At 43.9% G+C, this 57,671-nt stretch carries 52 protein-coding genes and 1 tRNA gene (2 of these 53 only partly in view); 23 read left to right on the plus strand and 30 right to left on the minus strand.

The window, feature by feature from the left end; translation table 11 throughout:
- On the plus strand, positions 1–1,637 hold the 3' portion of the coding sequence (gene prsT, locus OW491_RS15320; RefSeq protein ID WP_290036766.1) for an XrtA/PEP-CTERM system TPR-repeat protein PrsT. It extends 964 nt beyond the left edge of the window; the window shows 1,637 of its 2,601 coding nt (coding positions 965–2,601); its start codon lies beyond the left edge, outside the window; the stop codon is at positions 1,635–1,637.
- Between the two features lie 12 nt (positions 1,638–1,649).
- Here prsT and OW491_RS15325 read toward each other — a convergent pair whose 3' ends face one another.
- Together OW491_RS15325 and OW491_RS15330 are read right to left on the minus strand one after the other, a co-directional pair.
- Positions 1,650–2,171 carry a hypothetical protein gene (locus OW491_RS15325; protein ID WP_178968161.1) on the minus strand — a complete coding sequence of 174 codons (522 nt, stop codon included), beginning with the start codon at positions 2,169–2,171 and terminating at the stop codon, positions 1,650–1,652.
- A 29-nt stretch (positions 2,172–2,200) separates the two neighbouring features.
- Positions 2,201–2,965, minus strand: a complete 765-nt coding sequence (locus OW491_RS15330) for a serine protease (RefSeq protein ID WP_290036767.1) — start codon at positions 2,963–2,965, stop codon at positions 2,201–2,203.
- A 101-nt stretch (positions 2,966–3,066) separates the two neighbouring features.
- On the opposite strand from OW491_RS15330, the gene OW491_RS15335 reads away from it, so the two are divergent.
- Both OW491_RS15335 and OW491_RS15340 read left to right on the plus strand, forming a co-directional pair.
- Positions 3,067–4,647, plus strand: coding sequence for an acyl-CoA ligase (AMP-forming), exosortase A system-associated (locus tag OW491_RS15335; protein ID WP_290036768.1), 1,581 nt, complete (start codon positions 3,067–3,069; stop codon positions 4,645–4,647).
- Positions 4,644–5,873, plus strand: coding sequence for a pyridoxal-dependent decarboxylase, exosortase A system-associated (locus tag OW491_RS15340; RefSeq protein WP_215150274.1), 1,230 nt, complete (start codon positions 4,644–4,646; stop codon positions 5,871–5,873). The genes OW491_RS15335 and OW491_RS15340 overlap by 4 nt, the downstream gene beginning before the upstream one ends.
- Here OW491_RS15340 and OW491_RS15345 read toward each other — a convergent pair.
- Positions 5,866–7,599, minus strand: a complete 1,734-nt coding sequence (locus tag OW491_RS15345) for a hydrolase 1, exosortase A system-associated (protein WP_354669563.1) — start codon at positions 7,597–7,599, stop codon at positions 5,866–5,868. The genes OW491_RS15340 and OW491_RS15345 overlap by 8 nt on opposite strands.
- The gene (locus OW491_RS15350; RefSeq protein WP_075178672.1) at positions 7,599–7,847 is read right to left on the minus strand and encodes an acyl carrier protein; all 249 of its coding nucleotides are present in this window, start codon (positions 7,845–7,847) and stop codon (positions 7,599–7,601) included. Before OW491_RS15350 ends, OW491_RS15345 begins: the two co-directional genes overlap by 1 nt.
- A 192-nt stretch (positions 7,848–8,039) precedes the next feature.
- Here OW491_RS15350 and OW491_RS15355 point away from each other — a divergent pair, with 192 nt between their 5' ends.
- From OW491_RS15355 to OW491_RS15365, 3 genes are read left to right on the plus strand one after another with little or no spacing between them, the layout of a single operon-like run.
- Positions 8,040–9,818 (plus strand): asparagine synthase C-terminal domain-containing protein, encoded by a 1,779-nt coding sequence (locus tag OW491_RS15355; protein WP_290036770.1) that lies wholly within the window; start codon positions 8,040–8,042, stop codon positions 9,816–9,818.
- The gene (locus tag OW491_RS15360; protein WP_290036771.1) at positions 9,811–10,722 is read left to right on the plus strand and encodes a glycosyltransferase family A protein; all 912 of its coding nucleotides are present in this window, start codon (positions 9,811–9,813) and stop codon (positions 10,720–10,722) included. The genes OW491_RS15355 and OW491_RS15360 overlap by 8 nt, the downstream gene beginning before the upstream one ends.
- Positions 10,719–11,615, plus strand: a complete 897-nt coding sequence (locus tag OW491_RS15365) for a polysaccharide pyruvyl transferase family protein (RefSeq protein WP_290036773.1) — start codon at positions 10,719–10,721, stop codon at positions 11,613–11,615. The genes OW491_RS15360 and OW491_RS15365 overlap by 4 nt, the downstream gene beginning before the upstream one ends.
- On the opposite strand, the gene OW491_RS15370 is transcribed toward OW491_RS15365, so the two are convergent.
- Positions 11,602–13,035 (minus strand): oligosaccharide flippase family protein, encoded by a 1,434-nt coding sequence (locus OW491_RS15370; protein WP_290036775.1) that lies wholly within the window; start codon positions 13,033–13,035, stop codon positions 11,602–11,604. The two genes, OW491_RS15365 and OW491_RS15370, sit on opposite strands and share 14 nt — an antisense overlap.
- 101 nt (positions 13,036–13,136) lie before the next feature.
- Between OW491_RS15370 and OW491_RS15375 the strand changes: the two genes are divergently transcribed.
- Together OW491_RS15375 and OW491_RS15380 are read left to right on the plus strand one after the other, a co-directional pair.
- A complete protein-coding gene (locus tag OW491_RS15375; protein WP_075171371.1) occupies positions 13,137–14,159 on the plus strand; it encodes a GNAT family N-acetyltransferase in 1,023 nt (340 codons plus the stop codon).
- Positions 14,156–15,874 carry a hypothetical protein gene (locus OW491_RS15380; RefSeq protein WP_290036776.1) on the plus strand — a complete coding sequence of 573 codons (1,719 nt, stop codon included), beginning with the start codon at positions 14,156–14,158 and terminating at the stop codon, positions 15,872–15,874. The genes OW491_RS15375 and OW491_RS15380 overlap by 4 nt, the downstream gene beginning before the upstream one ends.
- On the opposite strand, the gene OW491_RS15385 is transcribed toward OW491_RS15380, so the two are convergent.
- Positions 15,844–17,091 carry a hypothetical protein gene (locus tag OW491_RS15385; RefSeq protein ID WP_290036777.1) on the minus strand — a complete coding sequence of 416 codons (1,248 nt, stop codon included), beginning with the start codon at positions 17,089–17,091 and terminating at the stop codon, positions 15,844–15,846. The genes OW491_RS15380 and OW491_RS15385 overlap by 31 nt on opposite strands.
- Positions 17,092–17,149: 58 nt before the next feature.
- Between OW491_RS15385 and OW491_RS15390 the strand changes: the two genes are divergently transcribed.
- On the plus strand, positions 17,150–17,806 hold the full coding sequence (locus OW491_RS15390; protein WP_075171368.1) for a tetratricopeptide repeat protein: 657 nt from the start codon (positions 17,150–17,152) through the stop codon (positions 17,804–17,806).
- Between the two features lies 1 nt (position 17,807).
- On the opposite strand, the gene OW491_RS15395 is transcribed toward OW491_RS15390, so the two are convergent.
- The 18 genes from OW491_RS15395 to rpe all read right to left on the minus strand — a co-directional run bounded on the left by OW491_RS15395 (position 17,808) and on the right by rpe (position 38,525).
- Positions 17,808–18,776 (minus strand): polysaccharide deacetylase family protein, encoded by a 969-nt coding sequence (locus tag OW491_RS15395; RefSeq protein ID WP_290036779.1) that lies wholly within the window; start codon positions 18,774–18,776, stop codon positions 17,808–17,810.
- Positions 18,773–20,038 carry a putative O-glycosylation ligase, exosortase A system-associated gene (locus OW491_RS15400; protein ID WP_178968141.1) on the minus strand — a complete coding sequence of 422 codons (1,266 nt, stop codon included), beginning with the start codon at positions 20,036–20,038 and terminating at the stop codon, positions 18,773–18,775. The genes OW491_RS15395 and OW491_RS15400 overlap by 4 nt, the downstream gene beginning before the upstream one ends.
- Entirely contained in the window at positions 20,035–21,192 is a 1,158-nt protein-coding gene (locus OW491_RS15405) for a glycosyltransferase family 4 protein (protein WP_290036780.1), read from the minus strand. The genes OW491_RS15400 and OW491_RS15405 overlap by 4 nt, the downstream gene beginning before the upstream one ends.
- Positions 21,189–22,391, minus strand: coding sequence for a TIGR04063 family PEP-CTERM/XrtA system glycosyltransferase (locus OW491_RS15410; RefSeq protein WP_290036781.1), 1,203 nt, complete (start codon positions 22,389–22,391; stop codon positions 21,189–21,191). The genes OW491_RS15405 and OW491_RS15410 overlap by 4 nt, the downstream gene beginning before the upstream one ends.
- Positions 22,392–22,416: 25 nt before the next feature.
- On the minus strand, positions 22,417–24,318 hold the full coding sequence (locus tag OW491_RS15415) for an XrtA/PEP-CTERM system amidotransferase (protein WP_290036783.1): 1,902 nt from the start codon (positions 24,316–24,318) through the stop codon (positions 22,417–22,419).
- A 3-nt stretch (positions 24,319–24,321) separates the two neighbouring features.
- Complete coding sequence (locus OW491_RS15420) at positions 24,322–25,530, minus strand: TIGR03088 family PEP-CTERM/XrtA system glycosyltransferase (protein ID WP_290036784.1); 1,209 nt, start codon at positions 25,528–25,530, stop codon at positions 24,322–24,324.
- Complete coding sequence (xrtA, locus tag OW491_RS15425; RefSeq protein ID WP_178968131.1) at positions 25,517–27,058, minus strand: exosortase A; 1,542 nt, start codon at positions 27,056–27,058, stop codon at positions 25,517–25,519. Before xrtA ends, OW491_RS15420 begins: the two co-directional genes overlap by 14 nt.
- The gene (locus tag OW491_RS15430) at positions 27,055–28,275 is read right to left on the minus strand and encodes a TIGR03087 family PEP-CTERM/XrtA system glycosyltransferase (protein ID WP_290036785.1); all 1,221 of its coding nucleotides are present in this window, start codon (positions 28,273–28,275) and stop codon (positions 27,055–27,057) included. Before OW491_RS15430 ends, xrtA begins: the two co-directional genes overlap by 4 nt.
- Positions 28,275–29,303 (minus strand): FemAB family XrtA/PEP-CTERM system-associated protein, encoded by a 1,029-nt coding sequence (locus OW491_RS15435; protein WP_075171359.1) that lies wholly within the window; start codon positions 29,301–29,303, stop codon positions 28,275–28,277. Before OW491_RS15435 ends, OW491_RS15430 begins: the two co-directional genes overlap by 1 nt.
- A gap of 26 nt (positions 29,304–29,329) precedes the next feature.
- Positions 29,330–30,226, minus strand: coding sequence for an XrtA system polysaccharide deacetylase (locus tag OW491_RS15440; protein WP_290036786.1), 897 nt, complete (start codon positions 30,224–30,226; stop codon positions 29,330–29,332).
- On the minus strand, positions 30,226–31,365 hold the full coding sequence (wecB, locus tag OW491_RS15445; RefSeq protein ID WP_290036787.1) for a UDP-N-acetylglucosamine 2-epimerase (non-hydrolyzing): 1,140 nt from the start codon (positions 31,363–31,365) through the stop codon (positions 30,226–30,228). The genes OW491_RS15440 and wecB overlap by 1 nt, the downstream gene beginning before the upstream one ends.
- Before the next feature lie 14 nt (positions 31,366–31,379).
- Positions 31,380–32,798 (minus strand): TIGR03016 family PEP-CTERM system-associated outer membrane protein, encoded by a 1,419-nt coding sequence (locus tag OW491_RS15450; RefSeq protein ID WP_178968122.1) that lies wholly within the window; start codon positions 32,796–32,798, stop codon positions 31,380–31,382.
- A gap of 12 nt (positions 32,799–32,810) precedes the next feature.
- On the minus strand, positions 32,811–33,770 hold the full coding sequence (locus tag OW491_RS15455; protein ID WP_075171355.1) for an XrtA-associated tyrosine autokinase: 960 nt from the start codon (positions 33,768–33,770) through the stop codon (positions 32,811–32,813).
- The gene (locus OW491_RS15460) at positions 33,767–35,347 is read right to left on the minus strand and encodes an XrtA system polysaccharide chain length determinant (RefSeq protein ID WP_075171354.1); all 1,581 of its coding nucleotides are present in this window, start codon (positions 35,345–35,347) and stop codon (positions 33,767–33,769) included. The genes OW491_RS15455 and OW491_RS15460 overlap by 4 nt, the downstream gene beginning before the upstream one ends.
- Positions 35,348–35,373: 26 nt before the next feature.
- The gene (locus OW491_RS15465) at positions 35,374–36,015 is read right to left on the minus strand and encodes an XrtA/PEP-CTERM system exopolysaccharide export protein (protein WP_249263561.1); all 642 of its coding nucleotides are present in this window, start codon (positions 36,013–36,015) and stop codon (positions 35,374–35,376) included.
- Between the two features lie 204 nt (positions 36,016–36,219).
- Positions 36,220–36,813: a GNAT family N-acetyltransferase gene (locus OW491_RS15470; RefSeq protein ID WP_075171352.1), complete on the minus strand. Its 594-nt coding sequence runs from the start codon at positions 36,811–36,813 to the stop codon at positions 36,220–36,222.
- Between the two features lie 369 nt (positions 36,814–37,182).
- Complete coding sequence (locus tag OW491_RS15475; RefSeq protein ID WP_075171351.1) at positions 37,183–37,818, minus strand: phosphoglycolate phosphatase; 636 nt, start codon at positions 37,816–37,818, stop codon at positions 37,183–37,185.
- A gap of 23 nt (positions 37,819–37,841) precedes the next feature.
- The gene (rpe, locus tag OW491_RS15480) at positions 37,842–38,525 is read right to left on the minus strand and encodes a ribulose-phosphate 3-epimerase (protein ID WP_178968120.1); all 684 of its coding nucleotides are present in this window, start codon (positions 38,523–38,525) and stop codon (positions 37,842–37,844) included.
- A 92-nt stretch (positions 38,526–38,617) separates the two neighbouring features.
- On the opposite strand from rpe, the gene OW491_RS15485 reads away from it, so the two are divergent.
- Complete coding sequence (locus OW491_RS15485; RefSeq protein ID WP_178968118.1) at positions 38,618–39,748, plus strand: DUF3530 family protein; 1,131 nt, start codon at positions 38,618–38,620, stop codon at positions 39,746–39,748.
- A gap of 25 nt (positions 39,749–39,773) precedes the next feature.
- On the opposite strand, the gene djlA is transcribed toward OW491_RS15485, so the two are convergent.
- From djlA to OW491_RS15500, 3 genes are read right to left on the minus strand one after another with little or no spacing between them, the layout of a single operon-like run.
- The gene (gene djlA / locus OW491_RS15490; RefSeq protein ID WP_290036791.1) at positions 39,774–40,625 is read right to left on the minus strand and encodes a co-chaperone DjlA; all 852 of its coding nucleotides are present in this window, start codon (positions 40,623–40,625) and stop codon (positions 39,774–39,776) included.
- A complete protein-coding gene (gene murU, locus OW491_RS15495) occupies positions 40,615–41,325 on the minus strand; it encodes an N-acetylmuramate alpha-1-phosphate uridylyltransferase MurU (RefSeq protein WP_290036793.1) in 711 nt (236 codons plus the stop codon). Before murU ends, djlA begins: the two co-directional genes overlap by 11 nt.
- The gene (locus OW491_RS15500; protein ID WP_290036795.1) at positions 41,322–42,365 is read right to left on the minus strand and encodes a phosphotransferase; all 1,044 of its coding nucleotides are present in this window, start codon (positions 42,363–42,365) and stop codon (positions 41,322–41,324) included. Before OW491_RS15500 ends, murU begins: the two co-directional genes overlap by 4 nt.
- 125 nt (positions 42,366–42,490) lie before the next feature.
- Between OW491_RS15500 and OW491_RS15505 the strand changes: the two genes are divergently transcribed.
- The 8 genes from OW491_RS15505 (at position 42,491) to OW491_RS15540 (ending at position 50,691) form a co-directional block, all read left to right on the plus strand.
- Complete coding sequence (locus OW491_RS15505; RefSeq protein ID WP_290036797.1) at positions 42,491–44,848, plus strand: LPS-assembly protein LptD; 2,358 nt, start codon at positions 42,491–42,493, stop codon at positions 44,846–44,848.
- Complete coding sequence (locus OW491_RS15510) at positions 44,835–46,133, plus strand: peptidylprolyl isomerase (RefSeq protein WP_075171345.1); 1,299 nt, start codon at positions 44,835–44,837, stop codon at positions 46,131–46,133. The genes OW491_RS15505 and OW491_RS15510 overlap by 14 nt, the downstream gene beginning before the upstream one ends.
- Positions 46,130–47,128, plus strand: a complete 999-nt coding sequence (pdxA, locus tag OW491_RS15515; protein ID WP_075171344.1) for a 4-hydroxythreonine-4-phosphate dehydrogenase PdxA — start codon at positions 46,130–46,132, stop codon at positions 47,126–47,128. The genes OW491_RS15510 and pdxA overlap by 4 nt, the downstream gene beginning before the upstream one ends.
- A 65-nt stretch (positions 47,129–47,193) precedes the next feature.
- Positions 47,194–48,006 (plus strand): 16S rRNA (adenine(1518)-N(6)/adenine(1519)-N(6))-dimethyltransferase RsmA, encoded by an 813-nt coding sequence (rsmA, locus tag OW491_RS15520; protein ID WP_075178658.1) that lies wholly within the window; start codon positions 47,194–47,196, stop codon positions 48,004–48,006.
- A 3-nt stretch (positions 48,007–48,009) separates the two neighbouring features.
- The gene (gene apaG / locus OW491_RS15525; protein ID WP_075171342.1) at positions 48,010–48,399 is read left to right on the plus strand and encodes a Co2+/Mg2+ efflux protein ApaG; all 390 of its coding nucleotides are present in this window, start codon (positions 48,010–48,012) and stop codon (positions 48,397–48,399) included.
- 25 nt (positions 48,400–48,424) lie between these two features.
- The gene (locus tag OW491_RS15530; protein ID WP_075178657.1) at positions 48,425–49,240 is read left to right on the plus strand and encodes a symmetrical bis(5'-nucleosyl)-tetraphosphatase; all 816 of its coding nucleotides are present in this window, start codon (positions 48,425–48,427) and stop codon (positions 49,238–49,240) included.
- A 21-nt stretch (positions 49,241–49,261) separates the two neighbouring features.
- Positions 49,262–49,579, plus strand: a complete 318-nt coding sequence (gene glpE / locus OW491_RS15535) for a thiosulfate sulfurtransferase GlpE (RefSeq protein WP_075171340.1) — start codon at positions 49,262–49,264, stop codon at positions 49,577–49,579.
- Positions 49,580–49,581: 2 nt separating this feature from the next.
- A complete protein-coding gene (locus tag OW491_RS15540; RefSeq protein WP_277252627.1) occupies positions 49,582–50,691 on the plus strand; it encodes a hypothetical protein in 1,110 nt (369 codons plus the stop codon).
- Between the two features lie 33 nt (positions 50,692–50,724).
- Here the strand turns inward: OW491_RS15540 and folK are convergent, their stop codons facing one another.
- From folK to tsaD, 3 genes are read right to left on the minus strand one after another with little or no spacing between them, the layout of a single operon-like run.
- Complete coding sequence (gene folK, locus OW491_RS15545) at positions 50,725–51,252, minus strand: 2-amino-4-hydroxy-6-hydroxymethyldihydropteridine diphosphokinase (protein WP_290036799.1); 528 nt, start codon at positions 51,250–51,252, stop codon at positions 50,725–50,727.
- A complete protein-coding gene (folB, locus tag OW491_RS15550) occupies positions 51,252–51,608 on the minus strand; it encodes a dihydroneopterin aldolase (RefSeq protein WP_290036801.1) in 357 nt (118 codons plus the stop codon). The genes folK and folB overlap by 1 nt, the downstream gene beginning before the upstream one ends.
- On the minus strand, positions 51,608–52,666 hold the full coding sequence (gene tsaD / locus OW491_RS15555) for a tRNA (adenosine(37)-N6)-threonylcarbamoyltransferase complex transferase subunit TsaD (protein ID WP_290036882.1): 1,059 nt from the start codon (positions 52,664–52,666) through the stop codon (positions 51,608–51,610). The genes folB and tsaD overlap by 1 nt, the downstream gene beginning before the upstream one ends.
- A 167-nt stretch (positions 52,667–52,833) precedes the next feature.
- Between tsaD and rpsU the strand changes: the two genes are divergently transcribed.
- From rpsU to OW491_RS15580, 5 genes are all read left to right on the plus strand, one after another.
- Positions 52,834–53,049 (plus strand): 30S ribosomal protein S21, encoded by a 216-nt coding sequence (rpsU, locus tag OW491_RS15560; RefSeq protein WP_028471240.1) that lies wholly within the window; start codon positions 52,834–52,836, stop codon positions 53,047–53,049.
- Between the two features lie 92 nt (positions 53,050–53,141).
- Entirely contained in the window at positions 53,142–53,591 is a 450-nt protein-coding gene (locus tag OW491_RS15565; RefSeq protein WP_075171336.1) for a GatB/YqeY domain-containing protein, read from the plus strand.
- A gap of 50 nt (positions 53,592–53,641) precedes the next feature.
- Positions 53,642–55,498 (plus strand): DNA primase, encoded by a 1,857-nt coding sequence (gene dnaG / locus OW491_RS15570; protein ID WP_290036807.1) that lies wholly within the window; start codon positions 53,642–53,644, stop codon positions 55,496–55,498.
- Between the two features lie 189 nt (positions 55,499–55,687).
- Positions 55,688–57,541, plus strand: coding sequence for an RNA polymerase sigma factor RpoD (gene rpoD / locus OW491_RS15575; RefSeq protein WP_290036808.1), 1,854 nt, complete (start codon positions 55,688–55,690; stop codon positions 57,539–57,541).
- A gap of 67 nt (positions 57,542–57,608) precedes the next feature.
- Positions 57,609–57,671 (plus strand) — tRNA-Ile (locus OW491_RS15580) (it continues 14 nt past the right edge of the window).

Below are 57,671 nucleotides of genomic sequence, written 5' to 3' on the forward strand. Positions count from 1 at the left end.
GCAATCTAAACCTCCAAGAGAACAACTTAGAACAAGCAGAACAACAGCTAGAAGCCTTTACCAAACTATACCCCAATCATCCAACGGGTAATAAACTGCTAGCGATGGCGCAAATAAAGCAGAACAACTTACAATCGGCTTCTGAAACACTATCGGGAATTATTGATCGCTCGGGCAGTAACGTTGACACATCCACTATCGCCTTACTGGCTAATGTCAACCTCCGATCGGGAGATGCCAAAAATAGTGAAAAGTACTTCAAGATGGCCTTGGAACAACAACCAGAAAACGAAAATTTTAAGTTTGGCCTCGCCCAAAGCTATTTCCTACAAAGCAACACGGAAGAAGCCATTGCAGAACTCGCCAACATCCCAGAAAACAGTAAAAATCGTATTTTAGCCTCTCTAGCGATTGCTGAAGCCTTAACGCGAGAAAAAAGGTTTGATGAAGCCATTAAAGAAGTAGAGAAGCTTCCCTCAAACTTAGCTAACAATGCCATTATCCCGAGCTTTAAGGGTACCGTTTACCTATTTGACCAGCAATTAGATAAAGCTGAAGAGCATTTTAATAACGCCCTAAATATTAAACCTAATTATGCACCTGCTATTCGACAGCTAGCCTATATAGACTCAATAAAAGGCGACAGCCAGTCAATGATAAAACGTCTAGGCCAAGCGAACACAGATATCCCTGACAACTACCCACTTACAATTGATTACGCAAAAGCACTATTCCAAACAGGCGCAAAAGACCAAGCTATAGAAGAGCTTCAAAAGGCAATTAAACTTCGCCCTCAAAGCGACGAAGCGCGTATCCTGTTAAGCAAAATAGAGCTCACTAACGAGAAACCTGTTGCCGCTATCGCACAGCTCAATGCTTTAAATAATGCCAACACAGCGGAAGCTCAGATTTTACTTGGAAGATCTCGCTTCATGATAGGAGAATACATTACTGCTTTAGATGCATTTAAAAAAGCATACGAAATTTCCCCGTCCGCCAATACAGCTCTCTTAGTATACGAAACATACAAAAAATCCGGGCAAACATTGCAAGCATCTGATTATTTGAATAGGCAAAAGAAAAACCACAGCGACTCAGAGCCTTTCTTAATCATCGCCATCAACGAGGCGATCAGAAGCAACGATATCAAGGAAGCCAACACGCTTACTGACACACTAAGCACTCTAACCCCCGAGAGCAAAGCCTTACACCCATTACGCGCCACAATCCTAAGCAAGCAAAAATACGAAACAGCTGAACAAGCCCTGAAAAAAGCCTTCTCTGAAACTGAAAATATTGCATACGCGAACGCACTGATTAGCGTATACAGCAAAAATAATGAGCTACCAAAAGCTGTTGAGTTCACAAAAGCACAAATTAAAGCGCAAAAAGAGAGCGACTTCTTTTACACAGCCCTTGGAAGCCTGTATCTAACCTCTCAAGATAACAAAAATGCACTGGTAACTTATGAACAAGCACTCACAGCCAACCCCAATAATGTAATAGCGCTTAATAACTCGGCTTGGCTGCTGAAAGACAGTGATAAAGAAAAAGCAAAATCACTTATCAATCGAGCTCTTGAGCTCGCACCTAACAATAAAGACGTTTTAGACACAGCCAAGGAAGTTGGTCTTTAGAGGACTGGCTGACTAGGAGGTAAGTTTAAGCTGTGGCAATAGCATGTTAGTTATTGCCACAGCTCCTTGCTTAGACAGGTGATAAACATCATCAAAACCCGAAGCGTTTCCGTAATAAGGGTCCGGTATCTCTAGCCCCTCCTCTCCCAAACAATCTAAAAACAAAGGCACTTGATACCGGTATTCTTTCGCCACCCTATCCTGTACTTGCTTATCAACAGCCAACACTAAATCGTATTCAGAAAACTCTTCAGGCAAAACTTGTTTTGATCGGTGCGAACATAATACAAAATCGTGTTCATGCGCGAGCCGATAGACACGCGGATCTGGCCTAGAGCCCACCATAGACACAGACACACCGGCCGACTTGACCGATACCACATGATCCGCGCCTTGGCGCTTTAACTCATCAATAATCAACGCGGCTGCCAAAGGTGATCGACACATATTCTCCATACATAAAACTAAGAGTCGCACCTGAGGCTTCACTAAGCCTAATTTATAAGCCAACTTACTTCGACTTAACAACATCATAGGCTTCCCTTCCGCCCGCTACTAAAATGCTAGCGCAAATTATGAACATGCCGAACAGGAATGGCATAACTAATACCGCTGGGGTTTTCCAATACACTTTCTTTAGTGCCTTTAACATAAACACTGTTTAACACCCCGATAACCGCCCCGGTCTCAGGGTCATAGAGAGGACTGCCGCTGTTTCCCGGGTAAGCGGATGTATCCAATTGATAGACATTGAGAGGCGATCTAAGTCTTTTTATTTGTGCCGCAGTCAACGATTTAGATGAAAATGCAGGCATTACCACCGGTGTTACCGCCGAAATTATGCCTTTATTGGTAACAGGGTATAAACCCAACACCATGCCCAATGGGTAGCCAGTAAAGGCCACTTCTTTACCTTCGTCTATCAATGAAGCGTTCGCAAGCGTCAAAGGCTTTACCTTACCTTCAATTCGTAAAATAGCTAAGTCGTGCTCTAGGTCGACTTTATGCACAACGGCTGGATAGGCTTTGGCACGCTCACCTTGGCCGACAAAAACAACCATTTTCTCATTTTTAGCTATATCAACCTCATGGCTAGAGATTACATGATAGTTAGTCACGATTTCATTACCCGCCCCTATGGCAAACCCTGTTCCCCAATAGGTCGACGGTTTCTTACCACGCGGTACAGCTTTGGGCGGATATGCAGCGCCCACAGCAACCACACTTGGTTTAACTTGCTTGATGGTTTGACTGAGATCAGCATGCGCAGAGTAGGAGCACGCCAGCAATAAGATACAAAGAAAATGGCTTATCGAAAATGTTTTCATATTGCGCATCCTTGAAACGAGCTTAATTCCATAACGTATACACATACTACCCAAAAGCTATAGAATGAACCAAGGATTCATGCAGCTAAAGGAATTATTTCATGCTCGCCACGTTGGACGACTTGATTACACAACAAGCACAGCGCACACCAGAGTCACCCGCCCTTCGCCTCAAAGACACTACGCTTAGTTACCGTGAACTCAACGAAGCCATTGATAGAGCCGCTTCTGCATTTATAGCAGCGGGCATTAAGTCCAATGACCGGGTTGCTGTCTATTTACCTAAGACACTAGAGGCTGTGATTACCTTATTCGCCGCTTCCCGCGCATCGGCTGTTTTTGTACCAATCAACCCGTTGCTTAAGCCCGCTCAGGTTAGCTACATCCTAAATGACTGCCATGTCCGACTAGTCGTCACATCATCCGATCGCACTCACTTATTAAAGGATGTTATCAATACCTGTCCATACTTAAGCGACATCGTCCTGACCGATTCAAAACTAGGTCCGGAGGTTGCATCTATTTGCTTTACCACATGGTCTACTTTTTCGGAAACGCCTAAGGCTCAATTCCCTAAGCGCATCGACAGTGATCTCGCTGCTATTTTGTACACTTCAGGCAGCACGGGTAACCCCAAAGGGGTCGTTTTAACCCATCGCAACATGCTTACGGGCGCGCAAAGCGTTGCAAGCTACTTAAAAAATACATCAGATGATGTGCTTTTAGCCGTTTTACCTCTTAGTTTTGACTATGGTTTAAGCCAACTTACCACAGCCTTTCACGTAGGTGCGAGCGTGGTTCTAATGGATTATTTACTCCCTCGCGACGTAATTAAAGCAGTTAGCCGTTACTCTATAACAGGGTTAGCAGGCGTGCCCCCTCTATGGAACCAACTCGCCCAACTGGATTGGCCTGAAGAAACAAGGGGAACATTGCGCTATATCACAAACAGTGGCGGCGCCATGCCTGTCTCTACGACAAAACTATTTAGAGAAAAACTACCTACTACTGAAATTTATTTAATGTATGGCCTAACAGAAGCATTCAGGTCTACGTTTTTGCCGCCTGAAGAAGTTGATATACGTCCTGAATCGATGGGCAAAGCAATACCGAACGCAGAGGTATTAGTTTTAAGAGAAGACGGCTCAGAGTGCGACATAGACGAACCCGGAGAGCTGGTTCACCGTGGCCCGCTTGTATCACTCGGCTATTGGAATGACCCTGCTAAAACTGCGGTTCGTTTCAAGCCCATACCCACAGGCGGCTGTACTGAAGTGCCGCTTACAGAAATAGCGGTTTGGTCAGGAGACCGTGTAAAGAAAGATAAAGATGGCTATCTGTACTTTATAAGTAGAGCTGATGAAATGATTAAGACCTCAGGCTACCGCGTAAGCCCAACAGAGGTTGAAGAAGTCGTATATGCTTCGGGACTAGCAAAAGAACTTGTCGCCATAGGTGCCAAGCACCCACAATTAGGTGAAGCGATCATTCTGATACTGGTGACGGACACTGAGATCGAAACAAGCGAATTTGTGCGTTATTTTCAGCGCAACCTTCCCGCTTATATGCACCCCAAACATTATGTACATGTAACGGAATTACCTCGAAACCAAAACGGCAAAATCGACCGTAAAATGCTAGCCGAGCAATACAGCAATCACTTTATGGAGCTAGAATCGTGAATAAGCCCAAGCATGCACCAATGACACAGTTTTCATCACATGAAGGCGAACTAGTTTCAGGTGGGCAGCCCATATCCCGTATAGCTGCGCGCGTAGGATCCACACCTTTTTATCTTTATGACCGCAGCATAATGACCCGTAAAGTGGCCGAATTACGTCGTTATTTCCCGGATTCTCTACATCTGCATTATGCGATCAAAGCCAATTCGATGCCGGCTGTTGTAAATCACATGGCTGCAATTACCGATGGCCTTGATGTAGCATCAGTGGCTGAAATGCATGTCGCACTTGATACAGGAATACCAGCCGAATTAATTAGTTTCGCTGGTCCTGGAAAAACACGTGAAGAACTTCGCTCAGCAATAGCGGCTGGGGTAATTATCAACGTCGAGTCTCCTCTCGAACTAGATCGCATTATTCATATCAGCGAAGCTTTATCAATTAAGGCGCTTGTTGCTTTACGCGTAAATCCAGATTTTGAACTAAAGTCATCAGGCATGCGCATGGGAGGCGGAGCAAAACCTTTTGGTATTGATGCCGAGCAAATCCCAGCTCTTATAAAATCCATTCCCTCAAACCTTGTCACCTTCAAGGGATTCCATATTTTTAGTGGCTCACAAAACTTAAAACCAGAGTCCATTATTGAAGCTCAAACCAAAACACTTGAACTGGCCTACCGGTTAGCTGAAGGTGTCGAAAATGACATTACGTGGCTAAATATTGGCGGCGGCCTTGGTATTCCATATTTTCCGGGCGAACAGCCGCTCGAACTTGAAACAATCGCCACCAATCTTGAGCAACAACTCGCGATTTGCAAAAACAAACTGCCCAATGCTCAAGTGGTCATGGAATTAGGTCGCTACTTAGTAGGTGAGGCCGGCCTATACATCGCCGAGGTTACTGACATTAAAGAATCGCGCGGCGAAACCTTCGTCATTACCAATGGTGGTTTACATCACCATTTATCGGCGTCAGGCAATTTTGGCCAAGTCATTCGTAAGAATTATCCGGTTTGTGTTGCCAACAAGATGGAGGCTGACACGCTTCACAAGGTTAGTGTCGTAGGGCCATTGTGCACACCGTTGGATATTATCGCGGATAAGCTTGAGCTTGCACCTCTGGAAATTGGTGATTTAATCGCCGTTTACCAATCTGGAGCATACGGCTTTACTGCAAGCCCTCGGGATTTTTTAAGCCAACCACAACCCAAACAAATACTTATTTAGCCGCCTTTTGATCAAGTTGCTGTACCCACCGAGCTGTGGCATCAGCGACTTGATCACGCCACCGCTGCGTAGAAAAGGTATGGTCTGCATCCTCGACCTCAAGCGATTCCACCATACTACTTTCAAACCACGCCGATAACCCGTCCTGTCCTTTCATAGCTAAGCGAAACTCAGCTGCTGTCAGATCATTCTCGCTCAAGATAACAAGCGACCTTCCTGCAAAAACTTGCAAATGCGCATTCAAGCGTGCAGGTAAGTCGAGTCCTGATTCTAAACGAGGTAACGATGCCTGCGGACATGATTTATCGGTAGCACTAGACACTGAAAACCGTGTTTTAATCAAAGCGGCAAAGGAGCTAATAGACTGCTTGATATTCACGCCGCCACTGAACAATTTTTTCCAAAAGCTTTTTGATAAAACGCGCTCTAAATAATAATGTTTTAACATCGCTTCAGCCTCGCCCTGCTCACTTCTTACCCATGGATTAAGCAGCACTAAACCAGCAACACGCTTATCACTGGGAGCATAGAAAACCGAAGCGGTAGCTGCATCACACAACCCCCACAGCACAACACGCTTGATTGAAGGCTTGTGAATCAACAGTGCATCAACAACCGATCGAATGTCGTCATCAACCGACTCAAAACCAAGCAGTTCGCCAGACGAATCTCCCATACCCCGGTAATCAAATCGAACGCTCGTGATACCTTGAGCTGCTAGGTGTCTAGATAGCAATAAAAACTGTCGATGACTGCCTACCCGATACTGCGGGCCACCCACTACTATAATAACAGCGGTATCTGATAGATTCGCACCTGCTCCTTCATGCAGCAAGCAGCTAAGGGCAACCCCATTACAGATTACTTTGAGCGGTTTACTTTCGCCTTCAGTAGTGTTCACAGACGTCAGTGCTGGCGGCCCACATAATGCAGGGCCCAACAAACTAGCTGTTTGCGTGATCAGCTCAGGATTACTGACTAACTCTTGCGTACCCCAAAAAGCGTCACCTAGGACATTTTTCACATCCACTACGAGCACATCCGATAGCTGCTCAACCAGGCGGCGCGCTGGCAAATTTAGCTCTACTTCACGACTGTTAATATCAACCCAAAATACCTGCTCAGCTTTAGCAAAATCGTTTACGCGCAGAGAAAGCCCTTCCAGTTGCTTAGGCATATCAGGATGTATACCGTACCCTGCTATCTCTACTAAAGATTCCCCATCAGATATTAGTGACTTAAGCTCATTAGCTGTTTCTCGCTGGCCCGACATCATAGAAGCCGCTATGCGTAGTCGTAAAAATTGAGTAAACATCAACTTTCCGTCAAGCACGGGAGCCCAAAACAAAAAGCGATCAAAAACAGGGCTCTGTTGAGCAACTGCACCTGCCAATAAACACCCCGCTCTTAACCCCCAAGCAACAAAGTGCTGAACACCTTGCTCAACAAGCAATGATATTAAGAAATTATAATCGGCAACCCAGCGATGTGGTGTCGCTTCACTAAAGTCACCTTCGCTATCGCCGGTTCCAAATGGATCCAGCACCAAGACTCGATAGCCTTGATGAGCTAAAGCCTCTGCTTGCAGGTGTACGAGATGGCGAGATTTATTCATTTCCTCAGCAAACGCAGGGAAATGAATAACACATGACGAAGATTCCTTCCCGTAGTCACATAAAAAAAGGGCTCCATTAGGGCCCTTTATGAAATAACTATCCATAGACATTAAGCCAATTTCGCGTTAACGAACTGCTGCAATGCACCAACGGTTTCAAAGATATCAGCACTCATCTCGTCATCATCAACGACAAAGCCATAATTATCTTCTAACGCGCCAATCACCATAACAACAGCCATTGAATCAAATTCAGGAATGCTGCCTAACAGTGCTGTGGACTCATCAAATTGTTCTGCCCTGTCACCCAATTGCAAAACGCTATCAAGTACAGTGACGATTTCCTGAACAGCAACCAAAACAACCTCCTGTCATATACAGTTCAGTAAAAAACGCTATGATACTCGTTATCCTGTATCAGGATAAGTAATGACACACAAAAACCAATAAAAAAGTATTCTTAACAGGACAAATATCAACGAGATAGCTAGAATAGCTTTTCATCAGAGGATGATGATGCCAGTAATAGTCAGCAAGGAATGGAAGTAGGCATGGCAACGGACGCGCAAAACACGCTCAACAGCAATCCCCAACCTTCTCTCACGAGCCATCTACACTTATCTCTGGTTTTAGAGAAGGGTGAATCACTCTTTGGTCATGACAATCTCACAATTCATGCGGCCGACAGAATTATTCGTGGCGAAGAAGAAACTATAGTTATTGCCGGCCATCCTTATTTTGTAGGTCTGAATACACCAACAGACCAGCAATTATATGATCAAATAACCTCAGAAAACTTTTCGCCAGAATCGTTACAAGGCTCATTTGTCGTAGCTAGGCTCAACAATAGCCTAGGCACGTTGACACTTTACACCGACAAGTTTGCAACCGTACCTGCATTTTGGCATCAAAAGCCGCATAGTCGTGAATGTCATATTAGCAGCTTGCTTTCAGATATTAACCAAGACGGTGAGCTCTCAAACCAATCGCTGTACGATTATGTGTACTTTCACATGATCCCTGCACCCAACACGGCCTATAGCCAATATCAGAAATTATCGGCTGCAACACAGTTAACCATCACTTCTCAATTAGAAGGGACAACTGATACTTACTGGGTACCGCATTTCAACCTAAAACAAAGCACAAGCGCTGCAGCATTAAGCAAAGAACTGCGTATTGCTATGAAAAACGCGGTTGAACGATGTATAGCACCTAACTGTGCTGCATTTCTCAGTGGTGGCTTAGACAGCTCTACCGTAGCCGGTATGCTGTCAGAAATAGATCCATCTCAAAGCGAAGCTTATTCTATTGGCTTCTCTGCAGAAGGCTATGATGAAATGGCTTACGCACGCATCACAGCCAAAAAGTTTGGTATTAATCTCCATGAATATTATGTGACACCTGAGGACATTGTTAGCGCCTTGCATAAGGTAATCCCGAGCTTTGATGAGCCCTTTGGCAACTCGTCTGCCCTACCAGCCTATTTTTGCTCTAAAGTAGCCAAAGAGAACAATGTCGCCACAATGTTAGCCGGGGATGGTGGCGATGAGTTATTTGCAGGCAATGAACGCTATGCCAAACAGGCTGTCTTCGAATTTTATCGTTCTGTCCCTAAAATTCTCCGCTCTGGCATTATCGAGCCCTTATTAGAACAAAGAGAATTTTCAAACAGGTTTCTAGCCAAAGCGCAAAGTTATATTAAACAAGCAAAGCTCGGCTTACCTGCAAGATTGCAAACTTACAACTTCTTAGAACGAGACGATGTAGCTGGGATTTTCACAGCAGACTTTTTAGAAAAAGTCGACTTAGAACAACCCATGTTGTTACAGCAGTCTCTTTACAATCAGCCTATTAATGCCAGCATGCTTAATAGAATGATGTATTTAGACTGGCAAATCACGCTAGCCGATAATGACCTAGTTAAAGTCAACAATGCTTGTCGCATCAATGAAGTCAATGTGCGCTACCCGATGCTCGATGACGAGCTAGTTTATTTATCATTAAAAATTGAAGATCAATTAAAGCTGAAAGGCTCACAATTACGCCATTTTTACAAAGAGACTTTTAAAAACTGGCTACCCGATGAAACAATCAACAAGTCAAAACACGGCTTTGGGTTACCATTTGGTGTGTGGATGGAAACTTATTCTCCGCTGAGCGAGTTGGCTTATGATTCTTTAAGTGAACTTAAAAAACGCAATATTATTGAACCGGCCTATATCGATAAGCTAATTAAAGATCATAAAGAGGGTCATGCAGCCTATTATGGTGAGATGATTTGGGTATTAATGTCCTTAGAAATTTGGTTAAAGGCCCGACATGGCTAGCACAATCAATTTCAGCGTAGTCATACCCGCGTATAACTGTGAAGCGACGATTTCTGCCACATTGGACAGTGTGCGCTCACAATCTTACCCCGTAAGTGAAATCATTGTAGTTAATGATGGATCTTCAGATAAAACAGCTGAAATCCTATCTAACGAATCCAATATTCGAGTCATTGACCAAAAAAACGCGGGGGTCTCTCATGCGAGGAATGCAGGCATTAAAGCCTGCCAGTATGATTACATCGCCTTTGTTGATGCCGATGATATATGGCTGCCGGATAAAATAGAAAATATCGTTAGGTTAATAGAATTACACCCCAATGCGATTGGCTACTACACTTACTTTCACCCATGGTTTGAAAAGGATGAAAGCAAAGAGGCAGCCATATCAGGTATCCAAAGCAAGCAACAAAACTACAACATTGAATGCGATTGGATCTACCACAAACAGCTCATCACCAACCACGTCCTAACAAGTACGGCAGTGGTTCGCCGAACGGCCTTAGAAGATACGGGACTGTTTGATACAGAACTTCCGGTTGCGGAAGACTGGGATTTAATGCTCCGCCTCAGTCGAAAAGGCCTCTTTTGCAAAATAGAAAAGCCATTGACGTTATACAAACTCGACCATGACTCTTTAACCTCGACGATTAAAACCAGAGATTTTGCAAGCGCAGTAGTGAACTCTGCCATAGTAAAGTATGGCTACCAGAGTCCAGATGGGCAGAGCGTCAATATTAAAGATTACAAACAGCGAGCCTATCGTCGCCATCTAGAATATGGAGCCCTCGCATACAAATCTGGGCAATTTGATAAGGCATACAAAGCATTTACAAGCGCGCTTACTAAAAAAATAACTGTAAAATGTTTTATCTATCTAGCACTCAGTGGATTGCGTAAATGAAGCCGTATTACTTTAAATCTGCACAAGGCAATGTAGGTGATGATATCAATGAGTGGATTTGGAAAGAGCTCCTTGATAACAAAATCGACGACAATAGTGACCACTTACTTATTGGCATAGGAACACTACTAAATCACCGGATTCCACAAGCCTCTCAGTATACAGTTATTAGTTCAGGAATCGGCTATGGAAACCTGCCTCCACTCTCCCAAGGCCATTGGAATTTTGTAGGCGTTAGAGGTCCTATTACTAAAAAAACACTGGGTATTCATTCAGATCTCAGTTTGTTAGACGGGGCCTACCTGCTCCCTCAATTGCGCAGACTACCAGCTAATAATGGTTCTCGCATAGGTTACATTCCACATGTCGAAAGTATAATTCTTGGAAATTGGGAGGCAGTATGCTCCCATGCAGATATATTATTAATAGATCCAAGACAATCAATTGAAGACTTTTTGTCCGCATTGTCCCACTGTGATTTTGTAATTACAGAAGCAATGCACGGAGCAATCATAGCGGATGCCTACGGTATACCTTGGGTACCAGCCAAAGCACATGATCATATCAACGAACGAAAATGGCAGGATTGGTCGCAATCAGTAGAAGTAGACATTCAATTTAACTACTTAAACCCTGTCTGGAAGGATGAAGACTATACGCTGGGCCGCTATCTAAAACATACCATCAAACGTAATGCTTTAATAAAAAGCTGCTTCGGTAAACACTATACCCCAGCCCCTAACGCAACGAGCAGTAAGCAAGTCATAGCCACAACCGCCGCTAAACTAAAAAAAATAGCACAAACAGTTCACCCACAGCTGTCCTCCCGTCCGCTAATTACATCCAAAGTACAGCGCCTTAACGACGAGCTCAATAAAATCAAAGACGCTTAAAAGGTAACAAGCCACATATGATATCAAACAATTTTGACCTTACTGTGTAGATAGAAGCCAACCAAACAAGAGTGTAGACAGCGGAGCAAGCCAACAAATACACCAGACCGCTCAAAGCGACAGCCATAGCCGCACTCAGCATTTCTATGCACAAGAAACAAACACCTGTAACTACTACAGGCTTGGTAAGAACAACAAGCAGCTCTGAAACTTTAATACCCAACGCTTTAAGACAGTAATGAAAAGACAGACTTAACGTAAAGAATCTTGATAGTATCAACGCCATCAATATAAACTTGAAACCCAAAAAAGCCCCCATTAACAAAAAGGAGGCAGAAAAAACCTGTGAAATGGTCTGCGTCTTCACATCTAAATTAATTAGCCCTTTCGATATCAGCACCTGAGAATTAAATGAGTAAACGGCTGCCGCTGCCGCTGCCACACATAAGAAGTTCAATATAGGGGATGCCCCTACCCATTGTTCTCCAAATAAGAACTGTATAATCTCAGTTGAGAAAAATGATAGGAAGAGAAAGAAAGGCCACGCAAGTGTTGTAATAAACTCTATCGTTTGTAAAAAATCTTCTTTGATATCGCTGCCCGATTTAAGCTTATTAACCAGGTGCGGTAATAAAACTGGAAATATCCCCTGAAGCACCCCCATATTGAAAATTTTAATTAACCCATTTGCTCGACTATATAAGCCAACGTTGATCATACCGTGAAACTTTGCAATAAGAATTTCAGGCAACTGATTAACGAACATAGAGATGACTGATATGTAGGAAGATTTAGTACCAAATGAAAATACACTAGTGATAACAGACCAGCGCGGGATAGCAATTTTAACACGCTGCCTAAAAAAGCTACTTAAGACAACGATCGTCACTATTCCACTCAAACTACCCCATGCCAAGCTCATATAACTAAAGCCTAAATAGGCTAACGTGATAGATAATATACTCGATACAACAACCGAAGAAACATTAATAAAAAACAATTTCTTAAACTGCATATCTTTACGTAATAGATTAAGAGAAACAGAGCCAAACGGTATAAAAGCAAAACCCAAACTAGATACTAATACAACTGACTGCAGTTCAGACCGCTCAAAGAAGTTTGCGATTGGCATTGAAAAACAAAATAAAGAAAGACCAATTGTATATGACCAGAAGAATGTAACAAGGAAAGCCGAAACGACCTTCTCATCAGTTAATTCACGTTCTTGAACAATATAGTTAGACACGCCGAAATCCCTAACCATATGAGCGACAACTGTTATGGTAGCTATGACGGAATATATTCCTACTTCTTCTGGTGTTAATAAACGCGCTAGGATGAGTGTAGAAACGAAACCAACCAGAATTTCACTGTACTTTTGAGAAAATGAAAAAAGCAACGATTTTTTAACTGAATCCATCAGAGAAATTCCAAAAACAAAAAAGTAAGTATATGGCTTTATACTGGAACTATAAATTAATATAACTTAAAATTTAAACAAATATCGCCAGGGATCAGGGCATGAAAGATTTAGGATGGAACATCGAGCCAGTTAGTAATCTGGCAAAATTTTCTGAAGACTGGAATCGCCTCAATAGTGTACATGGAGGCTTCATCTTACTTGATCATCTTTTCTTCAGTGAAGCCGTATCGCATCTAGCAGAAAACCCATTACAACTGGCCATATGCTACCAAGGCGAACATGTCGTGTGTATCACGATTGTGGAAAAAGTCCGTTTTGGAATCAGCCGAACATTTCAGCCTTCGCAGTCGCCGTTAGGGGCATGGATACAAGACCCGACCATTCCTACGCAACTCTTAATAAAGTCGCTTGCAAAAAAACTACATTGGTGGCCATTGGGGTTTAGTATCACACAACAGGACCCTAAACTAGAATGCTTAAATCTAACTCAATCACAAGAATGCAACACACTCCCCTACATAGAAACAGGCTCGCTACAATCCACAGAAAATTTCGATACTTTTTGGGAATCACGCGGGAAAAATCTACGTCAAAATACCAACAAAGCGGTCAACCGGCTAAATAAAGAAAGTGGCACACTACTCTTAAAAGTCATCACAGACCCTGATGATATTGATGAAGCGATAGAAGAGTACGGAAAATTAGAAAGTTCAGGCTGGAAATCTGGCACTAATACAGCAATAACGCCGGATAACGATCAAGGAAGATTCTATAAAAGCTTATTTAGAAAATTGGCTCATAATAAGCAGACCATCATATTTCAGCTATTTCTAGGCGACACCATAATTGCTTCAGACCTAACAGTATTAAGCAATCAATCAATCATTATTCTTAAAACTACTTACGATGAAAACTATAAACGTTTCTCGCCAGCTACTGTATTAAGAAAGTTCCAGTTTGAAAAAATATTTAACGACCCTCAGATAGGCCAAATAGAATTTTATGGAAAAATGATGGACTGGCATTATCGATGGACAAACGATACCCGAGAAATGTTCCATCTGAACTGGTTATCTAAAACTGGAAAAGCAATAAAGAGTATAAGAGAAAAAATCAAATGAGTACTTACATTTTATGCTCTCAAACTGAAAGGAAAAATCTAAATAAATATATAGATCATTACAGCAGCTCAGGTGGCTATCTGACTCACGATATACTAATAGGAGATAACTCTTTATTAGTATTTAGTGATCTGCAAGGAGCCCCACCTGTTTTTCACAAAAAAAATAATGACTTCGTAATTGCTCTAGGATGTGAGTTAAAGTCATCTAATAAAGATTTTTGGTTAAAATTCATTGATACACACACACCAGGAATTTACCCAGAAAGTATAACTGAGCTAACAGCAACGCTTATTGTTTACAAAGAAAATACGCTTTTCTTATACAATGACAATTTATCATGCAATAAATTCTACACAAACAAAAAATGCAACTCTCTATCAAATTCGTTTTTAGCCCTTTGCCATTTAGAGGGTAAAAACTTAAACATAAATTCCGAATCAGTCTATGAATATTTAATTAACGGTTCTTTATTTGGAACCAACACCTTCTTTAATGAAGTAAATAGTATAGAACATAATAATTACGTAGTAGTTAACAATGACTATACGATAAAAGACAGAACCGTAGAGCTAGCAAACACACCGAGCACTAAAACAAAAAATAACCCAAGCATTACTGAACTCGCCACTCATGAAAACTCAAAACTATTAACACTATTATCTAACGTTAATATAGATGAAAGAGCAATTGTATCTTTTTCCGGTGGGTATGACTCAAGATTACTATTATCACTAATGAGATCTCTTGGTTACTCGCCGGATCTTTTTGTGTACGGAAATGATACAAGTGATGATGTTGCTGTAGCCAAAAACATAGCCTATAAAGAAAAGCTAAATTTGACCATCATCGATAAATCCACACAAAACGCATGTTATAGCCTAGAAGAATCAATGAAAGATTTTTATGCGTTCGATGGCTGGAAAGTTGAACACGGTATATTTGATGGCGGCATAGACCGAAAAGATAGGTTGATGCGTAATAAAGATGGCCGTGTTTCAATTAATGGATCTTTAGGCGAGATTTATAGAAATTTTTATTACATGCCAAAATCATCCAGTTCTTTAAACCAATTGGTACATACTTTTTATTCCCAATACGATCCTAAAGCATTTACAGAACGATTTAATGAGTTTAATTACGAAAATTCTATAGAAAAAAAGATGCAGAATGCTATCGGAATTCAAGCCGACACATCAACGTCACGCAATGATATAGAAAAACTTTACCCCTATTTTAGAGGGCGATTCTGGGCTGGTAGAGATGCAAGGCTTAATAATAACTTTGGAGCCGCATTGTTTCCATTTATGCATGAATCTATTGTTAAGGACAGTAGTTCAATCCCTCTTAGCATAAAAGAAATGGGAAGAATGCAATCCGAAATGATTAAGCTTTTAGATATCAACTTAGCAAGTTACCAAAGCGACTATGGTTTCAATTTTGTAGAAAAAAAACCACTGCCTTATAAAGCCTCTTATTTTATCAGCGTCCACAAACCTGCTTGGTTAAGAAAATACTCACAACGACTCAAAAACATTAAAAAACAATCAATAGATATTGAAAACCATATGAAAAAGTTCAATGAAATCATTGATAGCTTTTCTTATATGAACAAATATGTAGTGATAGAAAACATAAAAGATGAGAGGGTCTTAGGTCTTGTTATAACGTTAGAGTTTCTCTTTCAGCACTTCTGCGCAACGGACAAACCTTGACTTTTCAGCTCTTCCAAGACCAAGTTTACGGATGAATCTTTTCTTACAGGCAAAAAGATATTCGTTCGTTCTCTATTACATAGCAGAAAGCTTTGAATATCTTCTGGTGTATTACACAACTCAATTAAGTTTTGATCATAACAAAACTTAAAAATTTCATGTGTTGAGAACTGATGAGACCAACCCTCAGAGGTAGCTACGGGTTTTCCCATTGATAACGGTTCTATAAGGTTGTGGTTTTTACCAATATATACTTTATCAGAATGATAGAGCAAAGCGGGAAGGTCACCGAAAGTATCAACTATTAGCACCTGTTGATTGTTTATATTTCGATCAGATAGCTTAGTATAAGAAATGTTTTCTTTTTCCAGCGCTGAGACAATATATACAATATTGCTATCAATCTCCGGATGCCTTGGAGCAATTATCAATAGCCCACCATTATCAATAAAACTTTTGGAGCCTTGAATTACTAGATCAAACTCCACATTACCAGACAAGGAACCTGCCAAAAATATGTTTCGACTGCTATAAGCTTCCAAATTTTTAGCGTCCACCGTATCGGTACACTTTGCCTCTTTGTACAGAGAGTCAAATTTAAAACTCAGAATAACTGAAATTTTATTTGCATCACACCCCTTGGCTAACAATTCATTTTTAACAAAATCATTTTGAACAAAAAAATAATCTACAAACCTTAAATAGTATGGTTCGAATAATTTTTTCTCTATGTAATCCTGCCTGCAGCTCACTTTATCTTTATACAACCACCCATTGATAACAATAATACTAGCTTTGTGATAATGCATATCCCGGATAATTTGATAATCAAAACGACAAGGGGACTCGTGTAGTAAACAAGGAATCTCACAAATTATGAACTGCACAGGTCTAAGCACAGTAGTTAATTGTTTCGATGCCTTTTTATATTCGCTTAACGTGATTACATATGCATCAGGAAATTTTCTTAGAAATGATTCTTTATAGATTTCTTTATCAGTGACAATGACAAGGCCCAACCCTCTTGTATAATTGTCTAGAAATTCATGACACGAATTTAATTCACCTATTGTTGTACAGAAAACCCATACACAATCTTTTGCCGTACTCAAATCGGGTAATTTAATTTCTTTATTGCTGATCTGTTTCCCTTTTAATCTTAACGCCATATGTAAAACACATTGGTAAACCTTCCATACAAGTGACTCAAAAATCATTATAACATTCCATTTATAACGTCTATCTGTTATGTTTTAGCTAGACAAGGAGCTTAATATGAAATTCCATATTTTAAAATCGATCACGCTTATTTCTACTCTAGCTTTTTTATCTCAACATGCCTATGCCAATAAAGCACCTTGGGTGGGTTATGACTTAAGTGGCAGCCCTTGTCGAGGTGTCACTCCTAATCTAGGACCTTTCGATTATACAAAAGCCTACCTTCACGAGACTGAACTATCGCTCGTTCAAGCAGCCCACTTTAACTCTAACGTAGAGCTATTAATTAAAGGCGCTAAACAAAAAGGCAACATGCTAGGTGACATACACTATACGTTAAAAGCTTTCCCCAACCATCACCGCGCACTAAATACGGTAATAAACTATCGTATGAAAAATGGTCCATATAGTAATAACAAAGGCATTAAGCAACCTGAGTGCTATTTTCTACGCGCAATCAACTTCGCACCCAAAGATGACATGAGTATGATGTTGTACGGGTTATACTTGCATAAAGTCAATAAACTTGTTGATGCAGAAGAAATGTACAAAAAAGCCCTTAAAATCAATCCAAATAACCTACAAGCTATGTATAACTACGGCTTGCTAGCTTTAGAGCTAGGAAATTTGGAACAGGCTAAAGGCTTCGCTAAAAAGGTTTACGCAAAAGGTTTTGTACTAAAAGGATTACAACGAAGGATTGATAACTACTAACTTACTCAAAAGCCGTGTAATACTTATCAGTCATTAGCAAGCGCATCAAAAACCGTAAAGGCTTTCTATCCCATGGCGTAAAGCGCATTAATTCATATGGGTTTGTTCTTTCTCTGTTACAACCCCAGTGTGTAGTGACTGCATATTTAAAACCCAAGTCTGTCACTAAAGCTACATCTCGATCCGTATAATCGGATGCTTTTCTTCCATTTGGGTAAGCAAACCCGACAACCTCATGGCCAATAATAGACTCTAAAGCTAACTTACCCTGTAAAATCTCCTCTCTAGCTGCCTGATCGTCCAACACACTTAAAATAGGGTGTGTCACAGTATGGCCTGCTACTTCGTAACCCGCATCATGCAGTGCCTTAATTTCACGGGGCGACATCATCAAGGATGGTTGAGGTCGGCTACATTGCTCTTCTATTGAACGTACAATCGCTTCCCGATCATGATAATCTTTATGCTTGATTCGTTGAATCACCTTCTCCGCTTCCGATCTTTTCTGATCAGCTCCTTCTGTATGGACAACACCCAGTCCAATACTGGATAAATCGATAGAATCCAGTGCTCTAAAGGTTTCAATGACGCGATCATTCCACATCATAGCGCCATTAGAAAAAGCAGTGCTTACATAAAAAGTAGCGGGGATGCCTAGCTCATCTAAAACAGGCTTAGCAACGGTGAAATTGTTCATATAGCCATCGTCAAAAGTTACAGCTATCGAGTTAGCTGGTAATTCCCCGTTTGCTAACATATCTATCGCTTTGGGTAGTGATACAGGATTAAAGTACTTTTTAATCAACTGCATTTGATCTCTAAATTCATCACGGGTTGGCTCATTAGGCCGCATAAAATCGCGTTGTTCAAATACACTGTGATAAATCAAAATATACAATGACGCTTGCCTACTTGAGGGCTGGATGAGCCGAATTGAACTCACTAAACACTTTTCTATTAGCTCTCTCATAGCCCCTGCCTAGTTGTTTGTTGCTGATTAACAGCTACAGCTTGCGGAGTGTTAAGCTCTTTTTTAAGCAACAAAGTAATAGCAATCAAATGCCACGGTAAATCAAAGTAGGATAAACTCAAGAAAGCGCCCCCCGTCAAGTAGGCAACGAAACTGACTTGAAGCATACGTGACAATAAATTTAATCGACTGTCAGGCTCACTTAAGCGAATGACGGTGGATAAGTTTCTCCATGACGCGTACAAAATACCTAAAAAGAGAAATAAACCAATCCACCCATGATCTGCTAGCACATTAAAATAAATGCTGTGAGCAACAGCAACAAAGTCAGCCTGTGGTGAATAGATACTAAATGTGTCCTTCCCCCAGGAGTCAAACCCGCCTCCAAGCAACTTATCATTGGCAATATTAATGCTGTATGTCCACGCATTAATTCGCCCCATCGCAGATCTATCTTCTTGATAATTACTGATAGTACTCATACGATCATGCCAGGCTTGCGGCATCACTTGCCAACCAACACCGGCTACCAAAAGAATGGCGATACCAGAAATTAATTTCCCTTTCGTTTTGAGCCAAAAAAAGCCTAATACAGCTACTGCAGCTAACAATGCGCCACGGGATTGCGACCCTAAAGCAGACACTAGGCTCAAAAACACCGCACTACCTAGCCCATACTTCAACCATTTTTTGGTCTCGACCGAGTACAGATAGTACATGAGCGGAATAACCATCAAAGTAGCCAGGGCTAAGCTGTTATTTTCGTAAATAAAGGTGCCCGGCGGACCCCAGACCCGAAAACCACCACCAGTAACTAAGGTAAAAATCCCTCCCTTGATACTGTAATAGCCTATCGACAGCACGATAACCCAAATTAGATATTCTACTTTCTTAAAACTCGTTAAGAAGATAATAGTAAAGAAGGTAAGCAACTGAATTTTCATCACTTTTATATATGAAACCAGTGCATAATCAGGATAGATAGCGAACACTGTGGTAATGCTCATCCAAACCAAAAAAAGCGCCCAAACCACCACAGTCCCATCAACAGGGATTTTCTGTTTGTCCTTATTAAACAAAAATGCGAGCACAATAAAGATAGCAATCACTTGTGCAAACGGCATAGTGTATGCAAAGCCATAAGTTAGCCGATGGGGGTTCATATAACTGATCCAAGCCCACATCAGAATTCCGACATAAGGTCTTTTCAATATAAATGGCAAACTACCGAATACAATTAATGTAACAAATATGTCTCTCATAATTGTTTTGCCACTTCTTGGTATAGTCTATTTTGTTTTTCGACAACGTGATCCCAAGCGAATTCTGAAACATAACTACGCATCGACTCAGTGTGATTAGCCTCTACCTTTTTAAGGCTTTCGACAATAGCGTCTGTTGAGCGGCTTTTAATTAAATAGCCATGACCATCGTTATCTATAATCTCTTTGACTCCGCCCACATTGGTTGCGAGCACCTGGGTATTGCAAGCAAGCGCCTCTAAAATCACATTGGGCCACCCCTCTCGCGATGACGCCAGAACGAGTACATCCGAAGAGGCATATAAGGCCGCTAAAGACGTTTGGTTAACAGGCGGTATTATTCTTACCCGTCCACTTACACCTAGCTCACCAATCAAACTCTCAAGGTTGCTTCTCTCTTCGCCATCACCAACAATTGTCAGCGCATGACTGGGCAGTTGAGCAACAGCTCTCACTACTAAATCATGTCCTTTTAATTCAGTGAGGTTACCCACGCTTAATACATGCTTGTACGGCATCTTAAACCATGGATCTGAAGTGTCTTGATCTGGATTAAAAATCGATGTGTCGACTCCATTCCTGATCACAACCATTTTATCCGACGCTATCCCAATAGCTTCTCCTCTTGCTTTCAATGCGGAGGAAACCGTAATCACCTTTTTGCAACGTTTAGCCGCCCACAAAATCATTTTTCGAGCAATCGTGTAATTAGGTATTAGGTTAAGATCTGTTCCTCTAGCTGACATAACGAAGGGCAATTTTAAAAAAGCACTTACCAGTGCCGCTGATACACCATCGGGATATAAATAATGAGCATCAATAAGATTATACTTTTTGTCGAGCTTGCGAGCAGTCTTACAAAAAGCGAATGCTAGGAAAAAAGGCGTTATATACATGCCGATTTTGGGTATAACGAGGTAACGCGGATGATACACATTGACGCCATTATGCACTTCAAAAGATGGGATCTTTTGAAAATCTGAATAACGAGTAAAGCCTTTTAATTTAAACGGAAACCATGGAACGGGAGCTATAACGTCCGCTTGGCAAAGCCCTGAACCGATAAGTTTCTTCAACCGTGTTTCAATGAATATTCCATGTCGAGGCTTTACTGAATTAGGATATAGCGTCGTTAATACAAGTAAAGAGTTCATCGCAATAGGCGCTCATACACATCTTTGTAATTCGCGACACTTGCCTCCCAGTTACGCACCGTTTCAACATACTTACGACCATTAGCACGGTAGGTAGCCCATTGATCGCTTTCTTCTAGCATTTTCTCGAGCACGGCAATAAGTGACGCCTGGCTACCCGATTGATAAAGCAGACCATTATAGCCGTCCGTGATCAGTTCTTTGTGGCCACCAACATCAGACGCTACAACTAGCTTGCCCTGCGCCATCGCTTCAAGTGGCTTCAACGGGGTAACCAAGTCAGTTAAGCGCATCTTTTCTCGTGGATAAACGAACAAGTCGACCAAGCTGTAGTAATCGCTAACCTGCGCGTGAGGAACTCGACCTGTTAATATTACAACTTCATCTAAAGCAAGCTCTTTAACGCGCGCTTTTATAGCCTCATCTTCTGGCCCACCACCCACTAATAACAAACGTGCTTGAGGGTCTTTTTTAACAACCTCAGCAAATGCATCCACTAAGAAAAGTAAGCCTTCATAGGCATAGAAAGAACCGATAAACCCGAGGACTCGCTTCCCTTGCAAACCCAGCTCATTTAATAACTGCTCATTTTTATGCTCAATAACGGGGAAACGGTCAATATCCACAGCGTTAGGGATAATAGTGATCTTTCCCTTAGGCAAACCACGGGCTTGTATATCAGCACGCAAACCTTCACAAATTGTCGTAACGGCATCTGCTTTTTTAAAGACATGCGTCTCTAAAGCACGCGTCAATTTGTAACGAAGATCGTTCTCTTTACACGTCCCATGATCAACAGCCGCATCTTCCCAGAACCCACGACATTCATACACGAGAGGTAGATTAAATTTTTTCTTTACTTTTAAGGCTGCTGCACCCGTTAATGCAGGGGAGTGTGCATGTAATATATCGGGTCGTGTTTCCTCGATCACCTCAGACAAGCGGTCAGCCATTTCGTTAATAATTGCCAATTGATTGAGCAAAGGTAAGGACGAATACCACTTACTGCCAACCGGAGTGCGGTAAAAGGTGAACTCTTCCACTTCCTCTTTTAATGTAGCTACGTCGCCTTGCTTGCCCGACGTGATCTGGGCAGTCTCCCACCCATTGGCACGCTGCTGCTTCAAAATTGAACGTGTTCGAAACGTGTACCCACTGTGTAATGGGATTGAATGATCCAGAATATGTAATACTTTCACCAGATTCCTTCCTGATTCTCTTAACTTAGTGGGCAGTTGCCATTTCATTCATCAAGAATGCATTGAACATTAACAACGTCCAGATAACAACGCTATGATCTCGCATACCAGATTGATGTTGCGATAAAACACGCTCGATATAAGCCATATTAAATAACCCGCTATGGCGAATCGTATAGCCTAACAAGCTTGCTTCAACTTTCTCTTTCAATGGTCCTCTAAACCACTTGGCAAGCGGTACTCCAAAGCCCATTTTATCGCGATAAAGCACATCATGCGGCAACACAGGCTCTAAAGATTTTTTAAGTATATATTTACCTTCTTGACGCTTAAGCTTCATATCTGCTGGTAGTGAAGAGGCCCACTCAATGAATTTGTGATCCAACAAAGGAACACGTACCTCAAGAGCATGAGCCATACTTGCCCTATCCACCTTGGTAAGAATATCGCCCACCAAATATGTCTTCATATCCAAATACTGGATAAGCGATAAAGGGTCTTGTGTTGGTGATTTTTTGACGTATTCATCAAACACCTGAATAGATTTATAATCACCTAACCAGTCTTTGAGCTTGTCACTGAACAATTCATCTCGCTGCTCATCATTCAACAACGAAACTGTATGCAAATACGCTTCAACCGATGAACGAGCCAAACTTTGAAAGGTTGTTTTAGCCCGAAAAACACGTGGCGCCCAATCGGCCTTTGGATAAAGACGACCTAATAGACCAAATACAGGCTTACGGATACTGAGTGGTATTTTCTGACGTAACGCCTCTTCATTCATATGCCATTTATAACGGCGGTAACCTGCAAAGTTCTCATCTCCACCATCACCGGATAAAGCAACGGTTACACGCTTGCGAGCCAATTCGCAGACTTTATAGGTTGGGATGGCTGAACTGTCAGCATATGGCTCGTCATACAAGGTTGCTAATGTATCAACCAGTGTAAAAGTATCGCTGTCTACAACATCTTTATAATGATTGGTTTTGAAAAGCTCAGCGACTTTATCCGCATAATGGGTTTCATCAAATTGCTTAACATCAAATCCAATAGCACAAGTATTAACCGGCTTATCTTGCAACTTCGACATCATCGCCACTACCGCACTGGAATCGACGCCACCGGATAAAAATGCGCCCAAAGGTACCTCTGCTATCATGCGTAAATCTACCGCTTCGCTCAACAAAGCTAGTAATCGCTGCCGTGCCTCATCTTCGCTAATGTCTTGTACGGGAGCAAATGGTATATCCCAATATTCTTTTTGCTCAGGTAGCGGCTGCCCTACTTTAAAAGTTAACGTATGACCCGGACGAAGTTTATAAACACCTTGATAGATAGTCTTAGGCTCAGGGATATAACCAAAGGTAAAGTAGTCTTCGATGGCAGTTGGCTCGATTTCACGGGGCAAGTTAGCCAGTGTCTTTAGCGCTTTAAGCTCTGAACTAAAGGCCACATTACCGTCATGCAGTACACCATAAAAGAGAGGCTTTATCCCGAGACGATCCCTAGCAATAAATAATGTTTGTTGGTTTCGATCCCAAATTGCAAACACAAACATGCCACGAAAACGGTTAACACATGACTCGCCCCACTCTTCCCAAGCATGGACAATCACTTCTGTGTCAGAGTGTGTTCGGAAAATATGCCCTTTATCTTTTAACTCTTGCGATAGTGCTTCAAAATTGTATATTTCGCCGTTATAGGTCACTACGACCGAATGGTCTTCGTTAAATAGTGGTTGCGCACCACCCGATAGATCAATAATAGCTAACCGACGATGCCCAAACGCCACTCCCTGCTCAAGGTGCACTCCACCCGCATCAGGACCTCGATGAAACTGGGATTCATTCATGGCTTGAACAACGGACTCATCAAAATGAGTTTGCCCATTAAGGTCAAACAGACCAACTACACCACACATCGACTAACTTCCCTTTACTGCATTTTCCGTTTTAGTTGCAACCAAACTATCATAAACAGCAACATAGTTTGCGACTGTTTTATACCAATCAAACTCGCGTCTTACTTTATTTAGGCTAGCCTCAGCCATATTATGTCGCTTGTCAGGGTCACGCCATAACTCCATTAATATATCTGCCAGCTGCTGATGGTCACCCACCCTAAATAGAAAGCCATTTTCTTGATCAGAGACAAGTTCAGGGTTGCCACCTGTTTCAGTAGCAACAATGGGTAACTGGCTCGCCATAGCCTCTAATATGGTATTCGAAATGCCTTCTGCTAACGAGCTCAAAACAAATACATCCATTAGCGGTAACAAGCGAGCCACATCACTTCTATCCCCTAACATAAGCACATGCTCACTAAGACCTAAACGCGTTATCTCATCGTTTAATTCTTGGTATAAAGGCCCGTCCCCTACCATTAATAGGTTCGTTTTCGCTTGCTGTTCTTGTGGCAGCGCTTTTAAAAACAACCCGAAGCTTTTAATTAAAGTCTTCTGATCTTTAACAGCGGCTAATCGTCCAACAGTTCCGATAATAAAACGCGGGGTAAAAGGTTGCTTAGCTTCATCATCAGAAAAGAAAGAAGATAACGCCAACTGCTTTTCATGCGCTGTTAGTGGTATGAACTGCTGATGATTTACGCCATTATATATTTGAGAAACCTTACGGGGTGGGACATTAATAGTGCTAACGAGCCACTGCTCTAAGTCCTTACTCACGGCAATATATTGACTAATAAAATGCTTCATCACTGAACGCAATGCATTGTACTTTTTGTTTTTCCCTTCCAAATCATAGATATCTCGGCCGTGCTCACCGTGAACTGATCTAAAAGAAGGGGCTAGTACTTTTAACACGTGAATATCTAGCGCCGCTAAATTACGTGAATGGACAATGGCAGGCCGATACGCCCAAAACAAGCGGAGCAACTTCCAGTAAATGGACAAATCATTACCTTCTTTTTTATGAAGCTCCACAATGGCGATATCATCTGACTCTATTCGTTGAGAGAAGTCAGTTGCATGGCTAAGACATACAATCATATGTCGATACCGGTCCGAAGGCATTCTGTTTAAAATATTGACTAAACCGTTTTCCATTCCACCTGTACCTAATGTATGCAGCACATGCATAACCAAAGGCTTGTCAATATATTTAGAGGTCTTCATAAACTCTCTGCGCAACGTTATCCATTGAGGCCTGAACCTGAGGAAAGGTTTCTTGAATGAGAGTTTGCAGCTGGGATTTCTGTAACTCAGGCGCCTGAGAAGCGGGATCAACACTCATAGCATAGGTGATCCGGGCACTATCTTGACGGTCACCCAACAAACGATGCCCGCCTTCTAATAGCTTGACTATATATTTATTAGCGCTGTTATGAGCTCCAGCCACCTGATACCAACTCCATACCAGCAATTCTTGTTTTGATGATTTAATTCGATAAGAAGTAACGGAAATATCCAAAGCTGCTAAGTGCTCCGTACCCACTGATACGATATGCCATTCGTCGGAATCAGGGTCAATCATTGTATTTAACGAATTAATCATCTCCGCATAACCTGGGACGGGATAAAAATCGATATAAATCGCTGACTGTTGAGGACCATCCTCAATAAAACCAACCACCTGATCTGCCTCACGAGCAACCGGTTGCCAGCTCCATAATGGAGCAACAGAGGCTTTTCCTTCAAAGTCAGGCAGTTCTAATGCATCAACCATTTCTGGATAAGCTTGGTTGTTCATTTGTTGTCGAGCTAGTGGCCAAATACTCAAACCAACAATCAGGCAACCAATGAAAATAACATGCGTAAGCGGTGTCCGGTTAACAGCTAATGTATCACTTTCGCCATTAACTATAGGGGCTGCACGTAACCCTAAATTATCGACTTCAGGGTCTTTGAAAATGGCCCCCAAGCGAATCAAAATAAAGATGACCACACCAAAAAACAGCCAGCCATACACTAGGTGATCAACGCCTGTGGCGACTGTCATATCACTCAAGTGGCCTAGCATAACGATCATATAAGCACGCAGACCGTTCGCAATAATAGGAACGATGATAGACAACGCTATAAAAATGGCGCGCTTCCATAGCTTCGTATACGTGACATAAGCATAGAGGCAACCCAAAGTAATGGATGCTATGAGGTAACGAATCCCACTACAGGCCTCCACCACGGACCAATTGCCCGTTGGTAACATAAAAAATAGGCCTTCCCTATAAACTGGAATCCCGCTTAAGCGAACCATGTCCACCGTGAAATTAGCGGTAAAATCCATCATTGGAGGAACAAGGTCTTCCCCCATAGGCACCATAAACAGCAAAAAACATAACGGAAACGCTAAAAACCAAGCTAGCTGATTACCTAGAATGCTCCATATAACACTAATCAGCATTAAGACAGCCGCAAACTGCTGCACAACAGCCGCATCCACAGCCATTCCTAGCAGCCATAAGAAGCCACTACCAAATAGGGCAATAAGCCCTAACACACTATAGGAGGGCACATAGGTCAACATGGCTTCACGTTTTTCCCACACCAACCATAGAGAAATAGGCGCTATTAAAAAGGCATGCGTAAACGTTTCAGAACGCATCCAAATATTAACCATTGATAAAAAAGTTGGATACAACGCAAGGACTAATGCAATGCTAAACGCTAATACCAGCGCGCCATGTAACTTCCAGGTCTTCATGATGGGATTAGCTCCGCCGTTTGATCGAGATACTGACGTATAACAGGCAGAGTATTTGCCCAATTAAAATCTTCCGTTACACGCTGCCGAGCTTGGATTCCCATATCCTGTAATGCTTTGGCCATCACAAGATCAATACAACGACTAAAATCTTGAGCGGTATCAGCGACTAAAACTTCATAACCGTTTTCTGCATTGATACCCTCAAGCCCCTTTTCCGTCACTATAACGTGCTTTTCCATAGCCATTGCCTCAAGCACTTTATTTTGAACTCCCCTAGCAACCCGCATAGGAGCGACAACCGCTGTTGCAAACTTGATATAGGGGCGTACATCAGCTACTCGCCCCGTTACTTTCACGCCGTCCACTTTCTGCAAGCGCACAACCGCATCCGTCGGTTTACCACCAACGATATAAAACTCAATACGGGGATGCTTTTTTCTGATTAATGGAAAAACATCGGTTACAAACCATTCCACAGCATCGACATTAGGCCAGTAGTCCATAGCACCAGTAAAAACAAGCACTGGCACACTTTCAGGGTAAGGGTTTCTCTCTACTTGATGCGGTGAAAAGTAGTGGCTATCAACGCCGTTATTGTAATAACTCACTGCAGTTTCAGTGATAGGTGCTTTTTCGATAAACAGTTGGGCTTCCGCACTGGATACAAAGAAACTAACATCAAATGTTTGAGCTATACGCTGTTCGTAAGCAAAAAGCTTAACTGCCTCTCGCTGATACACCCAACTCAAGGGCCAAGGCTTCATCTGCGCATATTGCGCCCATTTATCAGAGTCGATATCAACAAGATCGATTACTTTAGTTGTTAGATGAAGCGATGATGATGACAAAAACTGAGCCATAGGCGACGACACAGCCATAGCTTTATCGATCGAATATTGCGCGAGTGTACTTTTAACCCAGGACGTTAACGAGCGGCTACGATAATAAGGTAAGCTCAAAGCCTCTCCGGTTAACAGACCTATAGCGGAAAAAAGTGTGGAGCGCTTAGGTTCCAAGCTCACGAAATGAGCCGTAGCACATAACGATTCAACCTCAGTTACATACTGCCAGTCATCAGGATCATCTATGAACGCCCCCAAGTGGACTTCATAGTGAGAAACCAGATACTTCAACAAATGATATGTGCGTATTTTATCCCCTTTATTCGGAGGAAATGGAATACGATGGCACAACAAAAGTAATGGCGGCTTCATTAACCTAAACTCTTAGACAACATAGGCCCCAATGTATTGGCAACAGGCAAAGGCAGCCGTTTCCACATTTCGATGAACATTTTATATTTTGGATTCGTAGGGTTTAGCTCTGGGACCTTATCGGCCTTAACTAAATGATATTCGTAATGAAGTTGCTCAGGTTCAAAGCCCCAACCTTTCTTGAAGAGAAAAGGCCCAGTGTTTTCTTTACTACGACCGAAATCAAATAACTCTATGCCCTCATCTGCACTAATACGCATTAATTCCCAATACATAAAATCATGCGCTTTTAGGTGCTTAGCGGTATCAAAACTGCCCGCATAATAGGGCAGCACTTGGTTTTTAAAGTAAAAGCTCATAAGAGACGCAACATCTTTACCCTCATGCGTAATCATAAGCACTCGACAATCATCGCCAAACACTTCACGCAAGACCTTAAAATACTTTAAGGAAAAAACAGGCGTCCCTAGGTTTCGAACACTCTCTGAGTACGCTCGGTAAAAACGCTCACACCCTTGATCATGCTCCCCGACTAAGCCGGCAGCTATGCCACCACGAATCATAGCGCGGCGCTTACGAGGAATGGCTTTCATGTTGGCATCGTGATCCGCCACAATGGTTTTACGGAACGTATAATAAAGAGATTTAGAGGGCCAACCCGCACCTGTCGGCTCAATACTTCTCAGCTCCAATGCATCAACCTTAAACTGCTCAGCAAGGTCGCATGCATATTGCAGCAACGCTTGCTGTGCCTCATCGTTATTCGCTACAACACCACCATAAACGCACAGAGGTACTGAAATTAAGCTATTACCGAACAGTAAACTCTTGACATGCACCAGCGGCAGAATGCCCACTATATCCCCATCGCTTTCTGCGTAGATAAAATAGCAAGGATGTCCAAAAGCTTTCTCCATTACTTTTTTCCAACCCGCTCGGTGGAAGAAGGTACTGGAGTCATGTTGATCAACAAAAAGATCCCATTGCTCGGTTGTAGCGTCATCTAATGTTTTGATCTGTAATGACATGTCTAATCCCTTAGCATGGTCTGAAATTAATAGATTACTTCTGTTTTAGGCGCTAATGAGGGGTCCGTTGTGGGCTCTAGTACACTCGCACCTAAGAAAACCTCATCCATACGTCCCCATTCAAAATCATTTAACAGTGAATCCAAACGCCCATACATACGATTTAAGTTTAAATAATGGCGAAAACGTGTTCGTGCCGACACATTATCAATAACAGGTTGAGCCGGATCTATTTCCCAAGGGTGAAAATAAAAAATACAGGGCTGCTCTTCCTGAGTATTGACTTTAGATAACGCCCATTTCGAGAACGCATAAGGAAATAATCGGAACCACCCTCCGCCTCCGCAATTAATATTGCGATTCATTAGAGAAGTCGTAGTAATAGGAATTTCCAGCAATCGCCCGCCGGCTACTCTATGCGAAAAACGCGAAGCCCCAGGCATGCCATAATGATCGTGCTTAATAGGTACAATACTTGAGCTGTATTGATAACCTTCATCGGCCAGTACATCTAAAGCCCAAAGATTAGATTCGCCAATTGAGTAACTGGGTGCACGATAACCTTTTACTGCCGTTGCACTACTGTCTTCTAAAAGCGACTTACTGCGTGCGATATCCTGACGAAACTCATCGGGCGTTAAACTGGTGACTCGACGATGATCCCACCCGTGACTGGCTAATTCATGCCCCTGATTCACAATATCCAACACCATTTCTGGATACTGTTCAGCCAAGCAACCCAGGGTAAAGAAAGTGGCTTTCACACGATGCTGATCAAATAAATCCAATATCCTTTCGACATTAGCCCTAACCCTTGACTCATGTTGATGCCAATCACTTCGGCTAATACGGTTTTCGAATGCTGAAACCTGGAAGTAATCTTCAACATCGACAGACATTGCATTAACAATTGGCGAAGCCATCAGTTATGCCCTACTGCTCGTTCTTCTAAAAAAGCTTCTATGATCTGCGTGATACGTACCGCCGCATTGCCATCCCAAAGCTCAGGAACATTGCCTTTACGACCACCGTGTTCAAGCACATCATTAAACGCGGACTCAATCGCCGCTACGTCAGTACCAGCTAATACATTAGTGCCCTGCGTTAATGTAATCGGACGCTCAGTATTTTCACGCAAAGTAATACAAGGAACCCCCAGAGCGGTGGTTTCTTCTTGGATACCACCTGAATCAGTTAGTACTACGGTAGCATCACTCATCAGACCTAGCATTTGCAAATAACCTAATGGAGGAAGCAAACTAATCGCTGAGTTCTCGAGTAGACTATCAAATCCCATATTCGTGATTCGTTGACGAGTGCGCGGATGGACAGGAAATACCAAAGGTAGCCGCTTACTCAATTTAACCAACACTTCCAAAAGCCTTTTAAGCACAGCGGGATCATCGACATTAGAGGGGCGGTGCAACGTTAACAACCCGTACCCGCTAGAGACTTCATCGCCAATGGACTTCAATACTTGCTCTGCAGGCGTCGCACGCTCACGGTTGTATAAGAGCGTATCTATCATGACATTGCCGACAAAATGGACGCGCTCAGGCGGGATCCCCTCCGCTGTTAAATTCTCTATAGCATCGGCCTCTGTGGTAAAAAGTAGATCCGATATTTGATCAGTTAACACACGGTTAATTTCTTCCGGCATGGCTCTATCACCACTACGCAAGCCTGCTTCAACATGCACAACTGCAATTGACTTTTTAACTGCCACTAAGGCACAAGCAATAGTCGAATTTACATCGCCAACGACTAAAATAGCAGCAGGCCTAAGCTCATCTAAAACGGGCTCGAATCGTTTCATAATCTCAGCCGTCTGCTCGGCATGACTGCCCGAACCAACCTCAAGATCAATATCAGGCTCGGGGATATGTAACTGATCAAAAAAAGAATGCTTCATCTCTGCATCGTAGTGCTGACCTGTGTGTAATAGCACTGGCGATATAACAGATGATGAAGCCATCGCTCTCATGATAGGCGCTATTTTCATAAAATTAGGTCGTGCACCAACGATGCAAAGTACCGTGTACTGCTTTTGCACAGATTCCATTCTGGACGGCCTCTTTAAAATTGAAATGTATAGGCAAATTGCAATCTATTTTCTGTGTAATCATCAGAAGGCAGATCGCTATCGCGAAGCGAATACATATAAGAGAAAGCCAAAGTTCCGCCATCAACAACTTGTCGCATCAAGCTAAAACTGAGGGATTGAGTATCAGTATCAAGACCATTATTACTTGTCTGACCACGTAGATAGTAGCTCGTTGAAAAGTCTAAAACAGGAGATAAACTGCGACTAAAACTGACCGAATAATTTGTGGTAATTTCATCAGGACGAGTCGTTTCATATATCTGTCTAGAGCGCGAACCAGAAAAGGTTAAAGAACTTCGCACACCAATTAATGACCAGGCTACTGTGAGCTTCTCATCAATAAACAAACCTTCTTGTATATTTATCAATTCGCTCACCACTGGCAACGGTGCCCCCGTTATAGGGTTAACAGGGTTCCCATCAGCATTGACTGTTTGATATGTGCGAATCTCGCTCAACTGGGTAGCGCTGTCAGTTAGCTCTTTAGAATAGCTAGCCGAAAAAATGCTATGTCGGCTTCGGTGCGAAAAGGCCAAGGTCGGCCAACTTCCAAAATAGCGCTCACCATAACCAAGATCCAAACTCGTTCTGGGCGTTGGTGTCCAATGCAAACTTCCCTGCCACAAATCACCGTCATTAGATGAGCGAGAAGAGCTATAATCATTCCACTCTTCACCTGCTGTCACACTGACGCGCAACTTTGGGCTTATCTGGTAGCCCAACGTTACATCTAAAGAGCCTAAATCTGATGAAGAATCATCACTAGACGAGCTTGTATCTTTATAGCTGGCCGCTACATTCCAATCAAACCGGTGAAAATCAGTTCCACTGGATAAGTTAGCATTGAGACCATGACTCTTAGAACTATTCACATCATCACTGCTATTAGACTGATGATTGAATGTGTAACGAGTCCTGAGGTCGGCAACATTCGCGAAATGGCTTCGCGTATGAGGGCTAATCTGGAAGTTATAAGTGGTATTGGAATTGTTTGTATCGTTTAGCGAGTCTATGCCACTTGAGCGAAATGCATCAACAGTATTCTGGGTTACATTGGCACTGGTATCTAAAAATACTGTTTGCTCGACTAACTCGGCATTTGCCGAGGCCCCCAAACGAGGGTTAAAGTGCCCTTCATCTGAAGTTGTAAACTCAAGCTGTGTATTAAGGTTGGCTTTTAAACGAGCACCTTCCCCCTTTAGCGTCAAATAGGGGGTTACCGAAGTAATCAACGCCGCATCTGTATTATCTTCTTCTAGATTCTCGTTATCAGTTAACACCTCACTGACTGAGACACCTTTATCAAGCGTCCAGTTAGCAGCATTAACCATAGCCGGCATTATTGCCGCTAAAACACACACCTGTGAAACCTGCTTTTTGAATCCCTTCATAACAACACCTATCTAGCTTGCAGGTTCCGGGGAGGTTGACTCAACACGGCTACCATAGCCATATCCGTAGCCATATCCGTAGCCGTATTTACTAATCGACTTATGTTTAGCTTTGTTCAACAGCATACCAACGACCGCATCGGAGTTAATTTTGCTAATACCCTCCAAAACAGCTTCTTGAGATGTTTGCTCTGCAGCAACAACAAATAGAATCTGCCCCATCAAATTGGCCAAAACAGACGCTTCAGTAGTTAACAATAAAGGCGGTGAATCAAAAACAACTACCCGGTCCGAATAGCGTTCTGCGAGCTCCTGCATCAGCGACTTCATATTTTCACTTGCGAGCAACTCAGTCGCTCGTTCATGAACATTACCTGCTGGCAAAATTCTCAGGTTAGATATATTGGTTTGCACAAGTACATCTTTAACTTGAACACTATTATCGAGCAAAAGATCAGTTAAGCCTGGGGTGTGTCCATCAATGCCCAACATACGACCGGCCGAGGCTTTGGATACATCAGCGTCAATAAACAAAACAGACTTATCTTGCTCCATCGCGATACTCATCGCTAGGTTAATCGCCGAAAAGGTCTTACCCTCGCCTGATAGCGAACTAGCCACCATGATCAAGTTAGGGTGTTTAACATTCGCGGCCGTTTGCCCGTTGATGTTCATCAGCAAAGGACGCTTAATGCTCCGGTATTCCTCTGCAATAGTTGAACGCGGCGAATCAGGGCTAACCATCCCTGAAGCAGACAAACGTGCCACAGGAATTTCCACGAAATTTTTAAACGCAGACGGAGCGCTCTCAGCCGAAGTAGATTGAACCTTTACGGCTCCCTGTTTAGGAGTAGGGGTTTCAACGGGTGCCGTACGAGCAACTGACGGCTTAGGTGTTTGCACCGATCCATTCGCATCTGGTTTTGAGACTGCTCGCTCAAGCTTATTAACTGCTTTTTCGATGATACTCATACCAGAACTTCCATTTTAGTTACCAAGTTAGCCAGTTGCATATCCATGCCTTGGAAAACTGAAATACCAACAAATAATACGACCAAACTTAACGCGACACAGGCAAAAACCATCGTGTTAACGAGCTGTTGCCTACGTTCCAAAGGTGACCGAATCAGTTGAACAGAACCAAGCACTGGGAAGCCTGTTATTTTATTCAAAGTTGCTCGCGTGCTTACTACAGGCTTAAGTAATGACATTAATAAGCCAATACCCAGCCCTGTACCGATAGCCCCAACCAACACAATAACATTCATTAGTAATTTATTTGGTTCGTTAGGTTTAAGCGGTGCAAATGGCGGATCAATGATCCTAAATGTCACGTCGTCAGCCGCTTGTTCAACATTGCCCGAAATTCTTGCTGACTCACGGCGGCTTAATAAAGTTTGGTGCTGACGAGAAATCACATCATAATCTCGTGTCAGCTGTTGATGCTCGCTTTCAAGCAAAGGAATCTGGTTTATCTTATCTTCCAACGATTGAACTCTGAGCTTGTATTCTTGCGCCCGAGTGGACAGCTCAGCTTCTGAAGCTTCGGTTTCAGACAACATTGAACGCATCTGCTGATAAACAGGATTATCGTTTAAGCTGGCATATTGATCAGGAGCAGACCGTTTAATAGCAGCTATAGCGGCTGACTTTTCTTTTTCCAAGTCACCCAGCATATCTTTAATCTGTATAACCGAAGGATGCAGGTCTGTATAACGCAACAGCAAGCTATCCAAATTATTCTGCATCGCTGTTATTCGTTTATCGATAGCTACAACCTGAGGAGAAAACTCTATTTGGCTAGAAAGGAATACGGGTTCTTCACCTTCTATTTGACGTTGCAGTTCATCACGGCGATTCTTAACGGCTTTCAACTGCAACTCAGCAGATGCTAACTGCTCGCGCTCAAACTCTAAGCGCTTGTAGTAGTCATCCATTTCGGAAGGAAGCAAACCAGAATTACGCTGCTTAAAATCAGAAAGGCGAGCTTCAGCCTCGGTCAAACGCTGCTCGTAATCTGCTATTTGTTTATTCAAGAAGTCTTGGGCACCGGAGCTGTCTTTACGCTTATCGCCTAGCGCGCTTTCCACAAAAACCGTCAACATAGATTCAACGACTTTTTTTGCCACTTCACGATCTTCGTTTTTAAACGTCACTGTATATAGAGAAGCGTTACGCCTATCACCCGAAAGAGAAATGGATTTTTTTAAATCGTCCATTACTTTCTCTTTTTGTTCTTCATTACGAACAGCTAAATCCAAATCAGCCATTCGCATCAGCTTTTCAAGGTTTGGACGACTTAACATCGTCTTGCTCATCAATGCGATTCGCTCATCTACATCAGGCTGAACCGCCAATCCCCTAAGCAAAGGTCTCAAGACGGTGTTCGTATCAACATGAACCCTTGCAGAAGCGAGATACTGTTCAGGCGTTAACGCAACGACAACCCACCCAACAATGGCTACCATCCAAACAGCAGCCAAGGAGATCCAACGAAAACGCCATACACCCCAAACATACTCAGAGATTTGGGAAATTATTTCACGCATAAACTAATGCCTCGGTGTTATTCTGACTAGAACCAAGCTTCTGGAATGATCACAATATCACCAGGCATCAGCGCTAAGTTTGCGCCAATATCGCCGTCACGCAACAAGCTATCAAGTTTCAAACCATAGGACGTTTGCTCTCCATCAAAGGAGCGTACAAGCACTGCTTTGTCTCCATCTGCAAACTCATTTAATCCACCCACTGCGACCATTAAGTCCAGTAAGGTCATGTGTTTACGATAAGGAATACTCAGCGGCGTAACACCTGCACCCACAATCCTAACTTGCTGTTCTGGTGTAGCCACAAAGCCATTAACCATCACAGTAACAACGGGGTTTTTGATATATCGCGAATAGACACTCTCAATCTCTCTAGCAAGCTCTGTGGATGTTTTTCCACTGGCTTCCAAGTCTTCAACCAAGCGTGTTGTGATTTTTCCATCTGGGCGAACAGGCACAGAACCTGACAACTCTTCGTTGCCCCAAACAAATATTTGAAGTGAGTCTCCAGCCCCGATCACATATTCGTAATCGGGTTGAGCAAGCCTTTGCTCATCAGAAACTGATGGTAAAGAGGATGACGTTGAACACCCTGAAACTAATGCTACCGCCATGGAAAGCCCAACTGCTTTCAACCACGCGGCCTGTTTCCTTTTAGATACAAGCACTTACGATCCCTCCGTAACATCCATATTCAAACCAGCCCATAATTAGCTGATTCTCCTGCGCTCTAATCAGTAAAATCTACCACATAACGCACCTTTGTCGATAGACTGCGTCAGTTTTTTATATTTCGATACTAATTACAGACAAGTTTACATTAACAAGATTACGGAGAAATGAACGCGAATCGAAAGCGTATAACTTTTACCTCATGCTACTTGGCCTGATGACACATTCTCATAAGCCATTGGCTGATCTACTCGTGATACCGCTATCACATGAGGAAGCCCTTCAAACCCAGGCTCAACGGGCAGCTGGATATCATCTAACACATCATAACTGTAGCCCACTTTGTTATGATATCGTTTATAAAACCTAGCTTGCGTTTTGCCAGAAACAAAAAAAGCGTAGCTGTAACCCAAAGATCCAGCAATCCCAATCATCTTGTCTACCAACATCACCAAGTCGACTTTATTTCTATATTCAGGCGCAATAACCAATCTAGACCACTGACAATAATTAACATCACCAGCGAGTAACTCATGGCATGATGCCTTCAAAGAGAAGCCGTCTTGCTCTACAGGGAGAAATCCAGGTCCATGCTCTTTATTTCCTGTTAACCGCAAACCTCCAACACAATGATGACCATCCTTGATCACCAGTGTTAATCCGTTACGATCAAAAATATCTTCACCGCCATTAAATTCGACCAAGCCGAGGTCTTTTCTAAAACAAGACTCTCTAATGCGGTAATAATTTTTTAACAATAGTGGATGGCTAGTTAATTCAAAAGAAAGCTGCATTAATTTTATCTCTAGGCAATTAATCATGTTTATACCGCTCGAGACCTGACATGAAAATTCTATGCCAAAAAACATCAACTTCAGCAAAGACAGGTTATATAGCGACGATTAAACTGTCACACGAATATCAGGCAAAGAAATCCATTTCCAACTTGTCTCTCATTTGCGACATTTAAAGACCGATAATCAAATAAACATAATTATCAATCACTTACAGACTCACAATAAGCGACACTTTTCTTACACAAAAAAATGCTTAAACATTTTATATATTGCATAACGGCTTTAATTTAAAAGCGTTTAAAAACATATCAAAATTAAAGATAACATCAAGAACTTTTTAAAGGATAAATAAATAATTTTAAGACTCTAAAAAACAATATCATTTAGAGAGTCAACCACAATAGGATAATCATCAGCCAAAGATACCCCATGATTATAGCCGTAAGACACACCAAGAAATGGCACCGCCGCGGCCTTCGCAGCTTGAGCATCTGTAACAGAGTCCCCAATCATCAGGGCTTCATCTGGCCTAATTTTCAATAAGTCTAATTGATATTCAAGCGGCATAGGATGAGGCTTTTTTTCCTCAAGACTATCTCCTGATAACACATTCCAAAAATATTTTTCTAAATCTAGCGCTCTTAACAGCGGCAATGTGTATCGACCGGGCTTGTTCGTGATAAGAGACAAGAAAATATTTTCCGAGCGGCACTTTTCTAAGAAACTAATAACCCCGGAATAAACATAACTGCGTTTTGAGTAAGATTGGCTGTAAGCTAACTGGAACTGACTCAGCACCTCTTCAAACTGGTCACTAGCCATTTGATCTGCCACTGCCCGCTCAATCAGAGCATTAACCCCATTACCTACCCATCGCCTAACATTGTGTTCACCAGCCTTATGCAAGCCGACACTGGTTAGCGCCTCATCAACTGACGCAGCAATATCAGGAACACTATCAACAAGCGTACCATCCAGATCAAATATGATCAGAGAGGGCAAGCCCCCTCCGAATAAGGGTCGTATTAGCAACTTACCGAACCCACTTTAGCTAATTCAGCTCGCATTGCCGCTATAGTTGTTTGATAATCATCCGCATTAAAGATAGCGGAGCCAGCCACAAATGTATCTGCCCCGGCTTCTGCTATTTCACGGATATTTTGAATACCCACACCACCATCGACTTCTAGACGAATATTCCGACCACTCTTTTCTATTCTTTCTCGTACAAGCTTCAACTTTTCGAGCGTGCTCGGAATAAATTTTTGCCCACCAAAACCCGGGTTAACCGACATCAGCAAAATCATATCAACCTTATCCATTACATAATCCAAATAATGCAATGGTGTGGCCGGATTAAACACCAGACCAGAAAGACAACCTCCTTCACGTATTAATTGGAGCGACCTATCAATATGCTCAGATGCTTCTGGGTGAAAAGTAATATAGCTGGCTCCTGCCTCAACGAAGTCTCCTATAATCCGGTCAACAGGTTTCACCATCAGATGTGCATCAATTGGAGCGGTAATACCGTATTGGCGCAGCGCCTTACACACCATAGGACCGATCGTTAAGTTCGGTACATAATGATTATCCATCACATCGAAATGCACAATATCAGCTCCCGCTTCTAACACGGCATCAACTTCCTCGCCCAAACGCGCAAAATCCGCTGATAAAATGGAGGGGGCTATTTTAAAATCTGTCATCGTTACTTTTCCAACAAGTTAGCATTTTCTGCTATTGTAACTGACTAGACGCCTGAATAAAGATAATCCATTACCGACTACTCGAGCCCATTATGACTTCGCCATTGTCTAGCTTGTTTTTTTCATTTTTATTGATATTCGCCACCACACTTCCTTCTCAAAATTCTCAGGCAGCAGAGACTGAAGAAACCAATACAACACAAGACTCAGCGAGCACCAATCACCCCGATGATCTTTCTAGCGAAAAAGCTCCTCAAGAAAGGACGGAGCCACTACCACAAGCCGAATTAATCAACGCGCTTTACCAAGACTCTCGCATAGCAGGCGATGAGATTTTAGACTTAACTATAGACCCACCTAACTTCCCTGCACTTTTCAAAGAAAGAAATATCGCTTTAAAACGCGGCATCGTCATCATTTTTCCTGACAGCCGAACACATTCTAGCTGGCCCGTTTTCATCCAGACATTACGCAACGAACTACCGCAAGATGGCTGGGCCACACTCTCCCTTGTACTGCCTATTCCACAAACTCCAGATTTACCTTTACGCACGTTACCTAGCCTCAAACGGTTATCTAACGCATCAGAAAGCGGAACCGAAGACGCACAACAAGCATCAGAAGAAACGCCAGTAGACACCCCTAATAATGAAACGCAAACACCAGCAGAAGAGCCAAACACATCAGCAGAAGCGGCCAGCTCGGCTGAGCAGTTAAATAACGCTACTTACATTTCGCAACTGGGCTTAGCTGCCATTCAGACAGCACAAGCGCGAGGCTACGAAACCATTATTCTGCTGGGAGTTGGGGATGGAGCTGTTTGGGCAGCCGCTTTGGGCGCTAACATTAAAGACCAAGTTGATGGTGTTGGGTTGTTGATGCTCGACGCTGAGCAATCCATCGATATAAATGCTCAAAGTTTACGCTCATTAGTCCCACTTCTTGAACTACCGGTAATGGATATTTATGTAGACACGCCCTTTACTAGTAGCCCACAAAACACATCAGCCTCTCACAAGTTACGTCAACGCGCTGCTTATAGAAGCGAACTTTCTTTTTACAAACAAAGCAGGCTTCCAGCAACGAGCCGTACTATCAGCGACCAAGATTGGATGTCTGCCTATATAAAAGGGCGCTTACGCACCCTTAAAAAAGTAGCTGATAAGCCTCAGGAAACCGAGCGCCCAGAGGAACCTTCTTTAACTGACCAGCGTCCCGGCTGATACAAACTAGCGACAAAGAACACGCCTAAGCTTTGCGGGCAGACTTCACTCGGTCATAAGCAGCTTGGATTTCCTGCGTTTTCTCTTTTGCAAGTTTCATCATCTCTGGCGGCAGGCCTTTTGCCACCAGCTTATCGGGATGATGTTGACTCATCAGGCGTCGATAGGCTTTTTTGATTTCCGCATCAGACATATCAGGTGTAACACCTAACACCCCGTAAGCATCTTTAAGCATGTCGGCATCTGATGTAAAAGGTGATTGATAACCTGCTCCTCCACCATGCGCCCCTTGACTAAATGTCTGTTGAGCTTGCATGCGCGCCATTAATGCTGACATCTCTTGTGCCGACATGCGCATTAATGCACATACCGACTGAATAACTTGCAACTCATTTTGAGAGACTTGCCCATCGGCTAAGGCCGCTTGCAACTGAATCTCAATAAACATAATTTTCACAGCCGCTTGACGCTGCAACAAGCGAGACAACGGTGTCACAACCGCCGCCAAATCAAAATCTTCAGATTTACCTTCGTTAAAAAATTGAATGGCTTCACGCTGACGCTCTTCATTCAGATTCATTCTCGCCATCACATCACGAGCAAAGCGAATCTCATCCTCAGTCACACGGCCGTCAGCTTTTGCAACATGCCCCATCACGGAAAAGGTAGCTTTAAAAAAGATCATTTGCGGTGAATATTTACCGGATACCAATTTACTGACCGTTCGATTGATCAAGCCACCAATAACACCACCAAATACCAATCCCCAGATGCCACCCGAATACAAACCAATCACAGCACCAATAATAATACCCGTTCGGTATTTCATCAGGGCATTACCTATAGCAAACCCCGTCACCTCTGATTTATTTTGCATCAGCCTTCCTTAATAAGTGTTCTGCATCTTTTAGCCGTTGCTCTGTCCCAATATCCATCCAAAAGCCGGCGTGCAACTGGCCTGTTAGCAATTGTTCTTGCGCCGCTGCCCTAAATAAAGGCGCTAATGGAAACTTAGATTCAACCACCCCATTAAAAAGCGCTGGATTAATGACACTGACACCAGAAAAGGTATAGCGTTTTCTATCAACCTCTAACGCACTTACTTTTTCCGTGACAGGGTTCAATACCTGCCCGCTGGGTATTAAATCAAAGTCTCCATCTTTATTGTGCTCAGGGTTATCAACCAACACCAAGTGAGCAGTGCGAGGCCTCACCGATAGCAACTGAGTGTAGTCACAATCAATAAGCACATCCCCGTTAATCAATAAAAAGGGCTCCCCGTCATCCGACAACCAAGGTAGCGCTTTAATAACCCCACCACCTGTTTCGAGCGGCTCATCTTCACGGGAATAAGTTATTGTTACTCCCCAACGCTTACCATCGCCCAAGGCTTGTTCAATTTTTTCCCCTAACCAAGCGTGATTGATGACAACATCAACAATCCCTGCTTTAGCTAGTGCCTCTAGGTGGTATTCGATCAACGGCTTTCCATTAACGGGAATCAGAGGCTTGGGCATTGTTAATGTCAACGGCCGCATCCTTGCTCCCAATCCTGCAGCCAAAATCATTGCTTTCACAACTGAACATCCTTAAAACAATCTAGCTTGTTCATACTCGGAACTATCTGCTCTCGCAACCATCGCTCAACCGCCGCACATTCAGCGTACTGTTCTGAATACCTATGCAGCCCCTCCAACACGTATGACAGCACACGTGGTATGTCCTCTAAGTAGGCCGCCTTTCCATCACGGATATCTAATCGCGAAAAAATACCCAACACTTTGATATGACGCTGGAGCCCCATAAAATCAAACCATCTCAAAAAAGCAGCGTCAGTCACAGACTTATCGAGAACCCCTCGCTGCTGTGCTTTGATTCGATAAGCACTTACCCAACCAACGACCTGCTCAGAAGGCCAAGCAACATAACAATCTTTTAACAAAGACACCAAGTCATACGTTATAGGACCAGCAACAGCGTCTTGAAAGTCAATAATTCCTAAGCGCCCTTCCGCTAGGCACATTAAGTTTCGGCTATGAAAATCACGATGCACAGTCACAACCGGCTGCTCAAGAGCACTGGAAACCAACACAGCAAACAGATCATCCAGCATCTTCTGCTCTTTTTCGCACAGCTGTCGCTTTAATAACTGACCTATAAACCATTCATTAAACAGAGACATTTCTCTTCTCAATAACGGCTCATCATACTGAGGCAATCCATCATTCCCAACGTGTTGAATAGCCAACAGCGCGTCCATAGCGGCTGTATAAAGGCCATCGACCGACTGAGCACTGAGTTCTCCAAAGAGCAAGCTATCCCCAAAGTCTTCCAGCAACATAAAGCCTTGGCTAAAATCAACATGAATCACTTCCGGCACAGGTATGCCACTGTCTAACCATGTACGTGCAACTTCGACAAATGAAGTGCTATCTTCTTTTTCTGGCGGAGCATCCACAAGGATCCAAGAACGATCCTCATTTGTTAGTCTAAAGTAGCGACGAAAGCTAGCATCGCCAGACACTGGCGTAATCACCCACCTTTTACCAAATGGCACCTTTTTTGAAGCAACTAAACTCGTTACCCACTGCTCCAATTGCAAAAGCCGTTGTCCCATCGTGCGGTTTCCTCTGGCACATCCTAGTTTGAATGTTTATTATTCCAGACTTTGCACCTAAACAACATCGCACCACAAAGTGCTCAGGCGTGGTAACACCCTGCTTTTTAACTGGGAAACGTCGGATGCCCTTACAAAAATCACCTTTTTTCCTTTTCATCAGCCTCATACTGGCGCCTGGCGCCTATGCTGATACAGAGAAACCGCGACCTTGTTTAACTAACCTACCAAAACAAGAAGCCTGTGGTGCTAGCAATGGAGCTGACAACCGTCCTGCATCCCAGTATTCACAGCTAGATTGGTTCCCCTATGCCCCCGGCACAGCACCAGGAATATGCAGTGGACGCTACATAGAACCAGCAAGCATATCCTCGGACGAAGGTACAGATATTCTTGACCAGCCTATTATTATCAACGCCGAGCAAGGAAGCTCGTCACTTGGGCAAGGCACTAAACTCGAAGGTAGTGTAGATATAGCACAAGGCAATAGACGCTTGCAGAGTGAGTCAGCCACTTACGACCAAGTAACAGGCCAACTCGAACTAAACGGAGGTGCCTCATACCGAGAACCGGGCCTACTACTGCGAGGCGAAACAGCCGTTGCTAATACCAATACATTGGAGACCACTTTAACAGGGGCCCAATATGTTATGCACGAACGTCAAATACGTGGTGATGTTGAGCGCATTACTCGCCGCCAAGACGAATCAATACTGATTGAAAAAGGCAGCTACACCGTCTGCCCTCCGGGCGACGAAGCGTGGAAGTTACAAGCAAGCGAAATTATCTTAGATAAAAGCAGCGGTTTTGGACTTGCAAAGCATGCAGCGTTACGTGTTGCCGATGTCCCTATTTTATATTTACCCTACTTTTACTTTCCGATTGATGACCAGCGACATACAGGCTTTTTATACCCAAGCATCAGTATGAGTAATGATGACGGCGCTAGCATTAGCACGCCCTATTACTTAAATTTATCCCCCCAAATGGACGACACCATCGTCCCTCATTACATAGAGAAGCGCGGCTTTTTGTTAGAAAACGAATTCCGTTACATGAACCAATACACCCATAACACTCTAACAACCGCATTTCTTCCAAATGATAATCTTGAAGACAGAGATAGATGGTTGTTCTCATTTGTGCAACCGGGGCGCTGGACCGACAAGCTAACCAGCGAAATCAACTACATTCACGTCAGCGACAACGACTACCTAGATGATTTATCAACGCTCGCTGACATCGACGGAGATAGCCACCTAAGTAGAATAGGCCGAGTCACCTATACAGAAGAGCTATGGCAAGCTGACTTTTTATTACAAGGCTACCAGACTGTTGACGAAGACACCGACCGCCCATACCAACGGTTACCAGAACTAACCTTCAACAGTGATACAGACAATAACGAACGCATCATGAACGCGGCACTTATTGCCCAAGCGACCAACTTTTACCGTAACAACAGCGGTTTTACCGGTATAGAGCGCGCTAATGGTGGACGCCTTCACTTAGAACCCGAAATCTATGCTAATTTCGTCAAGCCGTGGGGCTACATCAAACCCAGCGCAAAGCTGTGGTATTCCAATTACAACCTAACTGATGCAGATGATTTCGACTCCAACCCGAGCACCTCGGTACCAATTCTTAGCATAGATTCTGGCTTAGTCTTTGAACGAAATACTGAGTTTGTGGGTACAACTTATAAGCAAACGCTAGAACCGAGGCTTTATGCACTGTATGTTCCTTACGAAGAGCAAAGCGGCATACCTGATTTCGACACGACAGAATACAATTTTAACTATCAGTCCCTCTTTCGAGAAAACCGATATAGTGGATACGATCACATAGGCGATACACAACAAGTCTCTCTTGGACTCACTACACGTTTGTTTAGTGATTTAGGACGAGAAACGCTAAGCGCTAGTATTGGCCAAGCTTATTTCTATTCGGATCGCAAAGTAACACTCGATGATGATGAAAGTAATTATAGCAATGGCGATTCATCCGATATTGCAACCGCCATCAACTGGCGGGCTAATAAGCGGCTAGATCTGTCGATAGATGCAAATTTTGATCACAGCGCCTTTCGCAATACCGAAAACAACTTATCCCTTCGCTATCGAGCGGATGAAAACCGAATATTTAATATGAACTATCGTTACGCCGAAGGTATACGTGAGCAAAGCACGTTTGGCTTCATGTGGCCTGTTGATAAAAACTGGTCAACCTTAGGGGTTTGGCAGTACGATTGGTTCAATAAAAACGACGTAGATCTGGCCTTTGGTGTCGAATATGAAAGCTGTTGTTGGCAAACACGTGTTATTGTCCGCAACTGGCTAAAAGACGATGATGATAAAGATACGGCACTCTACGTCCAATTTGTACTCAAAGGACTCGGGAACCTCGGCAGCAACGGTGGATCCAGCCTTTTAGAAAAGATTACAGGTTTTAAACAGCGTGATGATAACAATGAAACTTTTTAATGCAGGGTCAGCAAAATACTGGCGCACACTATCGATTGGCTTACTGGCCTGCTCACCTTTATTACAAGCAGCTCCCGAAAAACTAGATGGCATTGCGGCCATCGTTAACGACGGTGTGGTACTAGAATCCCAACTCAAGGATCGTGTAGCCATAGTAACCGAACAACTTCAATCTCGTAATCAACGTGTGCCGCCTAAGAGCATCTTAGACTCACAAGTTATCGACCGTCTCATATTAGATAATTTACTTTTACAGATTGCTGAACAACAAGGCATAAAAGTATCAGATAGACAGCTTAACGAATCTATCGCTTCTATTGCCGCACGAAACGGTATGGATTTAGCGCAATTCCGCAACGCACTTATTGCCGAAGGACGCGACTACGTTTCGGCTCGCGAGCAAATTCGCAAAGAGCTGCTTATTTCTCAGGTTCAGCAAAGCAATGTTAGCCGACGCATCAAAATATCAGATCAGGAAGTGCAACATTTTCTTAAAACTGACAGCGCTGGTTTAAATCAGCCAGAATTGCTACTCAGCTTTATCCTGATCAGCATTCCTGAGCAAGCATCTCCAGAGCAAATCCAAGCTGCCGAGTCTAATGCATCGCAACTCCATCAAGAGCTGCTCAAAGGCGCCGACTTTGCTGAGGCTGCAATTGCCGCCTCCAGCGCACCTAATGCGCTTAATGGTGGAGACCTCGGCTGGCGTAAACAATCCGAACTACCAGAAGATATTGCTCAAGCACTAACCAACATGCAGCCAGGCGACATCAGCCAACCCATTCGTTCACCTAGCGGATTTTATATCGTACAGCTACGTGATAAACGCGGTGGTGAAATCCAAATGGTCGAACAAACTAAAGTGCGACATATCCTGCTTAAACCAAGCGAAATACGCTCGGCAGAACAAACGCAACGCATGATCAACAGCGTTGCAAGCCGCTTACAGGCTGGCGAGTCATTTGCTACCTTAGCTAAAGAGCTCAGTGATGATCCTGGCAGTGGCTCAGAAGGCGGCGAACTAGGCTGGGCACAACCTGGCCAGATGGTGCCCGAATTTGAGCAAGTTATGAATGCAACCGCCATTAATGAAATTAGCCAGCCTTTCGAAAGCCGCTTTGGCTGGCATATTCTGCAAGTAGAGGCTCGTCGCCAACAGGATTTGGGCGATCAAATTCGCGAAAATCAGGCTCGCTCCATATTAAACAAGCGCAAATATTCAGAAGAGCTTGCTAATTGGCTCCGAGAAATTCGCGCTGAAGCCTATGTCGACATCAAAATATGAGTGAATGTAAGCGGCTCGCCATCACAGCGGGCGAACCAGCCGGTATTGGGCCTGATCTGATCATACAGATGGCCCAGCAACCGCAGCAAGACCAACTGATAGTCGTTGCCGATCCCTCATTACTGACGGATCGCGCTGCGCATTTAGGCTTGCCGCTTACACTCATCCCTTTTGATCCAGAGCAACCAGCAACGCCCAATGCATTAAGTCATTTAACAGTGGCTCCAGTAACACTGGGAGCTCCTGCTCGCGTTGGTCAGTTAGACCCTCGCAACGCGCACTATGTATTAGATACGCTCTCGGTAGCGGCAAAGGGCTGTTTAAACTCTCTCTTCGACGCCATGGTAACAGCACCAGTGCACAAAGGAGTAATCAATGATGCTGGTATACCTTTCAGTGGCCATACAGAGTTCTTAGAAGCACTAACCCACACTAATAAAGTAGTGATGATGCTCGCTACTGAAGGATTGCGTGTCGCCCTAGTCACCACTCATTTACCGTTACGAGAAGTGGCCGACTCGATTTCATCAGACCTATTAAACGAAGTTATCGATGTACTGCATTACGATCTTGTACACACTTTTGGCATCAGCAACCCACATATTATCGTCGCCGGCCTTAATCCCCATGCAGGGGAAGACGGACACATGGGTCGCGAAGAAATAGACACCATCTCACCCGTATTAAACAATTGGCGAGAAAAAGGCCTAAATTTAACAGGACCTTTACCGGCCGATACCCTTTTTACGCCCAAATATCTAGAAACGTGCGATGCTGTACTCGCCATGTATCACGACCAAGGCCTTCCCGTGTTAAAATACAAAGGCTTTGGCAACGCCGTAAATATCACCCTAGGTATGCCAATTATTCGCACCTCGGTTGATCACGGCACTGCTATCGACTTAGCAGGCACGGGTAAAGCCAACCCCGGCAGCTTAGAAGTAGCTATACGCTATGCGGGTGATATGGCTCGCAATCGGATTAAAACGACATAAGCATCCGATAGCCTGCAAACCAACGAGCTTAATTTAGCCTAAAAACAAACTACCCAAGAGCACACATGAGCCAACAAAAACCTGCTATGCACAAAGCCAGAAAGCGTTTTGGTCAAAACTTCCTTCAAGACCAAGGCATTATTCGGCAAATCATCCGTTCTATTGCTCCGCATACCACCGATCATATGGTCGAGATCGGTCCCGGGCTTGGCGCGTTGACTGAAGAGATATTAGACGAAGCAGGCGCACTGGATGCAATCGAGCTAGATAGGGATTTACCACCTATTCTGCGTACCAAATTTTTCCGCTTTGGTGATAAATTTCGCATTTTTGAAGCAGACGCCATGAAGTTTGATTTCAAATCGCTACGTGAAGAAGATGATCGTTTACTGCGTATTGTTGGCAACTTACCGTACAACATTTCCACACAACTAATTTTCCATTTGCTCAGCCATCACGGTGACATCCTAGACATGCACTTCATGCTGCAAAAGGAAGTGGTAGACCGACTAGCCGCTCAGCCAGGAGACAACCACTACGGGCGCTTGGGCATAATGGCGCAATACTACTGCAAGGTAGAACCCTTATTCATTGTGCCACCTGAAGCGTTTGACCCAGTCCCTAAAGTTGACTCAGCGATTGTGCGTCTCATACCTCACCAAACTTTGCCACTAGTTGCAAAAGACCTTAAGCAATTGGAGCGCGTCGTTAAAACCTCATTTACAATGCGTCGTAAAACCTTACGCAACAACTTAAAAGAAATAATTAGCGCAGACACACTCACTACACTTAACATTGACCCATCTCTGCGCCCTGAACGTTTAACTTTAAAAGAATTCATAACAATCGCCGACTGGCTGACAGAGCAACAGGGGTAACATATGTTAGAGCTTATTGATCCTGACAAAGATATTCAGATTGCTGTCGACACACGATTTTTGCCCGACCAGTCTGATCCAGAAGCCCATCGTTATGTATTTTCTTACCAGATAACCATCACCAACAGCTCCTTGATGCCTGTTCAACTGCTAAGCCGTCGCTGGGTAGTAACGGATGGTAACGAACATGTACAAGAAATTGAAGGTGAAGGCGTTGTCGGTGAACAGCCGATTATCGAGCCACAAAATAGCTACCAATACACCAGCGGCACCGTACTAGCCACGCATGTTGGCAGCATGTATGGGCACTACATAATGGAAACATCTGATGGTGAGCGTTTTAAGGCACCTATTGCTGCGTTTACATTAGCACAGCCTCTTGCGCTTCATTAATTGCATCCGACCCTATTGAGAGAACATGTCTACTTACGCAATCGGCGATATACAAGGTTGCTTCGACGAACTTAAAGCACTACTAGAGCTTATCCAATTTGGAGACCAAGATAAGCTCTGGTTTTGTGGTGACCTAGTTAATCGCGGCCCCAAATCACTAGAAACATTGCGTTTTATTCGTGGATTAGGCTCACAAGCTGTTACTGTGCTGGGGAATCACGACCTTCACTTGCTCGCCGTTCATCATGGCTTCGCTAAAGCCAAGCGTAGCGATACACTCGATGCCATATTAACAGCTCCCGATCGTAACGAGCTGTTAGCATGGTTACAGCAACAGCCCTTAATTTATACCGACACTCAGCTCGGCTTTACAATGACTCACGCCGGCATTCCTCCAGCATGGTCCATCAAAAAGGCACATCGCTTGGCTAAAGAGTGCCAAAATGCCTTGCGTGAGAACCCTACAAACTACTTTGCTCATATGTACGGCAACCAACCTAATACATGGTCTGATTCACTTCAAGGCCCAGAACGCTTGCGAGTCATCACTAATTACTTTACCCGTATGCGCTTTTGTACACCCCAAAGCGAATTAGAGTTTGCCTCCAAAGGCGGTCTAGAGAGCCAACCTGACGGTTTTTACCCTTGGTTCAGCCTCCGAGAACAGCGCTTTCCCAATGACAAGTTAGTTTTTGGCCATTGGGCAGCACTCGAAGGGCACACTGGCACACAACAAATACATGCGTTAGATACCGGCTGCGTTTGGGGCGGTGCGCTACGTGCGCTTCGCCTTGAGGACTTATCCCAAACTGATATACCCAGCCAACAACTCAACCGCTAACTAATTAAAGAGATACCACTCATGGCAGAATTTAGATGCATCAATGCAGATGAAGCAATCACACTCATGAATGAAGGGGCGGCTATCACCGATATACGTGACTCCCAAAGTTTTGCAGCCGGACACATCACCGGAGCTTTACATCTCAACAACGACAACCTAGAGCAAGTGTTGCACGGGCTTGAATTTGATACTCCTGTCATCGTCTGCTGCTATCACGGCATCAGCAGCCAAAGCGCTGCTGCGTTTTTAGTAGAGCGTGGGTTTGAGAATGTCGCTAGTTTAAACGGCGGCTTCGAAGAGTGGCGTGTTAATCATGCTGATAAAATAGAGTCGTAACAATGCAGATATATCTGGTAGGCGGCGCTGTACGTGACGAACTTCTTAATTACCCCGTTTATGATAAAGACTGGGTTGTCGTAGGCGCAACTCCAGAAGAGATGATAAAAAATGGTTACCGCCCTGTCGGCAGTGATTTTCCAGTTTTTATACACCCAAAAACTGGCGAGGAATATGCGTTAGCACGCACCGAGCGCAAAAGCGGTAAAGGCTACTCAGGCTTTCAATACCATGCATCGCCCGACGTTACATTAGAAGAGGACTTGTCTCGACGAGACCTCACAATTAACGCCATGGCCAAAAGCAGTAGCGGAGAATTAATTGACCCTTACGGCGGACAAAACGATCTTGCAACAAAGCAACTCCGCCATGTATCACCCGCTTTCTCTGAAGATCCTTTGCGTGTGTTACGGGTTGCACGCTTTGCGGCACGCTACGCCCATCTTGGCTTTACCGTCGCAGCCCCCACCCTCAAACTCATGCAAGCAATTGCAAGCACCGATGAATTATCGCATCTCACCAAAGAACGCATTTGGCAAGAGATGGAGCGCGCTTTATCTGAACGTTCCCCGCTTACATTTTTTAACGTCCTTGAGCAGGCCAACGCATTAGAACAATTGTTCCCTCCTTTCACTACACTTGTTAATAACGATAAAGCACAACAGATTGCAGCCCAATTCACCGACACCACCGAGACAAAGGTGCGCTTTGCAGCCTTGTGTTATGTGTGCTTTCACACACTCAGTGAAGCACAAACTAAACTGGATCAATTTTGTCGCGACTTACGCACCCAAAATCAAACCCGCGAGCTCGCCATCCACACGTTAATAGCCCATCCGCAACTTCAATGCTGGAGTTCGCTGAGCGCAGAAAACAAACTCGCATTGATCAAACAATTAGATTTATTAAGACGCCCCGAGCGCCTGCCGCCACTGCAAGCTAGTACCCGCTTATTAAGTGATGAAAATACTAATGCTGGCGAATTACTAACCAACCTGTGCGAGGAGCTCAAGGGAATTAATCCTAAAGCACTGATGAATGATGGATATAAAGGTGCTGCATTAGGAGAAGAAATCGCAAAACGACAAATAGCGATTTGCGAGCTTTTTTAAAGCACAACAGCTTTAAAATACAACAGTGCCCACTTAGTTATTGAGAGGTTGGGCACGAGAAATAAGCTGGCCTTTCCACGAAAAATCAACAGGCCACAAGCGCTGAGTAGAACGATCATAATCAGCCCATAAGTTCGCATATGTTTGCTGACTAATAGGGTGGACATCATCTGGAGCTATTTCAGACAGCGGCCACAAAACAAACGCATTATAAAGCACCTCTCCCCTTGGCAACTCAACCCCATCGACCACACCGACAACTTGGTTATATGTGAGAATATCTACATCCAAAGTACGCGGAGCAAACTTAGCGCCACCGCGGACGCGCCCATTAGCGTCTTCCAAGGCTTTTAACCACTGAGATAACTCACCTACACTCAATTCAGTATCCATTGCCACTACTAAATTAAGAAATGGGCTGCCGTTAAAACCTACCGCCTCACTCTCAAACACAGAAGACACCACTAACGGCGCAAAGCGCGCCTCTAGCGCATCCAACGCAGAAGTCACATGACGGAAACGCTCAATGTTACTACCAATGCTCAAATAGACTAACGCCATTAGCTGCGCTCTCCGCGCTCAATTTTGACCCCAACAGCCGCTGCCGCTGGAATTGCATCCGGCTTCGCCAACTTCAATGCCAGCCAGCTCACAGAAAATTCTCTCATGAGTAAGCTAGCTATTTCCTCGGCCATGGTTTCAACGAGTAGAAATTCGCTCTCTTGCACAAACTCAATCAGTCGATCACACACCGCTTTGTAGTTCAGCGTGTTATCAATTTCTTCTGTTTGGGCGGCGTGCTTAATATCCGTCCCTAACTCCAGATCCAACACGACGCGTTGACGAATCTCGCGCTCCCAATCATAGATTCCAATGACAGTTTCTATCTGCAAACCTTCAACAAAAACGATATCCATTATGCTTTTTCACCTACAGACTCGACTACATCATTGATGGATCCTAACAACTCCATTGACCAGCGAGGCTTAGCCTCTATAACCAACCCACTGCTTTGCCCTGCTAACAAGCGTTGGCACCCTGCATAAGCAATCATGGCGCCATTGTCCGTACAAAATTCAGGACGAGCATAAAACAATGAAGCCTTCTCTTTGGTCACAACAGCATCAAGCCGCTCACGCAAACGCCGGTTCGCGCTCACTCCACCGGCAATAATTAATTGCTTTAGCCCTGTTTCTTGTAACGCTCGACGACACTTAATTGCCAAGGTTTCAACCACCGCCTCTTCAAAAGCCGCTGCTATATCCGCTTGAGTTTGCTGATCTAAAACCCCGTCCTGAGTGTGTTTAGCGATGGTATTGAGCGTAAAAGTTTTGAGACCAGAAAAGCTAAAATCCAACCCAGGACGATCAGTCATCGGTCGCGGGAAACGAAAACGCGTACGATCCCCCTGCTCAGCCAAACGAGCAATCAAAGGACCACCGGGATAATCAAGGCCGAGCATCTTAGCGGCTTTATCAAACGCCTCCCCCGCCGCATCATCAAGCGATTCACCTAATAAGTGATACTCACCAATTGCCGTCACCTTAACCAGCTGAGTGTGACCGCCGCTCACCAACAAAGCGACAAAGGGAAATTCAGGAGGGTTTTCTTCCAGCATGGGTGCTAAAAGATGACCTTCCATGTGATGAACACCAATCGCAGGAACACCCCACGCCATGGCCAATGACCGCCCCGTCGATGCGCCTACCATCAGCGCACCAATTAAACCTGGCCCTGCTGTATAAGCAATCGCATCAACCTGATTAGCGGTTAGATCAGCACGTTGCATGACCTCTTTAATAAGAGGAAGCAGCTTTCTTACATGATCACGCGAAGCCAATTCAGGCACTACCCCGCCGTATTCAGCATGCATTTTGACCTGACTATATAAGACATCAGCCAGCAAACCTTTCTCGCTATCGTAAAGCGCCACACCCGTCTCATCACACGACGTTTCAATACCCAGCACAATCATTAGTAACCGTACATCCGCTAATTCAAAAATAATCTCGCTATTATCCCTTATCGCAAGCGCAATTACACGAATATCACTTTGACAATTTTCATACGAGGACATAGAATTTCGCACCTTATTCGGAATGGGTCCGGATTTAGCCAACTAAACAACTAAAAGGAGGCATCATGCCTGCAGTTAAAGTTAAAGATAACGAGCCATTTGACGTTGCTCTTCGTCGTTTCAAGCGTTCTTGCGAAAAAGCGGGTGTTCTAGCTGAAGTACGTAAGCGCGAATTCTACGAAAAGCCAACTTCTGTTCGTAAGCGTAAAGCAGCAGCTGCCGTTAAGCGTCACGCTAAAAAAGTATCTCGCGATATCTCTCGCCGCGTACGTATGTACTAATACGTTTTTCCGCTTTTTAAGCACGAAGAAACGTAATTTAGAATAGATTTTTTACAACCGGGTTAAGCATCCCTCAACACAGGTCATACAGAATGTCAGTACTCAAAAAACGGATTACTGAAGAAATGAAAGACGCCATGCGCGCAAAAGATAAACAGCGCTTAGGTACCATTCGTTTAATTCTGGCTGAATTAAAGCGCATCGAAGTTGATGAGCGTATAGAGTTGGATGATGCACGTGTGCTCGCGGTTTTGGATAAAATGTCCAAACAACGCCGTGACTCAATTGCCCAATATGATGCAGCGGACCGCAAAGACCTGGCGGACACTGAGCGACAAGAGCTGGAGGTGATTCAAACTTACTTGCCGCAACCGCTAACGACAGAAGAACTAACACAATTGATCGAAGATGCTGTTACAGCATCAGGCGCATCAGGAATGCAAGACATGGGCAAAGTAATGGCGATTATCAAGCCACAAGCCCAAGGCCGCGCAGACATGGGTGCCATTTCAGGACTGGTTAAAGCTAGCCTAACCAAGTAAGCTCAACTCCGCTAACCACTTTCTGTTAAATAGATTTCAGCGGAGCAGTTATGGCAGGCCGTATTCCACAAGGCTTTATTGACGATCTGCTAGCACGCGTTAACATCGTAGACATTATCGATGGCCGCGTTAAGCTAAAAAAGGCCGGCAAAAACTACTCAGGGCTTTGCCCTTTCCACCAAGAAAAATCGCCCTCTTTCTCTGTTAGTCCTGACAAACAGTTCTATTATTGTTTTGGCTGCGGCGCAGGCGGAAACGCCATTGGCTTTTTGATGGAATATGAACGACTCGAATTCCCGCAAGCTATCGAAGAAGTCGCCAAAATAGTCGGAGTCGATGTTCCTCGCGATGAGGCTCAAGAGCAACGCCGCAGCGAACACAAAGCGCAATATCATATATTAGATGAAGCTTCCGCTTATTATCAGCGCCAACTTAAAGAACACCCTTCACGCGATCTAGCCGTCAACTACCTTAAGTCGCGCGGACTCACCGGCAAAGTTGCCAGTTTTTTTGGTATTGGCTTTGCGCCCAGCGGCTGGGACAACCTTATTAATGCCGTGGGCGGCACCAGCGAAAAAGCAAACCTGCTAGAACTGAGCGGCATGCTGATTCGCCACGAAGAAAAAGACTCCCTTTACGATCGCTTTCGCAACCGTATTATGTTTCCCATACGTGACGCGCGAGGCCGAACAATAGCTTTTGGCGGACGTGTTTTAGGAGACGACAAACCCAAATACCTCAACTCTCCCGAGACCGACACTTTCCACAAAGGCCGAGAGCTTTATGGCCTTTACGAAGCCCGCAAGCTCACACAAAAGCTAGAACGTATTGTTATTGTCGAAGGCTATATGGACGTTATTAGCTTGGCACAGTTTGGCGTCACCTATGCCGTAGCGACTCTCGGCACCGCCACGAGCCAGCAACACCTAGAGCGACTATTCAAAACCGTATCAGAAGTTGTTTTCTGCTTTGATGGTGACAAAGCAGGCAGAAAAGCCGCCGAACGAGCACTAGAAACCACACTCACCAGCATCAAAGATGGCCAAGAAGCTCGATTTTTATTCCTTCCCGAAGGGGAAGACCCTGACACGCTCATCAGAGCCGAAGGCAAAGACGGGTTCGAGAAACGCTTAAATGAAGCCTTGCCACTGTCTGAGTTTTTCTTTAAATCCCACTCGCAAGGCAGCGACATGACAAGTATCGATGGTCGCGCTCGCTTTAGCAGCGAAGCACTCCCCATGCTTCAGCAAATGCAACCTGGCCTACTTAAGCAAATGATGATCGACAAAATTTGCGAGATAACCGGACTTACATTAGAGCAAATCAATAGCACCATTCAGCTTGTGCCGACTAGCACGTCTAACAGCGCATACAACGACAGCTCATACGACAACAGCTATTACGAAGATGCTACACCGAACAACTTCACGCCCCGCGATAACAACTCCCCTGAGCGTCGCAGCACCAAGTCATCACCCAAAGAACCAACCCGCCCAACCAACTCACTGTGCGGACATTTGGTGTCTTTATTACTGCATCACCCAGAACTAGCGCCATTAGCCACCGAATATGACTCATTAAGTGATTTACACGAGCCACACAGCGAGCTTTTACAAGCGTTTTTGCAATACCTACACACACACCCAAACACCAGCTTGCACACCCTGCTTATCGACTGGCGCGATGACGAAGAGCTCAGCAAACACCTACTTCAACTCAGTGGTATTTCGCATCTAGACCCCATACTCAACGGCAACCCTAAGCAACTTTTCAGCGATGCATGGAAGCGCTTAACACGCCGATTACAAGTAAACGAACTCCAAAAGCTACAAAAGAAGCCACTGGCAACACTAAGCCAGCCAGAAAAGCAGCGACTTTCAGAGCTATTAACACTTTCACGGCAATAACTTCACCCGCACCGGTTGCAATCAAAAACTTAATCCCAATATAAAACTGCATATGAATAAAAGTTAGACTAGACTTAGGCCATAAAACAGCCAATCAAACAGCCTTCTGCTAGCAAAACCTAGCCGCTGGCGTTATAATGTCGCGCTAACTTTTTTGTAGTCTCTAATTCGCACCATTGTAGGACATCTATGTCAGATACCTCGCAGCAGCAATCTCGTCTAAAAGAACTGATCGCACGCGGTAAAGAGCAGGGTTACCTGACTTACGCCGAAGTTAACGATCATCTTCCTGAAGATATCGCCGATCCCGATCAGGTCGAAGACATTATTCGCATGATTAATGACATGGGTATCTCTGTATCAGAAGAAGCACCTGATGCTGAGACACTCCTCATGACCGAAGGCGACTCGGCCGAAGAAGCAGATGAAGATGCGGTTGCAGCCTTAGCTGCCGTAGAGTCTGACGCTGGCCGAACAACCGACCCCGTTCGTATGTACATGCGTGAAATGGGTACTGTGGAGCTCCTAACCCGCGAAGGCGAAATCGAAATCGCTAAACGCATAGAGGAAGGGATCCGCGAAGTCATGACCGCTCTAGCCAGCTTCCCTGGCTCTGTAGAGATCATTCTTGACTCGTACAATACGACGCTTCAGGAAGAAGGTCGCTTAAGCGATATTTTCAGCGGCTACATCGACCCAGACAATAGCGACTTCATCCCCGCAGGCTCAGTGCCACCTGTTGAAGAAACAGATGACGATGATGACACTGACACCAGCGATGACGATGATGACGACACAGACGGCACCGACGATGAAGAAGAAGGCGATCGCGGCCCCGATCCTGAAGAGGCTCGTCAGCGTTTCGCGCAGATTCATGAGCGCCTGTTAGCTCTATATGACGTACTTGAAAAAGAAGGCCGCGACACTCCGGCTTACAAGGCCGCATTTGATGAGCTTTCAGAAGCCTTTTCTCCGGTCAAACTGTCACCACGTTATTACGACCTACTCGTAACGCGTGTACGTGATTATATTGATCGTGTTCGCCAGCAAGAACGCACTATCATGCGTATCTGCATTCAGCGCTGTAAAATGCCGCGTAAATTCTTCATCAAAGAATTTCCAAGCAACGAAACAAGCCCTGAATGGCTAGACAAAATCATTGCCGAAAACCATGACTTTTCAGCAGCGATTAAACAGAATTTACCCGATTTACATCGTGCTCAACGCAAGCTCGTTCAAATTGAACAGGATGCCATCATCCCACTGGCTAGCATTAAAGATGTAAACCGCAGCATGTCGATTGGTGAAGCAAGAGCTCGCCGTGCCAAGAAAGAAATGGTAGAAGCCAACTTACGTTTGGTTATCTCGATTGCAAAAAAATACACAAACCGTGGCCTTCAATTCTTGGATTTAATTCAAGAAGGCAACATCGGCTTGATGAAAGCAGTTGATAAGTTTGAGTACCGTCGTGGTTACAAGTTCTCGACGTATGCGACTTGGTGGATTCGCCAAGCCATCACACGATCAATTGCCGACCAAGCACGAACCATTCGTATTCCAGTACACATGATTGAAACGATCAATAAATTGAATCGTATTTCACGTCAGATGCTACAAGAAATGGGACGCGAAGCGCTACCAGAAGAGCTGGCCGAGCGTATGGAAATGCCTGAAGATAAAATACGTAAAGTATTGAAAATCGCCAAAGAGCCCATCTCAATGGAAACACCCATTGGTGATGACGAAGACTCTAGCCTAGGTGATTTTATCGAAGACGGAAATCATACTTCTCCGGTTGATTCTGCTACGGGCGAAGGCTTGCGCGAAGCAACGCGCGAAGTATTGGCTGGCCTAACAGGCCGTGAAGCCAAAGTACTGCGCATGCGTTTCGGCATCGATATGAACACCGATCACACGCTTGAAGAAGTAGGTAAACAGTTTGACGTTACTCGTGAGCGTATTCGTCAAATCGAAGCCAAAGCGCTACGTAAACTGCGCCACCCGAGCCGTTCAGATCACTTGCGCAGCTTCCTCGACGAATAATTTTTTAGTAACAATATCAAGGTATTGCGCCAATGATACTAAGTATGTATTATTGGCGCCTCTTTTAGGGCCTATAGCTCAGTTGGTTAGAGCGCCGGACTCATAATCCGTCGGTCCCAGGTTCAAGTCC

The organism is Neptunomonas sp. CHC150 (assembly GCF_030397555.1).
Taxonomy (GTDB): domain Bacteria; phylum Pseudomonadota; class Gammaproteobacteria; order Pseudomonadales; family Balneatricaceae; genus Neptunomonas; species Neptunomonas phycophila.

What these genes read in the sequence shown, in the direction of transcription:
- OW491_RS15325 (WP_178968161.1), bottom strand. Translation starts at nt 2,171, where the DNA reads ATGATGTTGTTAAGTCGAAGTAAGTTGGCTTATAAATTAGGCTTAGTG.
- OW491_RS15330 (WP_290036767.1), bottom strand. Translation starts at nt 2,965, where the DNA reads ATGAAAACATTTTCGATAAGCCATTTTCTTTGTATCTTATTGCTGGCG.
- OW491_RS15335 (WP_290036768.1), top strand. Translation starts at nt 3,067, where the DNA reads ATGCTCGCCACGTTGGACGACTTGATTACACAACAAGCACAGCGCACA.
- OW491_RS15345 (WP_354669563.1), bottom strand. Translation starts at nt 7,599, where the DNA reads ATGTCTATGGATAGTTATTTCATAAAGGGCCCTAATGGAGCCCTTTTT.
- OW491_RS15355 (WP_290036770.1), top strand. Translation starts at nt 8,040, where the DNA reads ATGGCAACGGACGCGCAAAACACGCTCAACAGCAATCCCCAACCTTCT.
- OW491_RS15360 (WP_290036771.1), top strand. Translation starts at nt 9,811, where the DNA reads ATGGCTAGCACAATCAATTTCAGCGTAGTCATACCCGCGTATAACTGT.
- OW491_RS15365 (WP_290036773.1), top strand. Translation starts at nt 10,719, where the DNA reads ATGAAGCCGTATTACTTTAAATCTGCACAAGGCAATGTAGGTGATGAT.
- OW491_RS15370 (WP_290036775.1), bottom strand. Translation starts at nt 13,035, where the DNA reads ATGGATTCAGTTAAAAAATCGTTGCTTTTTTCATTTTCTCAAAAGTAC.
- OW491_RS15375 (WP_075171371.1), top strand. Translation starts at nt 13,137, where the DNA reads ATGAAAGATTTAGGATGGAACATCGAGCCAGTTAGTAATCTGGCAAAA.
- OW491_RS15380 (WP_290036776.1), top strand. Translation starts at nt 14,156, where the DNA reads ATGAGTACTTACATTTTATGCTCTCAAACTGAAAGGAAAAATCTAAAT.
- OW491_RS15385 (WP_290036777.1), bottom strand. Translation starts at nt 17,091, where the DNA reads ATGATTTTTGAGTCACTTGTATGGAAGGTTTACCAATGTGTTTTACAT.
- OW491_RS15390 (WP_075171368.1), top strand. Translation starts at nt 17,150, where the DNA reads ATGAAATTCCATATTTTAAAATCGATCACGCTTATTTCTACTCTAGCT.
- OW491_RS15395 (WP_290036779.1), bottom strand. Translation starts at nt 18,776, where the DNA reads ATGAGAGAGCTAATAGAAAAGTGTTTAGTGAGTTCAATTCGGCTCATC.
- OW491_RS15400 (WP_178968141.1), bottom strand. Translation starts at nt 20,038, where the DNA reads ATGAGAGACATATTTGTTACATTAATTGTATTCGGTAGTTTGCCATTT.
- OW491_RS15405 (WP_290036780.1), bottom strand. Translation starts at nt 21,192, where the DNA reads ATGAACTCTTTACTTGTATTAACGACGCTATATCCTAATTCAGTAAAG.
- OW491_RS15415 (WP_290036783.1), bottom strand. Translation starts at nt 24,318, where the DNA reads ATGTGTGGTGTAGTTGGTCTGTTTGACCTTAATGGGCAAACTCATTTT.
- OW491_RS15420 (WP_290036784.1), bottom strand. Translation starts at nt 25,530, where the DNA reads ATGAAGACCTCTAAATATATTGACAAGCCTTTGGTTATGCATGTGCTG.
- xrtA (WP_178968131.1), bottom strand. Translation starts at nt 27,058, where the DNA reads ATGAAGACCTGGAAGTTACATGGCGCGCTGGTATTAGCGTTTAGCATT.
- OW491_RS15430 (WP_290036785.1), bottom strand. Translation starts at nt 28,275, where the DNA reads ATGAAGCCGCCATTACTTTTGTTGTGCCATCGTATTCCATTTCCTCCG.
- OW491_RS15435 (WP_075171359.1), bottom strand. Translation starts at nt 29,303, where the DNA reads ATGTCATTACAGATCAAAACATTAGATGACGCTACAACCGAGCAATGG.
- OW491_RS15440 (WP_290036786.1), bottom strand. Translation starts at nt 30,226, where the DNA reads ATGGCTTCGCCAATTGTTAATGCAATGTCTGTCGATGTTGAAGATTAC.
- wecB (WP_290036787.1), bottom strand. Translation starts at nt 31,365, where the DNA reads ATGGAATCTGTGCAAAAGCAGTACACGGTACTTTGCATCGTTGGTGCA.
- OW491_RS15450 (WP_178968122.1), bottom strand. Translation starts at nt 32,798, where the DNA reads ATGAAGGGATTCAAAAAGCAGGTTTCACAGGTGTGTGTTTTAGCGGCA.
- OW491_RS15455 (WP_075171355.1), bottom strand. Translation starts at nt 33,770, where the DNA reads ATGAGTATCATCGAAAAAGCAGTTAATAAGCTTGAGCGAGCAGTCTCA.
- OW491_RS15460 (WP_075171354.1), bottom strand. Translation starts at nt 35,347, where the DNA reads ATGCGTGAAATAATTTCCCAAATCTCTGAGTATGTTTGGGGTGTATGG.
- OW491_RS15470 (WP_075171352.1), bottom strand. Translation starts at nt 36,813, where the DNA reads ATGCAGCTTTCTTTTGAATTAACTAGCCATCCACTATTGTTAAAAAAT.
- rpe (WP_178968120.1), bottom strand. Translation starts at nt 38,525, where the DNA reads ATGACAGATTTTAAAATAGCCCCCTCCATTTTATCAGCGGATTTTGCG.
- OW491_RS15485 (WP_178968118.1), top strand. Translation starts at nt 38,618, where the DNA reads ATGACTTCGCCATTGTCTAGCTTGTTTTTTTCATTTTTATTGATATTC.
- djlA (WP_290036791.1), bottom strand. Translation starts at nt 40,625, where the DNA reads ATGCAAAATAAATCAGAGGTGACGGGGTTTGCTATAGGTAATGCCCTG.
- OW491_RS15500 (WP_290036795.1), bottom strand. Translation starts at nt 42,365, where the DNA reads ATGGGACAACGGCTTTTGCAATTGGAGCAGTGGGTAACGAGTTTAGTT.
- OW491_RS15505 (WP_290036797.1), top strand. Translation starts at nt 42,491, where the DNA reads ATGCCCTTACAAAAATCACCTTTTTTCCTTTTCATCAGCCTCATACTG.
- OW491_RS15510 (WP_075171345.1), top strand. Translation starts at nt 44,835, where the DNA reads ATGAAACTTTTTAATGCAGGGTCAGCAAAATACTGGCGCACACTATCG.
- pdxA (WP_075171344.1), top strand. Translation starts at nt 46,130, where the DNA reads ATGAGTGAATGTAAGCGGCTCGCCATCACAGCGGGCGAACCAGCCGGT.
- rsmA (WP_075178658.1), top strand. Translation starts at nt 47,194, where the DNA reads ATGAGCCAACAAAAACCTGCTATGCACAAAGCCAGAAAGCGTTTTGGT.
- apaG (WP_075171342.1), top strand. Translation starts at nt 48,010, where the DNA reads ATGTTAGAGCTTATTGATCCTGACAAAGATATTCAGATTGCTGTCGAC.
- OW491_RS15530 (WP_075178657.1), top strand. Translation starts at nt 48,425, where the DNA reads ATGTCTACTTACGCAATCGGCGATATACAAGGTTGCTTCGACGAACTT.
- glpE (WP_075171340.1), top strand. Translation starts at nt 49,262, where the DNA reads ATGGCAGAATTTAGATGCATCAATGCAGATGAAGCAATCACACTCATG.
- OW491_RS15540 (WP_277252627.1), top strand. Translation starts at nt 49,582, where the DNA reads ATGCAGATATATCTGGTAGGCGGCGCTGTACGTGACGAACTTCTTAAT.
- folK (WP_290036799.1), bottom strand. Translation starts at nt 51,252, where the DNA reads ATGGCGTTAGTCTATTTGAGCATTGGTAGTAACATTGAGCGTTTCCGT.
- folB (WP_290036801.1), bottom strand. Translation starts at nt 51,608, where the DNA reads ATGGATATCGTTTTTGTTGAAGGTTTGCAGATAGAAACTGTCATTGGA.
- tsaD (WP_290036882.1), bottom strand. Translation starts at nt 52,666, where the DNA reads ATGATTGTGCTGGGTATTGAAACGTCGTGTGATGAGACGGGTGTGGCG.
- rpsU (WP_028471240.1), top strand. Translation starts at nt 52,834, where the DNA reads ATGCCTGCAGTTAAAGTTAAAGATAACGAGCCATTTGACGTTGCTCTT.
- OW491_RS15565 (WP_075171336.1), top strand. Translation starts at nt 53,142, where the DNA reads ATGTCAGTACTCAAAAAACGGATTACTGAAGAAATGAAAGACGCCATG.
- dnaG (WP_290036807.1), top strand. Translation starts at nt 53,642, where the DNA reads ATGGCAGGCCGTATTCCACAAGGCTTTATTGACGATCTGCTAGCACGC.
- rpoD (WP_290036808.1), top strand. Translation starts at nt 55,688, where the DNA reads ATGTCAGATACCTCGCAGCAGCAATCTCGTCTAAAAGAACTGATCGCA.